Annotated in this window: 56 protein-coding genes (1 of these 56 cut by a window edge); 18 read left to right on the top strand and 38 right to left on the bottom strand. The window is 67.4% G+C overall.

The window, feature by feature from the left end; all coding sequences use genetic code 11:
• The 7 genes in view from AWC24_RS17835 to AWC24_RS17805 are tightly spaced (at most 41 nt apart) and all read right to left on the bottom strand, a layout consistent with a single transcriptional unit that may run on beyond the window.
• Positions 1–865: the start of an acyl-CoA dehydrogenase family protein gene (locus AWC24_RS17835; RefSeq protein ID WP_085087334.1), read on the bottom strand. The gene continues 1,361 nt to the left of window position 1, outside the view; only the first 865 of its 2,226 coding nucleotides appear in the window; its start codon is at positions 863–865; its stop codon lies beyond the left edge, outside the window.
• The gene (locus tag AWC24_RS17830; protein ID WP_085087331.1) at positions 862–1,872 is read right to left on the bottom strand and encodes an NAD-dependent epimerase/dehydratase family protein; all 1,011 of its coding nucleotides are present in this window, start codon (positions 1,870–1,872) and stop codon (positions 862–864) included. The genes AWC24_RS17835 and AWC24_RS17830 overlap by 4 nt, the downstream gene beginning before the upstream one ends.
• A 34-nt stretch (positions 1,873–1,906) precedes the next feature.
• Entirely contained in the window at positions 1,907–2,344 is a 438-nt protein-coding gene (locus AWC24_RS17825; protein ID WP_085087328.1) for a nuclear transport factor 2 family protein, read from the bottom strand.
• Positions 2,341–3,261, bottom strand: coding sequence for an IclR family transcriptional regulator (locus AWC24_RS17820; protein WP_085087325.1), 921 nt, complete (start codon positions 3,259–3,261; stop codon positions 2,341–2,343). Before AWC24_RS17820 ends, AWC24_RS17825 begins: the two co-directional genes overlap by 4 nt.
• A gap of 1 nt (position 3,262) precedes the next feature.
• Positions 3,263–4,099 (bottom strand): SDR family oxidoreductase, encoded by an 837-nt coding sequence (locus tag AWC24_RS17815; RefSeq protein WP_085087322.1) that lies wholly within the window; start codon positions 4,097–4,099, stop codon positions 3,263–3,265.
• 7 nt (positions 4,100–4,106) lie between these two features.
• Positions 4,107–4,922, bottom strand: coding sequence for an SDR family NAD(P)-dependent oxidoreductase (locus tag AWC24_RS17810; RefSeq protein ID WP_085087320.1), 816 nt, complete (start codon positions 4,920–4,922; stop codon positions 4,107–4,109).
• A 41-nt stretch (positions 4,923–4,963) separates the two neighbouring features.
• Positions 4,964–6,226, bottom strand: a complete 1,263-nt coding sequence (locus AWC24_RS17805) for an amidohydrolase family protein (protein WP_085087317.1) — start codon at positions 6,224–6,226, stop codon at positions 4,964–4,966.
• Between the two features lie 25 nt (positions 6,227–6,251).
• Between AWC24_RS17805 and AWC24_RS17800 the strand changes: the two genes are divergently transcribed.
• The gene (locus AWC24_RS17800) at positions 6,252–7,085 is read left to right on the top strand and encodes an AraC family transcriptional regulator (RefSeq protein WP_085087315.1); all 834 of its coding nucleotides are present in this window, start codon (positions 6,252–6,254) and stop codon (positions 7,083–7,085) included.
• Between the two features lie 11 nt (positions 7,086–7,096).
• Positions 7,097–7,492 carry a carboxymuconolactone decarboxylase family protein gene (locus AWC24_RS17795; protein WP_165757758.1) on the top strand — a complete coding sequence of 132 codons (396 nt, stop codon included), beginning with the start codon at positions 7,097–7,099 and terminating at the stop codon, positions 7,490–7,492.
• Here AWC24_RS17795 and AWC24_RS17790 read toward each other — a convergent pair.
• The 8 genes from AWC24_RS17790 to AWC24_RS17755 form a co-directional block, all read right to left on the bottom strand.
• The gene (locus tag AWC24_RS17790; protein WP_085087313.1) at positions 7,485–8,657 is read right to left on the bottom strand and encodes an acyl-CoA dehydrogenase family protein; all 1,173 of its coding nucleotides are present in this window, start codon (positions 8,655–8,657) and stop codon (positions 7,485–7,487) included. The two genes, AWC24_RS17795 and AWC24_RS17790, sit on opposite strands and share 8 nt — an antisense overlap.
• 13 nt (positions 8,658–8,670) lie before the next feature.
• Positions 8,671–9,738, bottom strand: coding sequence for an acyl-CoA dehydrogenase family protein (locus AWC24_RS17785; RefSeq protein ID WP_085087310.1), 1,068 nt, complete (start codon positions 9,736–9,738; stop codon positions 8,671–8,673).
• A gap of 2 nt (positions 9,739–9,740) precedes the next feature.
• Entirely contained in the window at positions 9,741–10,583 is an 843-nt protein-coding gene (locus tag AWC24_RS17780) for an amidohydrolase family protein (RefSeq protein WP_085087307.1), read from the bottom strand.
• Positions 10,580–12,199 carry an acyl-CoA synthetase gene (locus AWC24_RS17775; RefSeq protein ID WP_085087304.1) on the bottom strand — a complete coding sequence of 540 codons (1,620 nt, stop codon included), beginning with the start codon at positions 12,197–12,199 and terminating at the stop codon, positions 10,580–10,582. Before AWC24_RS17775 ends, AWC24_RS17780 begins: the two co-directional genes overlap by 4 nt.
• 2 nt (positions 12,200–12,201) lie before the next feature.
• The gene (locus tag AWC24_RS17770) at positions 12,202–13,452 is read right to left on the bottom strand and encodes an amidohydrolase family protein (RefSeq protein WP_085087301.1); all 1,251 of its coding nucleotides are present in this window, start codon (positions 13,450–13,452) and stop codon (positions 12,202–12,204) included.
• A gap of 14 nt (positions 13,453–13,466) precedes the next feature.
• The gene (locus tag AWC24_RS17765) at positions 13,467–14,312 is read right to left on the bottom strand and encodes an enoyl-CoA hydratase (RefSeq protein WP_085087434.1); all 846 of its coding nucleotides are present in this window, start codon (positions 14,310–14,312) and stop codon (positions 13,467–13,469) included.
• Between the two features lie 140 nt (positions 14,313–14,452).
• Entirely contained in the window at positions 14,453–15,259 is an 807-nt protein-coding gene (locus tag AWC24_RS17760; protein ID WP_085087298.1) for an SDR family NAD(P)-dependent oxidoreductase, read from the bottom strand.
• Between the two features lie 12 nt (positions 15,260–15,271).
• Positions 15,272–16,033: a crotonase/enoyl-CoA hydratase family protein gene (locus AWC24_RS17755; protein WP_085087294.1), complete on the bottom strand. Its 762-nt coding sequence runs from the start codon at positions 16,031–16,033 to the stop codon at positions 15,272–15,274.
• 153 nt (positions 16,034–16,186) lie between these two features.
• Between AWC24_RS17755 and AWC24_RS17750 the strand changes: the two genes are divergently transcribed.
• Positions 16,187–16,954, top strand: a complete 768-nt coding sequence (locus AWC24_RS17750; protein ID WP_085087291.1) for a TetR/AcrR family transcriptional regulator — start codon at positions 16,187–16,189, stop codon at positions 16,952–16,954.
• Here the strand turns inward: AWC24_RS17750 and AWC24_RS17745 are convergent.
• The 3 genes from AWC24_RS17745 to AWC24_RS17735 form a co-directional block, all read right to left on the bottom strand.
• Positions 16,951–18,126, bottom strand: a complete 1,176-nt coding sequence (locus AWC24_RS17745) for a thiolase family protein (protein WP_085087288.1) — start codon at positions 18,124–18,126, stop codon at positions 16,951–16,953. The two genes, AWC24_RS17750 and AWC24_RS17745, sit on opposite strands and share 4 nt — an antisense overlap.
• Positions 18,127–18,200: 74 nt before the next feature.
• Positions 18,201–19,076, bottom strand: coding sequence for an enoyl-CoA hydratase/isomerase family protein (locus AWC24_RS17740; protein ID WP_085087285.1), 876 nt, complete (start codon positions 19,074–19,076; stop codon positions 18,201–18,203).
• Positions 19,073–19,759 (bottom strand): hotdog family protein, encoded by a 687-nt coding sequence (locus AWC24_RS17735; RefSeq protein WP_085087282.1) that lies wholly within the window; start codon positions 19,757–19,759, stop codon positions 19,073–19,075. The genes AWC24_RS17740 and AWC24_RS17735 overlap by 4 nt, the downstream gene beginning before the upstream one ends.
• Before the next feature lie 80 nt (positions 19,760–19,839).
• Here AWC24_RS17735 and AWC24_RS17730 point away from each other — a divergent pair, with 80 nt between their 5' ends.
• From AWC24_RS17730 to AWC24_RS17700, 7 genes are all read left to right on the top strand, one after another.
• Complete coding sequence (locus tag AWC24_RS17730) at positions 19,840–20,688, top strand: enoyl-CoA hydratase/isomerase family protein (RefSeq protein ID WP_234807414.1); 849 nt, start codon at positions 19,840–19,842, stop codon at positions 20,686–20,688.
• A 16-nt stretch (positions 20,689–20,704) separates the two neighbouring features.
• Positions 20,705–21,511, top strand: a complete 807-nt coding sequence (locus AWC24_RS17725; RefSeq protein ID WP_085087431.1) for an enoyl-CoA hydratase/isomerase family protein — start codon at positions 20,705–20,707, stop codon at positions 21,509–21,511.
• Positions 21,496–22,299 (top strand): enoyl-CoA hydratase/isomerase family protein, encoded by an 804-nt coding sequence (locus AWC24_RS17720; RefSeq protein WP_109560545.1) that lies wholly within the window; start codon positions 21,496–21,498, stop codon positions 22,297–22,299. The genes AWC24_RS17725 and AWC24_RS17720 overlap by 16 nt, the downstream gene beginning before the upstream one ends.
• Positions 22,299–23,765, top strand: coding sequence for an AMP-binding protein (locus AWC24_RS17715; protein ID WP_085087273.1), 1,467 nt, complete (start codon positions 22,299–22,301; stop codon positions 23,763–23,765). Before AWC24_RS17720 ends, AWC24_RS17715 begins: the two co-directional genes overlap by 1 nt.
• Positions 23,755–25,263 (top strand): class I adenylate-forming enzyme family protein, encoded by a 1,509-nt coding sequence (locus AWC24_RS17710; RefSeq protein ID WP_085087270.1) that lies wholly within the window; start codon positions 23,755–23,757, stop codon positions 25,261–25,263. The genes AWC24_RS17715 and AWC24_RS17710 overlap by 11 nt, the downstream gene beginning before the upstream one ends.
• Positions 25,256–26,800, top strand: coding sequence for a class I adenylate-forming enzyme family protein (locus AWC24_RS17705; RefSeq protein WP_085087267.1), 1,545 nt, complete (start codon positions 25,256–25,258; stop codon positions 26,798–26,800). Before AWC24_RS17710 ends, AWC24_RS17705 begins: the two co-directional genes overlap by 8 nt.
• A gap of 62 nt (positions 26,801–26,862) precedes the next feature.
• A complete protein-coding gene (locus AWC24_RS17700; RefSeq protein ID WP_133055735.1) occupies positions 26,863–28,158 on the top strand; it encodes a PE-PPE domain-containing protein in 1,296 nt (431 codons plus the stop codon).
• A 9-nt stretch (positions 28,159–28,167) separates the two neighbouring features.
• Here AWC24_RS17700 and AWC24_RS17695 read toward each other — a convergent pair whose 3' ends face one another.
• The 4 genes from AWC24_RS17695 to fabG form a co-directional block, all read right to left on the bottom strand.
• Entirely contained in the window at positions 28,168–28,875 is a 708-nt protein-coding gene (locus AWC24_RS17695; protein ID WP_085087262.1) for a GntR family transcriptional regulator, read from the bottom strand.
• A gap of 3 nt (positions 28,876–28,878) precedes the next feature.
• Positions 28,879–30,072: an acyl-CoA dehydrogenase family protein gene (locus AWC24_RS17690; protein WP_085087259.1), complete on the bottom strand. Its 1,194-nt coding sequence runs from the start codon at positions 30,070–30,072 to the stop codon at positions 28,879–28,881.
• Entirely contained in the window at positions 30,069–31,283 is a 1,215-nt protein-coding gene (locus AWC24_RS17685; protein ID WP_085087256.1) for an acetyl-CoA C-acetyltransferase, read from the bottom strand. Before AWC24_RS17685 ends, AWC24_RS17690 begins: the two co-directional genes overlap by 4 nt.
• A 79-nt stretch (positions 31,284–31,362) precedes the next feature.
• On the bottom strand, positions 31,363–32,103 hold the full coding sequence (fabG, locus tag AWC24_RS17680; RefSeq protein WP_234807413.1) for a 3-oxoacyl-ACP reductase FabG: 741 nt from the start codon (positions 32,101–32,103) through the stop codon (positions 31,363–31,365).
• 104 nt (positions 32,104–32,207) lie between these two features.
• Here fabG and AWC24_RS17675 point away from each other — a divergent pair, with 104 nt between their 5' ends.
• The 3 genes from AWC24_RS17675 to AWC24_RS17665 are packed head-to-tail and all read left to right on the top strand — an operon-like array spanning position 32,208 to position 35,702.
• Positions 32,208–33,371, top strand: coding sequence for an acyl-CoA dehydrogenase family protein (locus AWC24_RS17675; protein WP_085087250.1), 1,164 nt, complete (start codon positions 32,208–32,210; stop codon positions 33,369–33,371).
• Positions 33,372–33,394: 23 nt separating this feature from the next.
• Positions 33,395–34,216 carry a mycofactocin-coupled SDR family oxidoreductase gene (locus AWC24_RS17670; protein ID WP_085087248.1) on the top strand — a complete coding sequence of 274 codons (822 nt, stop codon included), beginning with the start codon at positions 33,395–33,397 and terminating at the stop codon, positions 34,214–34,216.
• A gap of 7 nt (positions 34,217–34,223) precedes the next feature.
• The gene (locus tag AWC24_RS17665; RefSeq protein ID WP_085087246.1) at positions 34,224–35,702 is read left to right on the top strand and encodes a class I adenylate-forming enzyme family protein; all 1,479 of its coding nucleotides are present in this window, start codon (positions 34,224–34,226) and stop codon (positions 35,700–35,702) included.
• On the opposite strand, the gene AWC24_RS17660 is transcribed toward AWC24_RS17665, so the two are convergent.
• From AWC24_RS17660 to AWC24_RS17610, 12 genes are all read right to left on the bottom strand, one after another.
• Positions 35,697–36,818 (bottom strand): cytochrome P450, encoded by a 1,122-nt coding sequence (locus AWC24_RS17660; protein WP_085087428.1) that lies wholly within the window; start codon positions 36,816–36,818, stop codon positions 35,697–35,699. The genes AWC24_RS17665 and AWC24_RS17660 overlap by 6 nt on opposite strands.
• Positions 36,819–36,865: 47 nt before the next feature.
• Positions 36,866–37,270, bottom strand: a complete 405-nt coding sequence (locus tag AWC24_RS17655) for a hypothetical protein (RefSeq protein WP_085087244.1) — start codon at positions 37,268–37,270, stop codon at positions 36,866–36,868.
• Between the two features lie 15 nt (positions 37,271–37,285).
• Entirely contained in the window at positions 37,286–37,972 is a 687-nt protein-coding gene (locus AWC24_RS17650; RefSeq protein WP_085087242.1) for a hypothetical protein, read from the bottom strand.
• Positions 37,969–38,100 carry a hypothetical protein gene (locus AWC24_RS23385; RefSeq protein WP_019736260.1) on the bottom strand — a complete coding sequence of 44 codons (132 nt, stop codon included), beginning with the start codon at positions 38,098–38,100 and terminating at the stop codon, positions 37,969–37,971. The genes AWC24_RS17650 and AWC24_RS23385 overlap by 4 nt, the downstream gene beginning before the upstream one ends.
• Positions 38,101–38,114: 14 nt before the next feature.
• Positions 38,115–38,906: a CbbQ/NirQ/NorQ/GpvN family protein gene (locus AWC24_RS17645; RefSeq protein ID WP_085087240.1), complete on the bottom strand. Its 792-nt coding sequence runs from the start codon at positions 38,904–38,906 to the stop codon at positions 38,115–38,117.
• Between the two features lie 12 nt (positions 38,907–38,918).
• A complete protein-coding gene (locus AWC24_RS17640) occupies positions 38,919–40,451 on the bottom strand; it encodes a nitric oxide reductase activation protein NorD (RefSeq protein WP_085087238.1) in 1,533 nt (510 codons plus the stop codon).
• A gap of 393 nt (positions 40,452–40,844) precedes the next feature.
• A complete protein-coding gene (locus tag AWC24_RS17635; RefSeq protein WP_085087236.1) occupies positions 40,845–41,522 on the bottom strand; it encodes a hypothetical protein in 678 nt (225 codons plus the stop codon).
• A gap of 45 nt (positions 41,523–41,567) precedes the next feature.
• Complete coding sequence (locus AWC24_RS17630; RefSeq protein WP_085087234.1) at positions 41,568–42,179, bottom strand: TetR/AcrR family transcriptional regulator; 612 nt, start codon at positions 42,177–42,179, stop codon at positions 41,568–41,570.
• Between the two features lie 85 nt (positions 42,180–42,264).
• A complete protein-coding gene (locus tag AWC24_RS17625; RefSeq protein ID WP_085087232.1) occupies positions 42,265–42,447 on the bottom strand; it encodes a (2Fe-2S)-binding protein in 183 nt (60 codons plus the stop codon).
• Positions 42,448–42,453: 6 nt separating this feature from the next.
• Positions 42,454–43,911: a FadD3 family acyl-CoA ligase gene (locus tag AWC24_RS17620; RefSeq protein ID WP_085087230.1), complete on the bottom strand. Its 1,458-nt coding sequence runs from the start codon at positions 43,909–43,911 to the stop codon at positions 42,454–42,456.
• 2 nt (positions 43,912–43,913) lie between these two features.
• A complete protein-coding gene (locus tag AWC24_RS17615; protein WP_085087228.1) occupies positions 43,914–45,104 on the bottom strand; it encodes an amidohydrolase family protein in 1,191 nt (396 codons plus the stop codon).
• Positions 45,105–45,139: 35 nt separating this feature from the next.
• Entirely contained in the window at positions 45,140–46,714 is a 1,575-nt protein-coding gene (locus AWC24_RS17610) for an AMP-binding protein (RefSeq protein WP_085087226.1), read from the bottom strand.
• Between the two features lie 57 nt (positions 46,715–46,771).
• Between AWC24_RS17610 and AWC24_RS17605 the strand changes: the two genes are divergently transcribed.
• Positions 46,772–47,494 carry an enoyl-CoA hydratase/isomerase family protein gene (locus AWC24_RS17605; RefSeq protein ID WP_085087224.1) on the top strand — a complete coding sequence of 241 codons (723 nt, stop codon included), beginning with the start codon at positions 46,772–46,774 and terminating at the stop codon, positions 47,492–47,494.
• Here AWC24_RS17605 and AWC24_RS17600 read toward each other — a convergent pair.
• A complete protein-coding gene (locus AWC24_RS17600; RefSeq protein WP_085087222.1) occupies positions 47,491–48,144 on the bottom strand; it encodes a TetR family transcriptional regulator in 654 nt (217 codons plus the stop codon). The two genes, AWC24_RS17605 and AWC24_RS17600, sit on opposite strands and share 4 nt — an antisense overlap.
• Before the next feature lie 110 nt (positions 48,145–48,254).
• Between AWC24_RS17600 and AWC24_RS17595 the strand changes: the two genes are divergently transcribed.
• Genes AWC24_RS17595 through AWC24_RS17580 form a run of 4 tightly spaced genes read left to right on the top strand, consistent with a single transcriptional unit; the run spans position 48,255 to position 52,792 of the window.
• Positions 48,255–49,583 (top strand): cytochrome P450, encoded by a 1,329-nt coding sequence (locus AWC24_RS17595; RefSeq protein ID WP_407663480.1) that lies wholly within the window; start codon positions 48,255–48,257, stop codon positions 49,581–49,583.
• Between the two features lie 34 nt (positions 49,584–49,617).
• Positions 49,618–50,823, top strand: a complete 1,206-nt coding sequence (locus AWC24_RS17590) for a cytochrome P450 (RefSeq protein ID WP_085087218.1) — start codon at positions 49,618–49,620, stop codon at positions 50,821–50,823.
• A 56-nt stretch (positions 50,824–50,879) separates the two neighbouring features.
• Positions 50,880–51,719, top strand: coding sequence for a mycofactocin-coupled SDR family oxidoreductase (locus AWC24_RS17585; protein ID WP_085087216.1), 840 nt, complete (start codon positions 50,880–50,882; stop codon positions 51,717–51,719).
• A gap of 47 nt (positions 51,720–51,766) precedes the next feature.
• Entirely contained in the window at positions 51,767–52,792 is a 1,026-nt protein-coding gene (locus tag AWC24_RS17580; protein WP_085087425.1) for a phosphotransferase, read from the top strand.
• 28 nt (positions 52,793–52,820) lie between these two features.
• Here AWC24_RS17580 and AWC24_RS17575 read toward each other — a convergent pair whose 3' ends face one another.
• From AWC24_RS17575 to AWC24_RS17565, 3 genes are all read right to left on the bottom strand, one after another.
• Positions 52,821–55,202, bottom strand: coding sequence for a CaiB/BaiF CoA transferase family protein (locus AWC24_RS17575; RefSeq protein WP_085087214.1), 2,382 nt, complete (start codon positions 55,200–55,202; stop codon positions 52,821–52,823).
• A gap of 4 nt (positions 55,203–55,206) precedes the next feature.
• Positions 55,207–56,172 carry an enoyl-CoA hydratase/isomerase family protein gene (locus tag AWC24_RS17570; protein ID WP_085087213.1) on the bottom strand — a complete coding sequence of 322 codons (966 nt, stop codon included), beginning with the start codon at positions 56,170–56,172 and terminating at the stop codon, positions 55,207–55,209.
• A 16-nt stretch (positions 56,173–56,188) separates the two neighbouring features.
• On the bottom strand, positions 56,189–56,653 hold a 465-nt coding region (locus AWC24_RS17565), incomplete at its 5' end, for a M24 family metallopeptidase (protein WP_133055734.1).

Genomic DNA, 56,653 nt, shown 5'->3' with positions numbered 1-56,653 from the left:
CGTCGGAGGCCGCGCGAACGGCGTCCCAGGCGGCGGCGCTGGCCAGTTCGCTGTTCACCAGCAGCATGGCCGCTTGGTGTTGCAGCGCCTGGAATGTCCCGATCGGCTTGCCGAACTGTTCGCGGGTGCGCAGATGTTGGGTGGCCGCCTGGACGCACCATCCGGCGATACCTGCGGATACCGCCGCGGCGAGCCCGACGGTGAGCCATTCGGCGCGGCTGGGGTCGATACCGGGCACGACGTCGGCCGCCGCCACGGGGTAGCCGGTAAACGTAATTGTTCCCACGTCGGTGAGCAGATCGGTGCCCGCGGCCGGCCGGACCGCCACTTCCGGCCGGGACATGTCTACGGCCAGCCAGATCGGCGTACCGTCGGCAAGCTCGGCGCAGACCAGCGCGAGCCGCGCCGAACAGGCGCCCGAGAGCAGTTCGGCGGCACCGTCGATCAGCCATCCATCGCCGGTCGGATGCGCGGTGAGCGTCGCGTACTGCGGCAGCAGCACAGTCGCCGGCGCACCCGATGACAAGGCGCCCAGAAACGCCTCGCGGGCGGGTGTCTCGTCGGCCAGCAGCCCGACCGCGCCCGCAGTGACCGTCGCCAGCAGCGGCCCCGGCAGGGACGCTTTTCCGGCGGCCTCCAGCACACAGGCGGCGTCCAGCAGACCTCCGCCCTGCCCGCCGGACGACTCGGGCAGGTGGATGGCGTGAAAGCCGTTGGCCACCAGCTCCGGCCACCACCCCGGCAGCTCCCCTGCCGCCAGCGAATCGAAAGCGTTGCGGGTGTCGGCGATCGGCGCATGCCGGGCGACGAATCGCCGCAGTGATTCGCCGAGTTCCCGCTGCTCAACGGTGAGTGCCACGCTCACGAGCTCTCCTGATTCCTCGCGCGCCGCCAGCTGCGAAAAAAGTCGGCGGCTTGGGCCAGTGCCTCGGTGGCCGGCCGGGGCTCCCAGCCGAGTTCCCGGACGGCCTTGTCGTGACTCATCGGCGACATGATGTGCATCAGCCGTATCGACAGCGGGGTGAGTGCGGTGTCGCGCCGCCGCAGCCGCGCCGCGAACTGCGCGAGACGTCCCAGGACCGACATCACCGCGACCGGCACACCCAACCTCGGTGGCTCGACATCGACCGCGGCGCATGCCGTCCGGTAGATATCGCGAGCGCTCATGAACCGTTCGGCCACGATGTAGCGTTCACCGGGCCTGCCGCGTTGCCCGGCCAAAATCAGGGCGCGAGCCGCATCATCGACGCCGACGACCTCGGCTTGCGCACCGGAGATGTAGAAGGGCAGCTTCCCGCGGACGGCAGCGGCGACCAGCCCGCCGTGCGGGGTGGGCTGCCAATCGCCGGAGCCATAGGTGTTGGCGACACACATCGCCACCGCCGGCAGGCCGTTGTCCCGGTGGTAGCCCAGCACCAGGTTCTCCGCCGCAACCCGGCTTCGGATGTAGTCCCCACCGGAGTCGAGCCAGTTGTGCGCGGTGCGCTCATCGGCCAGACCGTGACCGACCCGGCCGATGGTTCCGATCGAACTGGTGAACACGAACCGGTCCAGTGCCGCGCCGGCCGCAACGTCGAGGACATGGCGCAGGCCGTCGACGTTGGTGCGGTACAACGGTTCCGGATCGCTCAGCCACGCCCGCGCATCGACGACGCAGTAGTAGACGACATCGCAACCGCTCATCGCCGAGCGCACGGCGTCCTGGTCGAAGATGTCACCGCGCCGGACCTCGACATCGAGGCCGTCGATCGCACGTGTCGAGCTGGTGGCGCGGATCAGGACCCGAACGTCGTCGCCGGCGTCGACGAGTTGCCGGGTGACGTGGGAGCCGAGAAACCCGCTGGCTCCGATCACCAATTTCTTTTTCACCATGATTCGCGCCGCTGCCAGTTCCGGCCCTGGGGGATCACTTACCTTGAACCCCACGAAGTTCGAAGCTGCTCAATAGGCGCGTCTGAGTGAAGTGCCGCCGCGAGATGCGCCAGCCGTCCGGCGTCAGTAGTAGTTCGTCACGGTATTGGCCGACCGCATCAACCCACTGTTTGGGATCGGCGGCCAGAGCCTGCACCGTATGCACGTAGGTCACCGCGGTGGCGTGTCCGCCGTCGACCTCGATGACCATGTTGTGCAGCATGTGTTTGGTGTCGCTCATCGCCTCGTGGACCGCGGTCATGAATTCGGTGATCGAGTCGGCGTCGGACCACTTCCCGATCTCGCCGTAGTCGGCGTCGACGTCGTGGGTGAAGCAGGAGCGGAACAGCCCCCAATCCTTGGTATCGATCGCGGTCGCGTACCGCAACAGAACCTCGCTGATATCGGCTTTCGCAGCGGCATCGTCAGTCATGGCGTTACCCCTTCGATGGGTGGATCGGCCCTTGCTACCCACAGTGATTCGATGCGTGTCGCCGTCTCCCGAACAGCAGCACCGAGGTCGCTGACTTCGGCCGGTGTCATGGTGGCGAACGGTGAGGCGCCCACCGACATGGTGACCGTGCCATCCACGTCGTGGATCGGTGCGGCCACGTTGGCGACCCGGTGCTCGGTGCTGTCGAGCTCACCGGGCAGGTAGTCGACCACCGTCAGGTCGGCGAAGGCGCTGGCGAGTCGGGCGGTGATCTCGTCGGGCTGTCCCTCAGCGGCCAGCGCCTGCAGCGCGGAGTACACCCGGACGTACTCGCGGCTCATCCGTTCGATTGCGTAGCCGCGGTTGCGCACCTCGTCGAGCACCGCACCCAGCCGACGGCGCAGTCGCGGCGAAGGAGAGCCGAGGCCACCCACCCACTCTTTTCTGACCTGGGGCCCCGCCTCGGCGACGAACTCCCGGCAGAACGGGGCCACTATCGGCATCCGGAAGCCGACGCTGACCTGCAGCGCGGCGAGCGACTCGCCGACCGCGTCGGTGACCACCACCGTCGGCCCCTGCCGGGTGCCCAGCACGACCTGCATGCCGACATCGTCGGAGAGCCGCTGCAGTTCCGGACGGAACGCCTGTTTGTTGACGGGCCGGGCCAGCGCGGCGAGCGCGGGCCCCCACGAGTAACTGCCCGAGCGTCGATCCCGCACGATCCACTGCCGAGCGGCCAACGTGGTGACGATCGCATGGCAGGTGCCGTGGCTGATGCGGAGCATGCGCGCGATCTCCGACAGCGAGAAGCCGCGTTCGGGATCTGACGCCAGCAGCTCCAGGATTCTGATGACGCGTTCGGTAGGCGGCGACGAAACCGGACGGGCGGGATCGTCTTCGTCGCTATGCGCGGTCATGTCAGGTGTTTTCGGCGGCGATCCGGGCGCGCTCGCGCACCGAGGCGACGACTCCGCCGTCGTTGAGGATGTCGGTGCCGGTGAGGTAGCCCGCCGCATCGCTGACACAGAAGGCGAGCAGTGCCGCCATCTCTTCGGGTTTGCCCCAGCGCGGGACGGCGGCGTCGACGACCAGCGCCCCGGCGCCGGCCTGTTCCTCCAGCCGCCCCATCTCGGTGTCGGTCGAACCCGGTGAGATCGAGACGATGCGCAGCCCGCGGCCGTTGAAACGTTCGGCCTGTGAACTGCTGTACCAGCGCACGAACGCCTTGCTCACCGCATAGGCGATACCCGAACGGACCTCTTGCGGCATCGGTTCGCAGACCGCGGCCATGGCCGCCAGGAACGCGTCGGCGTCGCCCAGGGCCAGTGGGAACTGTCCGGTCGGGATCAGTTCCTCGGGCAGCAGATGCGCGGCCATCGATGCCACGTTGACGATCGCCGATCCCTCGCCGGCGGCGCCATAGAAGGCCTCGTTGACGTTGAGCGTGCCGATCGCGTTGGTCCGCATGACATAGTCGGCGTCGCCCATACTCGGGCTGACCCCCGCGGTGTGGATCACCGAGGTGATCGGCCCGATGGCGGCCGCGGTGGCGAACAGCTCGGCGACGGCCAGGCGATCGGTGACGTCGCAGCTGACCACTGCTGCGGTGATGCCGAGAGCGTCAAGGGTTCTCGCCGCGGTATCCAGCCGGTCTTGCCGGACATCGCAGAGCACCAGCGCGTGCTCTCGACCGACGACCTTCGTCGTGGCCACCCCGATGCCGCCCGCTCCGGTGATCACCGACACCTTCGGCATGACTCCCTCACTTCCCCATTGCGGCGTTGATCGCCTGTGCCATGAATGCGACCGACTCGTTGCGGCCCAGCGAGGCCAACAGTTGCGCCGCACCGGTGACCTGGTCACCCACATATACCGTGGGCCCGTTGGTGAGGTTGTCCAATGCCGCGGTCACCACCTGCTCGACGGGCTCCGCCCCGGCCGGGACGTCCGCCATCGATGCGATCTGCCCGCGTTCGTACTCCAGCCGGCGCAGTGCCGGGGTGTCGGTCTTGCCGAGGATCAGTCCGATCACGTCGACGCCGGTGTGCTGCAGTTCGCTCCAGAGCGCCTCGGCGAACACCATGCCGAAGGCTTTGGACGCGCCGTAGGCCACCATGTTGGGTCCGCCGACGAATCCCGCGCCCGATCCCAGGATCACGATGGCTCCCGCGCCGCGCTGCACCATCTGCGGCGCCAGGGCATGGCAGAGCTGCATCGGCACGACGCAGTTGCGCTGCACCATCGACTCGGCCGCCGAGATGGTGTTGGCCAGAAAGGGTTTGAAGTCGGGGTCGGCGCCGGCGCAGTACACCAGGAAGCCGATAGCCAGGCCATCCACCGCCTGCAGCAGCATGTCTGCCGCGCCCGGCTCTACGAGATCGACTGCCGCCGTACGGGTTCGGACGCCATACCGCTCCGCGATACCGGCGGCCACCTCGTCGAGCAGCTGCTGCCGGCGCGCGACGAGCACGACGTTGAGACCACGTGCGGCCAACGCCTCAGCGAACGCGGCACCCACCCCGTCCGAGGCGCCGACGATCAACGCCCACGGCCCGTACTTGCCAACGTCAACCGTCACATTTTCGAACGATACGTCGAATAATCGACGCAGGCAAGATTCTAGGCTTGCGCCAGCTGCTTCTCCGCGAACCGGCGCGCCCACTCGGCGCGCGGCCGGATCGAGGTGTCCACATCGGTCGCGGTGGCGCGCAGCGCCCCCACCGTGGCTTCCGCGCGCGGGGTCCTTGCGAACGGGTCCCAGCCGAAGAACCGGCAGGAGTTCTCCCAGGTGATCTTGTTGATGTCGGAGTCGCTGGCGCCGACGGCGTTCAGTTCGGCGAGCACCTGCTCGGGGGCGTCCGGCCAAAAACAGTCCGAGTGCGGGTAGTCGCACTCCCAGGCGATGATGTCGATGCCGATCTCGTGGCGCAGCTTCAGCGACGTCTTGTCGGTGACGTAGCAGGCCAGCGAGTGCTCCCGGAACACGTCAGAGGGCAGCTTGTCGCCGAAGTCGCGACGCAGCCACTTCTGGTTGGTGTAGTGCCGGTCGCTGCGGTCCAGGTAGAACGGGATCCAGCCGATGCCGCCCTCGGAGAACGCGAACTTCAGATCTGGGTAGTTGCGCATCGCCGGACCCCACAACAGATCCTGGGCGCACATCGCCGAGATCTGGGTGGCCAGGATGATCAGGTTGTCGATGGGGGCGTTGGGGGCCATGCTGATCGCCCCGAAGCCGGTGCCGATGTGCAGGCACATCACCACACCGGTCTCGGACAGCGTGGTGAACACCGGACCCCAGTACTCCTCGTCGTGGTAGCTGGGCAGCCCCTCCAGGTGCGGCAGTTCGGGCATCGTGACCGCCCGGCAGCCCTTGGCGGCCACGCGGCGGATCTCGGCGCACATCGCCTCGGGGTTCCAGGTCGGCAGGATCGCGATCGGGATGAACCGGCCCGGATAGGAGCCCGCCCACTCGTCGATGTGCCAGTCGTTGTAGGCCGACACCATCACCAGGGTGACGTCCTCGCGGGTCATGTTGAGGTGCCGCGCGGAGAATCCGGTGAAGGTCGGGAAACACATCGAGGCCAGGATGCCGTTGCGGCTCATGTCACGGACCCGTTCGTGCACGTCGTAGACGCCGGGACGCATCTCGGCGAAGCCGGCGGGGTCGCGGCCCCACTCCTCGGCGGGCCAGGAGACCACCGCGTTGAGCCCACTGACGCCTTGCGGGCGGCCCTGATACATCCACTGGTCGACGCCGTGAGCGTCGGTGACGACGATCGGCGCCTCGTCCTTGTATTTGGCCGGTACGTGGCGCAGGAACATGTCGGGCGGCTCCACCACGTGATCGTCGATGCTGACCAGGATCAAGTCGTCGATGTTCATGCCTCTACTAGTACCCTGGAAAACCGTGACCGTCTCCGCGCGTTCGGCCATAAATTTTGCAGAACCGGCCAACATCGATCTGCGTCAGGGCGGTCGTGCCCGGGCCGGCAGCTATCTCTACGAGGGGCAGCACCTCGTCACCGGGTGGCACTCCCATGAGATGCACCAGATCGAGTACGCCGTCGGCGGAGTGGTGGAGGTCGAGACCGCCGCGGCGCACTACCTGTTACCGCCGCAGCAGGCGGCCTGGATTCCGGCCGGGCTGGAGCATCAGGCCGTCATGCGCCCGGAGGTGCGCACGGTGGCGGTGATGTTCGACCCGGATCTGGTCGCGCATGCCGGTGACCGGGCCCGCATCCTGACCGTCTCGCCGCTGATCCGAGAGATGATGCTGCACTCGCTGCGCTGGCCGATCGAGCGATCCGACGGCGACTCCGTCTCCGACAACTTCTTCCGCACCCTGGGGCATCTGGTCTCCGCCGCGCTGGAACACGAGGCGCCGCTGAGCCTGCCCGTCTCCGATCACCCGATCGTGGGCGCGGCGATGGTCTACACCAAGGCGCACCTGTCGTCGGTGAGCGCGGCCGATGTCAGCCGCGCCGTCGCGGTCTCCGAACGCACGCTGCGCCGCCAGTTCGAAGCGGTGATCGGGATGTCGTGGCGGACGTATCTGCTGCACGCCCGGATGCTGCAGGCGATGGCGCTGTTGGCGGCCCCGGATCAGGGGGTGCAGCAGACGGCGACGGCCGTCGGGTTCGACAGCCTGTCCGCGTTCACCCGGGCGTTCACCAAGTTCGCCGGTGAGGCACCATCGAGTTACCACCGCCGGATCAACACAACGCCGCCGGTTACAACGTGAAAGATGAGGGCATGACGGAATTGCGCGCCAAGGGTTTACAGGTTTTCCGGGAGATGCTGCCGGGGGTGCTGCCCGACGGCGACGTCGACTTCCACCACGGATTCGCTCCGGAACTCATGGATATCGGCGTCGAAGGCGTCTTCGGCCGGCTGTGGTCACGCGAAGGCCTGGCACGCCGGGACCGCAGTCTGCTCACGCTCGGCATGCTGATAGCGCTGGGCGCCGAAGAGGAGCTCGAGTCGCACTTCCGCATCGCCGAGCAGAACGGCCTGACCCGCGACGAACTGGCCGAAGTGGTCTATCACACCACCGGTTACGTCGGCTTTCCCGCTGCCAACTCGGCCAGGCAGGCCGCAACACGTGCCTTCGCCAAGCGGGCCGATGACGGCGACGCCGCCGTCACTTGACCACCGGCGGAGAGTAATTCGGCTTGCCCAGTCCCAGCATGTACTGGGCGATCATGTTGCGGAACACCTCCAGGGTGCCACCGTAGATCCCGACCAGCGGAGCGAACCGGAAGATGTAGTCCGACGCCCCGTTGTCGATGGCGCCGTCGGTGCCGATCGGCAGCGCCGATGCACTGCCGAGCAGGTCCATCAGGTCCGGTGAGACGTCACGCATGGTCTGCGCGAGCGCGACCCGGCCGAAGATGGACGGGGCCGACAGGGACGCCTCGACCCGGGCGGCGGCCTTACCCAGCCGGTAGGCCACCGAACGATCCGCGATGCTTCCCGAGTTCCCCACGACCGCGCCCGCCTTGTCGACGGCCTCGGCCATGAAATTCGCCTGGTGCATCATGATCGAGACGTCTTGCAGCCCATCGGGGTCGGCGTCCACCGCACCGTGTTCGACGTTGAGCGGCTCGCGCAGCACGGTCCAGCCGCCGTTGGCCTCGCCCAGCCGGTAGCGGTCGTCGACCCGGACGTCGCTGTAGTAGACGATGTTGGTGCGGTCGCCGTCGACGGTGCGCAGTCCCTGGATCTCGATGCCCGGGGAGTCCAGCGGCACGAGGAACATCGTCAGGCTCTTGTGCTTTCGCGCCTCCGGGTCGGTGTTGGTGATCAGGAAGACGTACTGGCAGTTATGCGCGCCGGTGGTGAACATCTTCGAGCCGTTAATCACCCAGCTCTCACCGTCGCGCACCGCCCGGGTTTTGCAGGTCGCGACGTCGGAGCCGCCCTCGGGTTCGGTGTAACCCAGGCAGAGCCGGATGTGGCCGCTGAAGACACCGGGCAGGATCTCGTCGCACAGCTCCGGCGAACCGAACGACGCCACCGAGCGGGCCACCATCGCGGTGGTCCCCCAGGTCACCCACGGCACGTGCGCGCGGCGTTTCTCCAACTCCCAGATACGCCGGCGCACCCGGGAGAATCCGCCGTCGGTCTCGGTCTTCCATTCCTTTTCCAGGTAGCCGGCGGCGCCCAGCGCCAGGTGCACGCCTTCGTCGAAGTTGTCGCCGGTCTCGCGATCACGGCGCTTGACGTCCTCGGTGACATGGGTGGCCAGGAAACCGCGAGCCTCCTCGAGGAAGGCCAGGTCGTCGTCGGTGAGTTGCGGTCGTGAGAAATCCATGATGGTCGGTGTCCTATTCGGCTGCGCTGTCGGCGGTTTCGCGGGCGGCTGTTTCACGGGCGGCGATGAGCTCGGCGATGCGGCAGGCGCTGGCGCCCGGGTCGCCGCCGGCCAACGGCCAGCCGCGGGCGCGCACCAGATACGCCGTGGCCGCGGCCTCATCGGAGACCCCGAGACCACCTTGGATGTGCACCGCCATGGTCGCGGCCCTGGCGGCCTCCTCCGCCATGAACACGAACGCCGAAGCGGCCAGTTCCGGGCGCTCATCGGGTTCGTTGTCCAGGAACCAGCCGGCCCGGTAGGCCAGGTTACGCCCGCTGGCGACGGTGATGGCCATGTTCGCCAGCGGGTGCGAGATGGCCTGCAGGGTGCCGATCGGCACGCCGAGGGTGTAGCGGGTCTTGGCGAATTCCGCAGCGATGGTCATGGTCTGCTCCACCATGCCGACCAGCGCGGCGGCGGTCAGTAACCGCCATTCGTCCAGTGCCCGCTGGTATTCCGCCAACGCGCCGGCGCCGCTGGCCAGCACGGTCCGATTGTCGGCGGCGGCCGGGTCGATCCAGGCCATCGGCAGCCGGCCGATGTTGTCGACGGTCGCCGGCCGGGTGTCGAACGTCAGGCTGACAATCTCGTCGCCGTTGCGGACGATGATCGCATCGGCGATCGAGCCGGTGGGCAGCAGCCGTGGACCACCAGCGGCATCCTGATGCGGGTCGAAGGCGACCAGCCGGTTACCGCTCACGACGTCGGCGTGCACCGCGCCGAGACGCGCCAACAGCCGGGCGGCGCAGACGTGGTCGATCCACGGCACCGGGGCCAGCGCCCGGCCGATCTCCTCGGCGACCAGGGTGAGGTCCACCAGGGTGGCGCCGTCGCCGCCGTCCGACTCCGGCAGCGCCATCGTGGTCGCCCCCATCGCGCACAGCCTCTCCCACAGATTCTTGTCGAATCCGGATTCCTCGGCGGCGCGGACGGTTTCGATATCGCAATGGGTGGCAAAGAACTGCTTGTAGGCGGCCTGCAGCGCCTGGTGGTCCTCCGTCAGGCTGTAGTCCAGCCTGCGCAGTTCGAAACGGTCCATTTTCAGTTCTCCTGTTCGGGGACGGCGCCGCGGTCGGCGAAGAAGAAGTCAGCAGCGTTGCGGTACAGGTACTTGTCGAGTACATCCGGTGGCAGATCCAGGGCGCGGGCTTCGGGCACTACCCGGTTCATCCGCAGCACCGGCCAGTCGGAGGCGAAGATAATCTTGTCGGCGCCCCGGGTGCGCATGAAGTGCAACAGGGCCTCCGGCAACCGTTTCGGCGACCAGGCCGAGGTCATCAGCCGCAGGTTGCGGTATTTGATCAGCATCCGGATCGCCACGTCCCACCACGGGTCGGCGCCGTGGATCATGCACAGCCGCAGCTCCGGGAAGCGCACGCAGACCCGATCCAGGTGGATGGGATGCTGCACCTCGCCGGGGATCGGCGGCCCGGGAATGCCGGTGTTGACACACAGCGGCAGATCCAGCTCGGCGCACTTGGCATACAGCGGGTAGTAGACGGCGTCACTGGGCGGGTACTGGCCGTCGCCCCAGAAGCTGGGCCCGACCACCGTGTAGACCACCGGCAGGTCGCGCACGATCGCACTCAGTTCCCGCAGCGCCGGTACCGGCCGAAGCAGGTTCAGCCCGCCGATGGCCAGCGCGAAACGATCCGGCCTGTCCGCCACGAACTTTCGCGCGGACACCGACGGCTTGGTCAGGTTGTCCATCAGCACGGCCTTGGTCACGCCGTTGGCGTCCATCTCGTCGAGCAGCGCCGACATGTCGGCCGGCTCGAACATCGACTTGGGCCCCTTGAAGTAGTCGTCGCGCGTTCTGACCATCCAGGACGGCTGTTCGTTCTCGCCGAAGTGCACATTGACCAGACAATCGATTGCTTTCATGCCGTAGGCACCTCTTCGTTGACCTGACGTTTGGCCCAGCGGTAGTCGGCCTTGCCGTTACCCAGCCGGCGCACCTGCGCCACGTGGATGAACTCCTTGGGCACCTTGAAACCCGCCAGCACGGATCGGCAGTGCGCATTGAGTTGTTCGTCGACGATGCGCGAATCCGGCTGCGGCGCCACCAGTGCGACCAGCTCTTCACCCCAACGATCGCTGGGCCGCCCCACCACCAGCGCGTCGGCCACGTCCGGGTGGGCACGCAGCACGTCCTCGACCTCCTCGACGAAGACCTTCTCCCCACCGGTGTTGACGACCAAGGCGTCTCGCCCGAAAAGCCGCAGAGTTCCGTCCTTCTCGATGCCGGCACGATCACCGGAGATCACCATCCGCTGACCATCGATCGCTCCGAAGGTGCGTCGCGTCGCGTCGGCATCGTCGAAATAGCCGAGCGGGATCCGGCCGGTCCGTACCACCCAACCGATCTCGGGATCACCGGGTCCGAGGAATCGGGTCCGGTCCGGTGAGACCACCGATCCCCCGGCCCGCAGATCGAAGGTGTCGCGGCGGGTTTCGCCCTGACTGCGGCCGAAGCCCATGTTGCCGGTCTCCGAGGACCCGTATCCGTTGATCAGGGTGATCTGGGGCAGATACTCCAGCAGCGCCGCCTGATACTTCGGGTTCGTCGCCGCACCGCCGGTGGCGACGGAGTGCAGCGACGACAGGTCGTAGCCGCCCCTGCCGAGCTCGGCGACCAATGGTGCGGCATAGGCATCGCCCACCATCGTCATCAATCCGACCTTCTCGCGCTCAACGGTTCTCAGCGCCTCGCGGGGATCGAACCTGGTGCGGCTGTCGTTGAGGATCACGGTCTGGCCGCTGAGGATCGCCGAGAACGCGGTCCACATTCCGGCCGCGTGCATCAGCGGCGACAGCGCGAACCACGGCGGGCCGGCATTCTGCACCTTCTGGTGAATCTCCGCCGCGGTCGCGTGATCGTCACCGACCATCGACGACACGTAGATGTCACTCTGGCGCCACATGACCCCCTTGGGACGCCCGGTCGTTCCCCCGGTGCAGATCATCAGCAGATCGTCCGGCGACGGCGTCACCGGCTGGTCGGAGTCTCCTTGTGCCAGTGCTTTATCCAGTGATATCGCATCGATTCGGGGGGCTTTCTCATCGCCGTCGTCGATGCGGATCAGCAGTTCGGCGCCGGCGCCCCGGAGGGTGTCGGCGAACTTCGCCTCCAGCGAGGCGTGGTAGATGATCGCGGCCGGGCGCAGATAGTCGAGCAGCTCGCCGGCCTCGGCCGGGGTGTAGTAGTGGTTGACGTTGACCGGGACCGTGCGCGCCTTGAGGCAGCCGATCACCATGTCGGGGTACAAATCGTTGTGCATGAGCAGCGCCACGCGGTCCTGGCCGCACTCCCAGTTCTGCAGCTCCGCACGCTCTCGTCGGGCGCCGAGCCCGCGGCCGGCCAGGAAGTTGGCCAGCCGGCGGGTGCGCTCCGCGGATTGCGCGAACGTGCTGCGACTGTCCCCGCACACCGTCATGACCCGGTCGGGAACAGCCTGCGCGATCTCGTCGAGGACCGCGCCGATAGTCCACTCGCCCACCGTCAGACCGAAGCTGCCAGGTGGGCGGCGCCCGGTGCGGTACGGTTCGGATCACCCAGCAGGGTCAACGCGTTGTCCCGCATCACCATTCGGGTATCTTCCGCGCTGAAGTCAGGGAACTGCGGGATGTCGGCGGTGAAGGTGGTCGGGTCGGCCAGGCCCTCACCGTGCGGCCAGTCCGAGCCGAACAGGATCTTGTCGACGCCGATGGTGTCGGCTAGCAGCTTCACGTCGTCCTCGTAGTAGGGGGCAATCCAGACGTTGTTGCGCAGCTGCTCGATCGGATCTTCCTTGTAGTGGTACGGCGCATTGTTGGCCGACTTCTTCAACCGCTTGATCAGCCGGTAAACAAAGTACGAGCCGTTCTCGATGCTGGCCACCTTGAGCTTGGGGTGACGGGTGAACACCTGGTGCACGATCATCGAGGCGATGGTGTCGTGGATCGCGCGGTCGTCCATGATCACCATGTCCAGCGGGTCGCGCTTACCGAATCCCTTGAACACACCGCTGCCGCCCCACAACCCGGGGATCGCCATGTAACCGGAGTCGGACAGGTGGAAGACGACTGCGACGCCCGCCTCGGCAAGGCGCGCCCACACCGGATCGTGCACCGGGTCACCGAGGGACCGGGGCCGAGCCTCGCCGGGCACCGGCCCCGGGCGAACACACACCAGCTTGGCGCCGCGGCTGATCACGAATTCGACCTCGTCGACGGCCTTCTCGGGGTCGGCCAGCGAGATGATCGGTGCGGATATCATGCGGCCGTCGGGACGGTCGAAGCCCCAGTCCTCGTCGAGCCAAAGGTTGAACGCGTGCACCGACGCCATGGTGGCGGGGATGTCGTGCTTGAGTCCCTCCTCCACGCCACAGGCGAACGTCGGCAGCATGAACACCGTCTCCAGCCGCTGCCGGTCGAGCACCTGCACGCGGGCGTCGCGGTTCTGGTATTCGGGATGCTCGGAGAGCGGGTCGACCTTCATCAACGACGCCGGATCCACGCCTTCGGGGATCTCGCCGCGGAACAGCAGATCCAGGCAGCCGGGTTCGATGATCGGGTCGAAGCTCGGGTTCGGGATGAAGTGGTTGACGACCCCGCCGAACACCGCCAGGGTGCGCTTGCCGTCCTGCACCATCTGGACGCCGCGGCTGCGGAATTCTTTGGGCAGGTGCCGAGTGAAGGCGTCCAGCGGCTCGTAGTAGTGGTTGTCGACATCGACGGCCAGGTACGGGAGCCGTTCAAGTGCGGGAGTCATGTGCACGACCTTTCTCAAGTGAGGGGCGGGAAGTTCGGCGGCCGCTTCTGGAAGAAACTGGTGATGCCTTCGATGAGGTCGGGCCGCTGCAGCGACTCGTACATCAGAGTCTCGGCGCGCGCGCTCACCGCGGCAAGGTCATCGAGCGCGTCCCGGTAGGTCTGCGCCTTGATCACGGCCAGGGATGCCGGAGAGCAGTTCGCGGCGATGTCGGCCGCGTAGGCCATCGCGCGCTCGAGCAGGTGCTCGGCCGGGACGACCTGGTTGATCAGGCCGAGTTCGCGGGCCTCCTCGGCAAGAAAGGTCCGGCCGCTCAACAGCAGGTCCATCGCCGCACCCCAGCCGGCCAGCCGCGGCAGAATCCAGGTGATGCCGTGTTCGGCGATCAGCCCGCGGCGGGTGAACGCGGTGGCGAACTTGGCTCCGGCGGCGGCGAACCGGACATCACACATCAGGGCGTGGGTGAGCCCGATACCGACACAGGCGCCGTTGATCGCGGCGATGACGGGTTTGCGCAGTTCGGTGAGGAAGTGCGGGGGGCGCTCCCCGACCACCTCGGACACATCGGTTTCGGAGTTCTCGGTTCCGACACCGGACTCCTGCATGCTCGCGGTGGAGCCCAGGTCCGCGCCGGCGCAGAACCCGCGGCCGGTGCCGGTCAGCACGATCGCCCGCACCTCGGGGTCCGCCTCGGCGCGGTCGATCGCGGCGTACAGCCCCGCCGCGGTGTCCGCGCCCCAGGAGTTGAGCCGCTGCGGACGGTTGAAGGTGAGCAGTGCTACGCCGTCCCGCACCTCGTAGAGCACCGCGGCGTCGGCGGCCGGCGTCTGGGTGAGCGTGCCGTCGTCGGCAGCGGCCATCGACCCCTCCTCGGGCACCTCGTGGAAACCAACAGAATGCTTCTTACTGTATACCTTTCGGTAGCGCATTCCGCAACCCACGCCGCTCCTGCCGAAGGAAGCTATGTCAGCAGGTCAGGAGGTAAATTCGGGACGGCTGCTCAGAGGAAATCCGAGCCGCCATCGACGTTGACGTTGGCCCCGGTCATATACGAGTTCCGGCGCGAGGCCAGAAACGCCGCGACCGCCCCGACTTCCTCCGGCAGCCCGGCCCGGGGCAGGTGCGCGGGATGACCGAAATGCTCGGTGATGGCGTCCATCAACCGGTAGGGGTCCACTCCGTCGGGACCGTCCAGCCCGACCGAACGTGCCCAGCCCACCAGCGCCTCGGTGGCGACGCTGCCCGGGGACACCACGTTGACCAGGATCTCATCGGGAGCCAGCAGCAGCGACAGGTTCTTCGAGACGCTGTTGACCACCGCCTTGGCCGCGGTGTAGGCGGCCAGCACGGTGCTTTGGCGCTGCGTCGAATGCGCCGAGAAGTTCACGATCCGGGCCCATTCGGCCTTGCGCAGCAACGGCAACGCGGCTCGCACGGTGTGCACCATCCCCATCGCGCCCTGGTCGATGGCCCGGCGCCACTGCTCGTCGGTGAGCTCCTCGAACGTGCCCTGTACGTCGGGTCCCGCGGCGTTGACGAGGATGTTGAGTTCGCCGCCCCAGCGTCTCCCCAGCTCGGCGAAGACCTCCTCCACCCGCTGCTCATCGCAAATATCGGCGACCAATCCGATCGCATCGGGGCTGCCGCGCCGGGCCAGATCCTCGGTCGCGCGGTCCAGGTCGGCCGCCGAGCGCGCCACGACGGCGACCCGCGCGCCGTCGTCGGCCAGGCAGCGGGCGGTGGCCAACCCCATGCCGCGGCCGCCACCGACCACGACGGCACCGGCGTTGCGCAGGCCCAAGTCCATGCGTCAGCGCGGCTAGGCGCCGGACCAGTTGGGGGCGCGCTTCTCGGCGAACGCGATGGCGCCTTCTTTGGCGTCCTTGGAGGCGAACACCGGCGCGATCAGCTCGCCCTGCTTGGCCCAGATCTCGTCCTGGGACCAGCCGGCGGCCTTCACCATGATCTCCTTGGTCACCGCCACCGCGAGCGGACCGTTCGCGGTGATCCGCTCGGCCAACTCGATCGCCCCGTTCAGCGCCTCGCCCGGCTCGGTCAGCACGTTGACGAAGCCCCATTGGGCGCCCTCGTCGGCGGTGAAACTCTCCCCGGTCAAAGCCAACTCCAGCGCCTTCTGATACGGGATGCGGTGCGGCAACCGCAACAGACCGCCACCGGCGGCCACCAGACCCCTTTTGACTTCCGGGATACCGAATTTCGCCCCCTTGGCGGCCACCACCAGGTCGGTGGCCAGCACCAGCTCGGTGCCGCCGGCCACCGCATGACCCTCGACCGCCGAGATGATCGGCTTGCGCGGCGGGCGTTCGGTGAAGCCCAGACCCCGGCCCGGGACATACGCCAGTTCGCCGGCCGCAAACGCCTTGAGGTCCATACCCGCGCAGAAGTTGCCGCCGGCGCCGGTCAGCACCGCCACCGACAGTTCCGGAGTGTCGTCGAGTTCGTCGCAGGCGGCGGCCAGGCCTTCGGCGACCGCCTTGTTGGCCGCATTGCGGGCCTCCGGACGATTGATCGTGATGATGAGGGTTCGTCCACGACGTTCGCTGAGCACTGCTTCTGACACCGGCCACCCCTACACGCGTTGGGACAATTTATATCAAAATGCTTACCATATGCTTTACGGTAAGAGAAGCTCGATGCCCGGTGACGACGAGGGCACAGGTAGGTTTGACGGCGAAGAATCCGGCCGTGTCGACCAGAACTGGAGGTACCCGCAGTGGCCAAGCAGCCAGTCGCCGAGAAGCGGCAGCGGCGCGAACGCGGATCCATCAATCCCGACGACATCATCGACGGCGCGTTCGAGCTCGCCGAACAGATCGGGGTCGACAACCTGAGCATGCCGTTGCTCGGCAAGCATCTCGGCGTCGGGGTGACCAGCATCTACTGGTACTTCCGCAAAAAGGACGATCTGCTCAACGCCATGACCAGCCGGGCGTTGCGCCAGTACGTGTTCGCCACCCCGTACGTGCAGGCCAAAGACTGGCGTCAGACGTTGCACAACCACGCCCACACCATGCGGACGACGTTCTTGGGCAACCCGATTCTGTGCGACCTCATCCTGATTCGGGCCGCGTTGAGCCCCAGAGCCGCGCAGCTCGGCGTTCAGGAGGTGGAGCGGGCGATCGCCGGCTTGGTGGAAGCCGGGCTGTCACCGCAGGACGCCTTCGACATCTACTCGGCGATCTCGCTGCACATCCGCGGATCGGTTGTGCTGCGGCGCCTCTACGAGAAGAACCGGGCATCGGACGCCGACGGGCCCTCGGACTTCGAGGAGGCGCTCGTCATCGACCCCGAGCTGACCCCACTGCTGGCACAGACCAACCGGCAGGGTCATCGAATCGGTGCGGCCGATGACGCCAACTTCGACTACGGGCTCGACTGCATCCTCGACCAGGCCGAGCGGTTGATCGAGCAGAACAGCAAGCCGGCGCGGCGTCGCGCGGGCTCGCCGTCCACTTCCGCCAGGGACGCTAAGGCCCGTTAGACCTCGATCACCACGGCGCCGCCCTGGCCGCCCCCGGCGCACATCGCGGCGACACCGATGCCGCCACCGCGCCGGCGCAGCTCGTAGGCCAGGGTGGTCACCATCCGCGCACCGGAGGCGGCGATGGGGTGACCGAGGCTGCAGCCGCTGCCGGAGAAGTTCACCAGCTCCTCGTCGAGGCCGTACTCGCGGCACGCCGCGATGGGCACCGAGGCGAACGCCTCGTTGATCTCCCACAGCGCGACATCGCCGGGCTTCAGGCCCGCCCGCTGCAGCACCTTGCCGATCACCTTGACCGCTCCGAGCCCGGTGTCGCGCGGGGCCACGCCGGCCGACGCCCACGCCTTCACGGTGCCCATGACGTTGAGCCCCTGGGCTTGCGCGTAGCCGTCGTCGACGAGCGCGACCGCGGCCGCGGCATCGTTGGTGCCGCTGCTGTTGCCGGCGGTGATCGAGAATCCCTCGATCTCGGGGTGCAGCACCTTCAGGCCGGCCAGCTTCTCCGCGGTGGTGTCGCGACGCGGGAACTCGTCGACGCTGAACTCGGTGACAGAGCCGTCGGGCAGCTGGACCTTCAGCGGCACGATCTCGTCGGTGAACTTGCTGGCGTCGATCGCGGCGATCGCCCGCTGGTGTGAGCGGGCCGCCCACGCGTCCATCTCCTCGCGGGTGATGCCGACGGCTTGGGCGGTGTTCCAGCCCACCGTGATGGACATGTCGCGGGTGGGGGCATCCACGGTCTCCGGGTGGGTCGGCGGCATCCACGGCTCGGCGAAGCTGAGCTCCGGGCCGGGGATGCGCATCTTCATCACCGGCAGCATCGACAGGGTCTGCACACCCCCGGCGATCAGCACCCGCTCCATCCCGGATCCGATCTGTGCGGCGGCGTTGCCGATGGCGGTCAGGCTGCCCGCGCAGTGCCGGTTGACGGCCTGGCCGGGCACCGACTCCATCCCGCAGGCGGCGGCCGCGAAACGCGCCATATCGCCACCGCCGTAGTGGGACTCGGCGAAGATCATGTCGTCGATATCCGCGACCGGGATACCGGCCCGGCGGATCACCTCGGGCACGACCGTGGTGATCAGCGTCTCCGCTGAGGTGTTGGCCAGTGTTCCCTTGAATGAGCGTCCGATGGCTGTGCGAACGGCGCCGACGATGACAGGTGTGGACATTCTTCGAACCTTACATTGTTGATTGTTTCTGTAAAGCTACCGGTTTGCGGCGGCCTGCGCCGCCCGGGGCCGGATCATGGTTCCGGCACGTGGAAATGCTCATCCCGCAGTCGGAACGCCTCCTTGGTGCCGTGCTGCGCGCGGGTCTTGACGAAGTTGAACTCGCCCGGTCCGAACTGCAGGTTGGTGCCGTAGGCGTGGAACAGGTAGCTGGCCACCTCTTCGCCTTGGTAGGCCTGGCTCTGCTCGACCAGCCGGAAGGCTTCCTTCGCGATCACCACGCCGTCGGCGGGCATCTTGGCCGCCTTCTGCGCCCAATAGCGTGCTCGCGCCGAAACCGCCGAGGGGTCGCAGGTCTCGGTGAAGACGCCGAGGTGTTCGACCGCGCCGGCCTCGACGATGTCCCCGGTCAACAACAGTCGCCGGGCCAGCACCGGACCCAGGCGATGGAAGAACATGTGCAGGCTGCCCAGCGCGGGGCCCAGGAAGCGGGTGGCGGGCATGCCAATCTTGGTGTCGCGCGCTATCACCGAGATGTCGGTCATCAGCGCCATCTCGAAACCGCCCCCCAGCGCGTAGCCGCTGATCTCGCCGACGGTGACCTTCGGAAAGCCCATCAGGTTGTGGTAGAAGCCGAACGAGCGGCGGTCGACGGCGAGGCGGCGACGTTGGCTGGGCCGGCTCTTGGTCGGCGGCTTCTCGCCCTGCTCGCCGTACCAGCCGTAGGCGTTGTTCATGTCGGCTCCGGTACTGAACACGCCGTCGGCACCTCGGAGCAGCACCACGACGACGTCATCATCGTCGGCCGCCCGGTCCAGGAAGCGGGCGATCGCATCCCGCATGGCGGCATCATAGGAGTTGCGCCGGCCCGGGTTGTTCAACGTGATGGTGGCGATCCGCCCGTCGGGGTCGACGTCGAAGAGCACCCGGTCGTCGGTGCCATCGCTCATCGCTGCGTCTCCTTGCCCGGCCGTCGGCGACCGAATCGATTGGCGCTCACCTGCTCCGGCGGCATCGCCGCGGTGGAGACCTCACCGGTGCACAGCAGCTCGCCGCCATAGCTCAGTCGCGCGGTGGACGTGATCCCACGCTCGGTCTCGGTTCGCGCGATGTCGAACTCCAGCTCGGTGAGGATGGGCGTCGGGCGGCGGTAGGTGACCAGCAATGAGCGGGTGCGGCCTGCCAACCCGGCCGCGCAGCTCTGGTGCTGGGTGACGCAATCGAAGAACACGCCCAGAAACCCGCCGTGCACCAGCCCTGGAGGCCCTTCGTAGGTCAGCGGGAAAGTGACTCGTCCCGACGCCGTGTCGGTGTCGAGCAGGTCGAACCGGTACTCCGGAAAGCAGGGGTTGAACGCCCCGACGTCGAAGGCGTGGTTGAGGTAGACCCGGCCGCCGTCGTCGGATTCGAGGCGGGGCGTCGCATCCGCCCGGACGACCCCGCCCAGTTGCCGCTCCCAGTCGGCGAATCGCGCCAGCATGTCGTCGACCACCGGGTGCGGGTGCTCCAGCGCCAGCAGCAGCCCGGTCATCCGCCGCAGGGCGCCGGCCGCCGCCACGGTCTGCTGCAGCGGCTGCTCACCGAAGCGGCTGCCACCGGCCGAAACCACTGAGCTGCTCGAGCCGTCCGTCATGAGGCCCTTCCCGGTTGAATCCGCGGCGAAACGCGCTAATCGTATAGCATACTGTAGCTCTCACGATATAGCGTTGAAAGGTGGGCAGCACAGTGGCCGACTCCCCCGATTCCGGGTCCGGTTCCGCGGACCCTCCGGTTGATGGCTCGGTGACGGTGCTGCGCGACGGCGCACTGCTGCGACTGACGCTGGTCCGCCCTGATCGCCGGAACTCGCTGAGTCCACCGATGACCGAAGCGCTGATCAGCGCCCTGACCGAGGCGGCCAGCGACGACACGCTACGGGCCGTGCACATCCGGGGTTCCGGCGACGATTTCTGCGCGGGCGCGGACTGGGTCGCCACCAATGCGGCCGACCGGCGACCCCGCACCGGCGATCTGGTCCGGCGTATCCCGCACGCCGCGCACCGGATCATCGAACTGGTGCACACCATCCAGCTGCCGGTGGTGTGCAGCGTGCAGGGCTGGGCGGTCGGTCTGGGCTGCAACCTGGCGCTGGCCGCCGACTTCACCATCGCCGCCTCCGACGCCGTCTTCTGGGAGCCGTTCGTCGCCCGCGGCTTCAGCCCCGACTCCGGAGCCACCTGGTTGCTGCCACGACTGGTCGGGCTGGCCCGGGCTCGGCGCATGCTGCTGCTCGGCGAGCAGGTCAGCGGAACCTCCGCCGAACAATGGGGCCTGATCCATCAGGCCGTGGCACCGACTGACGTCGACACGGTCGCCGATGAGCTGTTGGGGAGGTTGACCGACGGACCCACCGTCGCCATCGGCCTGACCAAGCAGGCACTGCACTACGGACAGGATGCGACGTTGCCCCAATCCATGACCCAGGAGCTGTTCAACCTCGAACTGAGCTGCCGCACCATGGATTTCAAAGAAGGACTGGCCGCGTTTTCGCAGCGGCGCCCGCCGGGATTCACCGGACGCTGAGATGAAGGGACCGGCCATGCCGACATTTGACACCATCACCTACGAACTCGACGGCCATACCGCGACGATCACCCTGAATCGTCCCGAGGCACTCAACGCACTGAGCCCGCACATGGTCACCGAACTGCGGGCCGCCTACGCCGAGGCCGAGAACGACGACCGGGTGTGGCTGCTGATCGTGACCGGAACCGGGCGGGCGTTCTGCACCGGCGCCGACGTGAAGGCCATCCCCGGAGACGGCAAGGTCATCAACGAACGGCCCTACCTGTCGACCTACGAGCAGTGGGAGGCCCCACAGGAGGGGACGCCGCCGTTCCGGACGATGGCCAAACCGGTCTTGGCCGCGATCAACGGAATATGTTGCGGCGCGGGCCTTGACTGGGTGACGACTGGAGACATCGTCATCGCCTCGGAGCGCGCCACCTTCTTCGACCCGCACGTCTCGATCGGCCTGGTCGCCGGCCGCGAGGTGGTGCGGTTGGCCCGGGTGCTGCCACGCTCGGTCGCCCTGCGCATGGCGATGATGGGCCGCCACGAACGGATGGACGCCCAGCGGGCCTACGAGCTCGGCATGATCAGCGAGGTGGTGGCGCACGACCGGTTGCTGGAACGCGCCCACGAGATCGCCGGCATCCTCAACTCCAATGCGCCACTGGCGGTGCGCGGGACCCGGCTGGCGATCCTCAAAGGCCTCGACCTGCCGCTGCACGAAGCCGAAATGCTCGCCGAGGCCTTCCGGGAGCGCAACCTGCACACCGAGGATTCACTCGAGGGCCCCAAGGCATTCGTCGAGAAGCGGGCACCGGAATGGCAGTGCCGATGAAGCCGCTGAGTTTCGAGACCATCCTGCTCGATGTCGACCGCGCCGACCGGGTCGCCACCATCACGTTGAACCGGCCGGATCGGCTCAACGCCTTCAACCGCACCATGTGCGAAGAGATGGCCGCGGCGTGGCGCATCGTCAAACTCGACGACGACGTCAACGCCGTCGTGCTGCGAGCCGCCGGCGACCGGGCTTTCAGTGCCGGATTGGACATCAAGTCCCCCTACGGGCAGCCGGACAACGTCTGGAATCACGAGGATCCCGGCGAGGCGCTCAGCCCCAAGTGGCAGAAGATGTTCAAACCGGTGGTCTGCGCGGTGCAGGGTATGTGCACCGCGGGCGCGTTCTACTTCATCAACGAAGCCGACGTGGTGATCTGTTCGCAGGACGCGACGTTCTTCGACTCGCACGTGTCCGCCGGGCTGGTCTGCGCGCTGGAGCCGATCGGGCTGATGCGCCGGATCGGATTGGGCGAGACGTTACGGATCGCGTTGATGGGCAACGACGAACGAGTCGGCGCCGAGAGCGCGCTGCGCATCGGTCTGGTATCGGAGATCGCGGCGCCCGAACAACTCTGGGCGCGTGCGCACGAGATCGCAGCCGCCATCGCGGCCAAGCCGCCGTCGGCGACCCAGGGCACGGTGAAGGCGATCTGGGAATCGCTGGACAAGCCCTACCGAGCCGCCCTGGATCAGGGCCTGATCTACACCCGGCTGGGAAATCCGCTCGGCAAAGCCGAGCTCGACGCCCAGCCACCGCGTCCTGCCGCCCCGCCGCGGATCCGCTGATGGCGCATCCGCTCACCGAACGTATCGCCGCGGTGCTCGACCTACAGCCTGACGCGCCGGCGTTCGAGCACGCCGGCCAGTGGTTCTCCTGGGCGCAGCTGGGCGTTTCGGCACGGCGCATCGCGGAACTGACCGGTGGTGGCAAAGTGGGGATCCTGCTGCGCAACCGTCCTCCGCAGCTGGCCGCGCTGCTCGGGGTGCTGTTGGCCGGGGGCTGCGTGGTGGTGATCAATCCCTCGCGCGGCGACGACCGAACCCGCGCGGACATCGCCGCGCTCGAACTGCCGCTGGTCATCGGCGAGCCCGAGGATCTGGCCGCCCTGGTCGCGGCGACACCGAGCACCACACTGGTGTCGATCGCCGACCTCGCCGCCGAACCACTGTTGACCCGCGCCACCGAACCCGCCTCGGACACCGCACGCCCCGGCGTGGCGGTGTGGATGCTGACCAGCGGGACGACCGGCCCCCCGAAACGCATCGACCTGACCTACGACATGTTGGCGCACAGCGTGATCGGCCCCGATCCCACCCGAGCGCCGGCACCGACCCAGGTGCGCAGCGGTGTCGCGATCGTCAACTCACCGCTGGTCCACATCGGCGGGGTGTTCCGGGTACTGCAGTGTGTCGCCGACGCGCGATCCTTCGTGCTGCTGGACCGCTTCGAGCTGAACGGCTGGGCCGACGCGGTGCGGAAGTATCGGCCGCGCGCGGTGTCGCTGGTGCCGGCCGCGTTGCGGATGGTGCTGCACTCGGACCTGACTCGTGAGGACTTGGCCAGTGTCCGCGCTGTCACCTCGGGCACCGCGCCGCTGTCGGCCGACGACTCCGACGCCTTCACCGCCAAGTTCGGCATCCCGGTGCTCACCTCCTATGCGGCAACCGAATTCGGTGGCGGAGTGGCCGGCTGGACACTGGGCGACTACCAGCAGTTCTGGCAGAACAAGCGCGGCAGCGTCGGACGGGCCAGCCAGGGAGCACAATTGCGGGTAGTCGGTGATGACGGCGTCCCACTCGGCCCCGACCAGCCCGGTCTGCTGGAGGTCAAGCCCGGCCAACTCGGACCCGACACGGACTGGATGCGCACCACCGACCTGGCCCGCATCGACGCCGACGGATTCCTGTGGATCCTCGGCCGGGCGGATCAGGCCATCATCCGCGGTGGTTTCAAGGTGATGCCCGACGATGTGCGGGTCGCGCTGGAGGCCCATCCGGCGGTGAAGGGCGCCGCCGTCGTGGGACGCAGCGACGATCGCCTCGGTCAGACGCCGGTGGCCGCGGTCGAGCTGCACTCCGGCGCGGTCACCGATGCCGAGACACTGGCCGATTTCCTGAGCACCCGGCTCGCCCGCTACGAGGTTCCCACCGGCATCACGATCGTCGACGCACTGCCGCGGACCCCGTCGGGCAAGGCCGACCTCAACGCGGTGCGGGAGCTGATCGACGCACAGGGACGGCATGCCCACTGATGTCCTACCGGAAATCCTGCGCGCACAAGCTCGTTCGCGCGGGTCTCATCCGCTGCTGATCTGCGACGCGGACCGGATCAGCTACGGCGAAGCCGAGCGGCGATCCGCCCAGCTGGCCGCCCGGCTGCTCGTGCTCGGGGCCGGCAGCGGCAGTCACGTCGGACTGCTGTACCCCAACGGCGTGCCTTTCCTGGTGGGCATGCTGGCCGCCGCTCGTATCGGAGCGGTAGGGGTCCCCTTCCCCACCTTCGCCACCGCCCCGGAGCTGCGCCGCCAACTGGCCCACAGCGATGTGCAGATTCTGCTGGCCGGCGAGTCCTACCGGTCCTATGACTACCGGCAGCGGCTCACCGAGGCGCTGGAGGTCGACCTCGACTGTGGTGAGCCCGTATTCAGCATCCATGCCCCGCAGCTGCGCCGGGTGGTCTTCGATGCCGATGCTGATGGCGAGACGCCGAACATCCTCGAAGCCCTGGAGGCCGATGTCGACGGCAGCGATCCGCTGTGCATCATCTACACCTCGGGATCCTCCGGGGCTCCCAAAGGCGTGATCCACACCCACGCCGGCCTGTTGGGCCACCAGCGCAATCTGAACGACATCCGGCAACTGACCGCCGCCGACATCCTGTTCTGCAACTCGCCGTTCTTCTGGATCGGGGGATTCGCCTTCGCGCTGCTGGCCAGCCTGCTGGCCGGATCGACACTGCTGTGCTCCAACGCCACCGACCCGGGGGCCACGCTGGACCTCATCGAGGCCGAGAAACCCACGATGACCAATGGTTTCATCAGCGGAATAACGGCGCTGGCGCGCCACCCGAGCCTGCCCCGCCGTGACCTGTCCACCCTGCGCCGCGGCAACCTGTATCCGCTCATGGCCCCCGACGCGCGTCCCGCCGATCCCCAACTGCGACACCAGATGTTGGGTATGACCGAGACCGGTGGCCCGGTGCTGCTCAGCGAGGACGACACCGACCAGCCGGAGCATCGGCGCGGCAGTTTCGGCCGGCCCGCACCCGGATTCGAGTGCCGAATTCGCGACGGCGAACTGCTGGTGCGCGGACGCCACCTGATGCAGCGCTATCACAAGCGCAGCCGCGAAGAATGTTTCGACGCCGACGGCTGGTTTGCCACCGGGGACCTGGTCGGCACCGACGCCGACGGCTTCTACTACTACCGGGGCCGGCGTGACGCGTTGATCAAGACCGCCGGCGTCAACGTGTCACCGTCCGAGGTGGAAGGCGCCATCGCGAAGGTGACCGGCGGAGCCGTCGCCCACGTGATCGGCCTTCCCGACCCCGATCGCGGACAGCTGGTGGCGGCCGTCGTGGTGGCGCAGGAGGCAGATCTGGACCTGGCCTCGCTGCCGGCGCTGCTCAAGCCGGAACTGTCGGCCTACAAGATCCCGCGCCGCTTTGCCACGGTCCCGGCCGTCGAACTCCCCCTGCTGACCAGCGGCAAGGTCGATCGGCGCCGGCTGGCGGAGGTCTTCGATGCCTGACTCCACCACCGTCGACGTTCTGGTCCGCTCCCGTGCCGGCTCGCAGCCCGACAAGCCCGCCGTGATCGATCCGAGCACCCGGGTCAGTTACGCCGAACTCGACACATCATCTCGCGAGCTGGCGGCGGTCTTCGTGCAGGCCGGTGTCGGCAAGGGAACCCGGGTGGGCCTGATCATGCCCAACGGCGTCGAGTGGGTGCGTACGGCGATCGCCCTGACCCGCATCGGCGCGGTGCTGGTGCCGCTGAGCACGCTGTTGACCCCGCCGGAGCTGGTCGCGCAGCTTCGCGTCGCGGCGGTGCAATTTCTGGTGAGCGTCGACGAATTCCGTGGCCGTCGCTACCTCGACGGACTTCGATCTGAGCTCAACGCTCCGGCGGCACTGCCCGCGCTGCAACAGATTTGGTCGGCCCCCCGATTGTCGTTATCGCGTCCCGCCGGCTCCGGCCCCACCGGGATCGTCGACGCGCTGGCCGCCGCCGTCACGCCGAGCGATCCACTGGTCATCATGTTCACCTCCGGCAGCAGCGGCCCGCCGAAAGGGGTGCTGCACTCGCACGGCAGCGCACTGGGCGCCGTCCGGGCCGGTCTGGCCGCCCGCTGCATCCACGCCGACACCCGGCTGTACCTGCCGATGCCGTTCTTCTGGGTCGGCGGCTTCGGCGGCGGCGTGTTGTCGGCGCTGCTGGCGGGCGCGACGTTGGTCACCGAGCAGATCCCGACACCGGAGACGACCCTGAAACTGCTGGAATCCGAACGAGTCACGCTATTTCGCGGCTGGCCCGACCAAGCCGAGACACTGGCGCGCCATCGCGGCGACGCCGACCTGTCGACGCTGCAGCCCGGCAGCCTGGACGCACTGCTGCCGCCGCAGCTGCGCTCCCAGCCGGGCGCCCGCGCCAATCTGTTCGGAATGACCGAATCGTTCGGACCGTATTGCGGCTATCCCGCCGACACCGACATGCCCCGGTCCGCCTGGGGCAGCTGCGGTAAACCGTTCGAGGGCATGGAGGTTCGGATCGTCGAGCCCGACACCGGTGTCCCGGTACCGGCGGGGACGGCCGGCATGATCCAGCTGCGCGGGCGGCACGTGTTGCGCGGCATCTGCCGCCGCAGCCGCGAGCAGACCTTCACCGAAGACGGCTTCTACCCCACCGGTGATCTGGGGCGCCTCGATGATGACGGGTTCCTGTTCTACCACGGCCGGTCCGACGACATGTTCAAGGTCAGCGGCGCCACGGTGTATCCCAGCGAAGTCGAGAAGGCGCTGCGGACCATCGACGGCGTCGAGGCTGCTTTCGTCACGAATGTGTTCTATGACGGCCGGGATCGGGTCGGTGCGGCGGTGGCCGGCGATGCGCTGACGGTCGAACGGCTGCGCGAGTATGCCCGCGAGCGGTTGAGCCCGTTCAAGGTGCCGACGGTGTGGCTGCTGGTTTCCAGTCCCGATGCCGTTCCGCGCGGAGCGACCGGCAAGGTCGACAAGCGACGACTGCGCGAGCTGCTGACCGCGACGATCGATAGAAATCAGCCTTAAGCAGAACGCTTATATCGACCTGAGCTTATCGTTGGGCGTTGTACACGTTCAGGGGGTGGGCCGTGGCGCGCAATGGGCACGCTGTCCGGTCAGCGCAGTTGGCCGCGGTAGCGATGACGCTGGCCTGGCTGGCAGCTCCGGTGGCACAGGCCGACGGCTCCGACGGCACGCTCAACGCGCTGATGATGGGCGGCACCGGCATGCCGACGCCCGGCCAGGCCTGGCGCGACGCGATCGTCACCGACTACATCAACCCCGCCACCGGTGGCGACTACACCTCGGTGCTGGTTCCCACGCCGGAATCCTTCGCCAGCACTTCGGTTCCCACCGGCCTGGCGAACCTGCAGGACGCGATCGCCGCCCAGCTGGCAGCCCACCCCGGCCAGCCGTTCGTCGTTCAGGGTTACTCGCAGAGCGCGATGATCGCGGTCATGCCGAAGGCCCAGCTCGCCGAGCTGCCGGCATCAGATCAGCCTGATGTCACCTTTCTGCTGCTCGGCTCTGCCAGCCGCCCCAACGGCGGCGAGGTGGCGCGGTTCGAGGGTTTGGTCATCCCCGGGCTGGGCGGCGCATTTCCCGGCGCCGGCCCGACCGATCTGGGCATCCCCACCATCGACATCTCCAACCAGTACGACTTCTTCTCCGACTTCCCGCAGTACCCGGTCAACCTGCTGGCCGTCGCCAACTCGTTCTTCGGCATCATCTACTCCCACGCCGCCTACGGTGACGGGCCGCTTCCGGGCAATCCGTGGCTCTGGCCGCCGTCGGACCCGCTGGCCGGCCCGTACGCCGATGAGTACGTGCTCGGTTCGACCGAGATCGTCAAGCAGGTCTACGGCGACACCACGTTCTATCTCATCCCGTCGACCACCCTGCCGCTGCTGGGCCCGCTGATGAGCCTGGGGGTGCCCCAACCGGTGCTCGACGTCATACAGCCGGCGCTGCAGGTCATCATCGAGGCCGGCTACGACCGGTCGGTCCCATTCGACGAGCCGACGCCGATTCAGCTGATCCCGACGCTGGATCCGCTGACCTTCAGCATCGAGTTCGCCAAGGCCGTCGTGCAGGGCGCGGACAATGCCGCGACGCTGTTCGGCGCAGAACTGCCCGGATACAGCGAGCTGGAAGCCTGGCTGGCCCAGGCGCAGTCGTGGTCAGAAGCGAACATCGGCGAGGCGTATCACGACGCCGTCGCGCAACTCAACACCGACTTCAACCCCTTCACCGCGTTCTTCGCCCTCGAGGCACCGATCGGTCTGGCCATCCAGGACCTGCTGGACGACACCGGCATTCAACAGGCCGTGATCGACCCGATCCTCGGCTTCATCGGACCGTTCGGCGGCATGTTCACCAGCTGACGGCGACCCTCAGTGCGATGGCCGGCGACGCCGACCCGAACCGTTCGCCGGCTCCACCACACCGTGCTCGACGAGGTGATCGATCAGTGGGGTCGCACCGGCGGCCAGATGCTCGGCCATCGCCGTGCGGGCCAGTCCTTCGTCGCGCTTGGCCAGCGCCGCCAGCACGGCGCGGTGGTGCCTGATCGATTTGGCCGGCCAGCCCGAAACGGTGGGAAACACCGATTCCGGTGCGTACCGGGTGATCTGGTACATCAGCTGGGCGAGCTTGGGCGAGTCGGCGGCGACGTTGATGGCGCGGTGGAACTCATGGTTGAGCCGCACCGCCCGTTCTTCGTCATCGGCGCTGTAGGCGTCTTCGAGTTGGTGCTGGATCTCATCGAGTTCGCGTAGCTGCTCATCGGTGATGTTGGCCGCCGCCCGCGCGGCGAGCTCGCCGCCGATGTGCGCCTGAACGTCGGAGACGTCGGTGATGTCGCGCCGCGTCACGGGCAGCACGACGAATCCGCGGTGGGGCTGCTGGTCGAGCAGCCCCTCGGCACGCAGCCCGAACAGCGCCTCGCGCACCGGTGTCACGCTGACGCCCAGCTCGGCCGCCAGCTGGTCCAGCCGCACATACTGCCCGGCGATGTAGTCCCCGCTGAAGATTCGCTTGCGAACGAAGCGGGCCACGTCCTCGGAGAGCTGGGACCGCACCGGGAAGTCGGGGGCGCCCACTTCTCAGACTCGGTAGTCGGCGAGCAGTCGCTTGCTGATGATCTGTTTCTGGATCTCGCTGGTGCCCTCGCCGATCAGCAGGAACGGCGCGTCGCGCATCAGCCGTTCGATCTCGTACTCCTTGGAGTAGCCGTAGCCGCCGTGGATCCGGAAGCTCTGCTGGGTGACCTCCGAGCAGAACTCGCTGGCAAGGTATTTGGCCATCCCAGCGGACACGTCGTTGCGTTCGCCGGAGTCCTTGAGCCGGGCGGCGTTGACCATCATCAGGTGCGCCGCTTCGACTTTGGTCGCCATCTCGGCGAGCTCGAAGGCGATCGCCTGGTGCTCGGCGATGGGTTTCCCGAAGGTCTCGCGCTGCTGGGCGTAGCGCACCGCGAGCTCGAACGCCCGGATACCGACCCCGCAGGCCCGCGCCGACACGTTGACCCGGCCCACCTCGATACCGTCCATCATCTGGAAGAAACCCTGGCCGGGCGCACCGCCCAGCACGTCGTCGTCGGCGGCGGCGTACCCGTCGAAGATCAGCTCGGTGGTGTCGATGCCCTTGTAGCCGAGCTTGTCGATCTTGCCCGGAATGGTCAGTCCGGGAAGGACTTCGCCGAAGCCGACCGGCTTCTCCACCAAAAAGGCGGTCAAGTTGCGGTGGGGTTTGTCGGCGCCCTCGTCGGTGCGTACCAGTACGGCGATCAACGTGGAACTACCGCCGTTGGTCAGCCACATCTTCTGTCCGTCGATGAGGTATCCGCCATCCGGCTGCCGGGTGGCACGGGTGCGGATCGCGGCGACGTCGGACCCCAGTTCGGGCTCGGACATGGAGAACGCGCCGCGGGTCTCGCCGGTGGCCATCCGCGGCAGGAAACGCTGCTTCTGCTCGTCGGTGCCGTGTTGGCGCAACATGTAGGCGACGATGAAATGGGTGTTCAGCACACCGGAGACGCTCATCCAGCCGCGGGCCAACTCCTCGACGCACAGCGCGTAGGTGAGCAGGGATTCCCCCAGCCCGCCGTATTCCTCGGGGATCATCAGGCCGAACAGGCCCATCTCCCGCATCGAGTCCACGATGGCCTGCGGATAGGTGTCGGTGCGCTCCAGCTCGCCGGCCGCCGGAATGACTTCTTTGTCCACGAATCGGCGGACGGTGTCGAGGATCTCGGTCTGGAACTCGGTGAGCCCCAGGGTTTGTGCAAGTTTGGTCACGACCCGACCCTTTCGAAGACGGCGGCGAGCCCCTGGCCGCCGCCGATACACATGGTCTCCAGTCCATAGCGGGCGCCGCGCCGGTTGAGCTCGCGGGCCAGTGTGGCCAGCATCCGCCCACCGGTCGCGCCGACCGGATGCCCCAGCGAGATCCCCGAACCGTGCACGTTGGTCCGATCCCGGTCGGCGGCGCCGAATTCCCATGCGGCCATCACCGCGAGTGCCTGCGCGGCGAACGCCTCGTTGAGCTCGATGAGGTCGATGTCGGCCAGCCGGAGTCCGGCCTTGCCCAGGGCGACGTCGGTGGCGGGCACCGGCCCGATCCCCATGACGTTGGGCGGGACTCCCGCGACACCCCACGACACCAGTCGCACCAACGGGGTCAGGCCCAGCTGCTCGGCTTTCTCGCGGGTGGTGACCACGCACATCGACGCCGCGTCGTTCTGGCCGCTGGAGTTGCCGGCGGTGACGGTGGCGTCCGGATCGCTTTTGCCCAGCACCGGCTTCAGCTTGGCCAGCGACTCCACCGAGGTGTCGGCCCGGGGGTGCTCGTCGGTGTCGATGAGCTCCTCGCCGCCGCGGGAGCGCACGGTGACGCCGATGATCTCCTCGGCCAGCACGCCGGACTGCTGGGCCGCCACCGCGCGCCGGTGCGAGGTCACCGCCAGCTCGTCCTGCTCGGCGCGGGAGATGCCGTACTCCCGGCGCAGGTTCTCGGCGGTCTCCAGCATGCCGCCGGGGACCGGGTAGTCCCGGCCGCCGGCGGTGGTGCGGCCACGCGCCAGGCCGTCGTGTATCCGGACCCCGCCGCGGGCCCCGCCCCAGCGCATGTCGGTGGAGTAGAACGCCACATTGCTCATGCTCTCCGCGCCGCCGGCGATCACCACGTCGCAGTCGCCGCTGCCGACCTGCAGGCAGGCCTGCAGCACCGCCTGCAGCCCAGAGCCGCAGCGGCGGTCGACCTGCATGCCCGGAACCGTCACCGGCAGACCGGAATCCAGCGCGACCACCCGTCCGATGGCCGGTGCCTCACTGTTGGGATAGCAGTGGCCGAGCACCACGTCGTCGATCGTGTCGGCGGGCAGCCCGGTGCGGTCCAGCAGGCCGCTGAGCGCGGCGACGCCGAGGTCGACGGCGGTCAGCGACTTGAGCATCCCGCCGTAGCGGCCGATCGGGGTCCGGACCGGTTCGCAGATCACCGCGTCGCGCATGTTCGCCCCATGTCGCGAGATTGCATATACGCAGCAAAAGTTCGAGTGAACACCTGCGTGAGCGCAATCTCGACGCCGCTCATAGGTGCCTGCCGCCGGTCACATCGAGCACCGTGCCGGTCATGTAGGAGGACATGCCGGAGGCCAGGAACAACGCGACGTTGGCCACCTCATCGGGCTCCCCGGCCCGCCCCAGTGGCACCTCGGCCACCTTGGAATCCCAGATGCGCTGCGGCATCGCCTCGGTCATCGCCGATCGGATCAGCCCTGGCTGGATCGCGTTCACCCGCACCCCCAGGTATGCCAGCTCCTTGCTCGCCGCCTTGGTCATGCCGACGATGCCGGCCTTGGCCGCCGAGTAATTCGTCTGGCCCACCATGCCGACCTTGCCCGAGATCGATGACATGTTGACGATGGCACCGCGCTGCTGTTCGCGCATGATCGCAGCGGCCGCCCGCAGTCCATTCCAGGTGCCCTTGAGGTGCACCGAGATCACCTGATCGAACTGCTCCTCGGTCATCTTGCGCATGGTGGCGTCGCGCGTGATACCGGCGTTGTTCACCATGATGTCCAGCCCACCGAACATCTCCACCGCGGCGGCGACCAACGCGTCGACCTCGGCGGAGTTGGTGACATCGCAGCGCACCGCTCGCGCCACCTCGGATCCGCCCAACTGCGCAGCGGCCTCCTCGGTGGCCGTCAGGTTCACGTCGCCGAGCACCACCCGGGCGCCCTCGGCGATGAATCGCTCCGCGATCGCGTAGCCCAGACCCTGGGCCCCGCCGGTGACGACCGCTGTTTGACCGGTCAGCAAGGACACTCGATCACCCGCCTTCTGTGAGATGTTTACGTCATCATATTTCATATATGATCGTCGGCGGTAATGGGTCGTTCAAGTGTCGGACGTGAGGAGAAGCGGCGTCGATGAGTGAAGTCAGCGACGAGGATTTCGCCGAGATCCTTGCCCAGACCCGCCATTTCGTTCGCGCCGCGGTCGTACCGCGAGAGGCCGAGATCCTCGCCGAGGACCGCGTTCCCGACGACCTGCGCGCACAGGCGAAGAACATGGGCCTGTTCGGCTACGCCATCCCGCAGCAGTGGGGCGGGCTGGGGCTTGACCTCACCCAGGACGTCGAGCTGGCCATGGAGCTGGGCTACACGTCGCTGGCGGTGCGCTCGATGTTCGGCACCAACAACGGCATCGCCGGACAGGTGCTGGTCGGTTTCGGCACCGAGGAACAGAAAAGCCGCTGGCTGGCCCCTATTGCCACCGGTGACGTCGTGGCCTCCTTCGCGCTCACCGAACCGGGGGCCGGCTCCAACCCGGCCGGACTGCTGACCAAGGCGGTCCGCGATGGTTCGGACTGGCTGATCATCGGACAGAAGCGGTTCATCACCAACGCCCCGACGGCCGATCTGTTCATCGTCTTCGCGCGCACCCGCCCGGCCGATGAGCAGGGCGCCGGTATCGCGGTCTTCCTGGTGCCCGCCGACGCCGCCGGCGTCGAGGTGGGCGCCAAGGACGCCAAGATGGGCCAGGAGGGCGCCTGGACCGCCGATGTGAGCTTCACCGACGTTCGCGTCTCGGACGCCACCCTGGTCGGCGGTAGCGAGGACCTCGGCTACCGGGCCGCACTGACCTCGCTGGCGCGTGGGCGGGTGCACATCGCCGCGCTGGCGGTGGGCGCCGCCCAGCGCGCCCTCGACGAGTCGGTCGGCTATGCCGCCAGCGCCACCCAGGGCGGCACACCGATCGGCAGTTTTCAACTGGTGCAGGCGATGCTGGCCGACCAGCAGACCGGCGTATTGGCCGGCCGGGCCATGGTCCGTGATGCGGCGCGAATGTGGGTCACCGAACAGGACCGGCGGATCGCACCGTCGGCGGCGAAGCTGTTCTGCACCGAGATGGCCGGCAAGGTCGCCGATCTCGCGGTGCAGATCCACGGCGGCACCGGTTACATGCGCGGGGTTCCGGTCGAACGCATTTACCGCGATGTCCGGCTGCTGCGCCTGTATGAAGGCACCAGCGAGATCCAGCGCCTGATCATCGGCTCGGGTCTGGTCAAAGCGGCGCAACGCCAGGCGTGAACCATCAACGGAGGGAACGGCTAATGACGGGACGACTGACCGACCGGGTCGCGTTCATCACCGGCGCGGCGCGCGGGCAGGGACGCGCACACGCGGTGCGGATGGCCGCCGAGGGCGCCGACATCATCGCCGTCGACGTGGCGGGCAAACTTCCGGACTGCGTGCCGTATAACCCGGCGAGCCCGGAAGATCTGGCCGAGACGGTGCGCCTGGTGGAAGACACCGGCCGGCGCATCGTGTCCGCGGTGGTCGACACCCGCGACTACGACGGTCTGCGGGAGGCCGTCGCCGCCGGGGTGGCCACCCTGGGACGGCTGGACATCATCGTCGCCAACGCCGGTGTCGCGGCCCCGCAGGCCTGGGATGCCATCACCCCGGAGAACTTTCGCGATGTGCTGGACATCAATGTGACCGGCACCTGGAACAGCGTGATGGCCGGTGCGCAACACATCATCGACGGGGGGCGCGGCGGCTCGATCATCCTGATCAGTTCGGCGGCCGGCATCAAGATGCAGCCGTTCATGGTGCACTACACCGCCAGCAAGCACGCCGTCACCGGAATGGCCCGCGCATTCGCCGCCGAACTGGGCAAGCACGGCATCCGGGTCAACAGCGTGCACCCAGGCCCGGTCAACACCGACATGGGCACCGGCGACATGGTCAGCGCGTTGGGCAAAGCCATGGAGACCAATCCGCAGCTCTCGCAGATGCTCACCCCGTTCCTGCCCACCTGGGTAGCCGAACCGGAGGACATCGCCGGCACGGTGTGCTGGCTGGCCGGCGACGACTCGCACCTTGTCACTGCCGCCGCGGTTCCGGTGGACCAGGGCTGCACCCAGTACTGAGGCGGGAATGGACCGGTTCTGCGCGGCGCTGTCCGCGGGCCTGAACAGCTACGGTGCGGCACCGTGCATCGAGTTCGAACGAAAGTGGTACTCCGGCAACGACATCACCGGCTATATCGCATCGGTCGATGACCACCTGGCCAGGGCGGGGATCGGCCCGGGTGAGCCGGTCGGCATGGTGGTGCGCAACCGGGTCCCGCACGCCGCGGCCATCCTCGGCTTCATCGCCGCCGGCCGTCCGGTCGCGATGATCTACTCCTACCAATCACCGGAATCCATTGCCCGCGACATCACCGCGCTGCGGCTGCCGGCGATCCTGGCCGACCAGCAGGACTGGACCGCGCCGGTACGCGACGCCGTCACGCACATCGGATCGGCCGGAATCGGGCTGATTCCCGAGCCGCTCGCTGTCGAAACCATCGCCGTGCGACGGCAAGTCGGCGACGCAGCATCCGGCGGTAGGCTCGCCCCTGGGCTGCACCTCCTGACCAGCGGCACCACCGGGGCGCCCAAACGGGTGCGGGTATCGACGTCGGCACTGCAGCACACCGTGCTGACCATGACCGTGGGGCAGCACCCGTCCCCCGACGATCCTCCCGAACTGGTGTATTGGCCGTTCGGCAGCATCGGAATCTGCCAGCTGCTGGCCGGGCCCTACGTCGGCAGGCGGGTGGTGCTGCTGGAGAAGTTCACCGTCGACGAGTGGGTGCGGGCGGTCAAGACCTATGCGATCAGGCGGACCGGCGTCCAGCCCGCGATACTGCGAATGCTGCTCGACGCCGGCGTCGCCAAAACAGATCTGGCCTCGCTGGAGTACCTGCCCGGCGGGTCCGGCCCGCTGGCGCCGCGGTTACGCGAGGAATTCGAGAGCCGCTACGGCATACCGTTGCTCTGGGCGTACGGTGCCACGGAATTCGCCGGCTCGGTCTGCGCCTGGACGCCGGAGCTATACCGGCGATACCGCGACACCAGACCGGCGAGCTCGGGCAGGCCACTGCCGGGCGTGCAGGTTCGCATCGTGGATGCGGACACCGGCGCGGTACTGCCGATCGGTAAGCGCGGTCTTCTCGAGGCCCGGGTGCAGGTGATCGGACCGGAGTGGATCCGCACCACTGATCTCGCCTCGGTGGATGCCGACGGTTTCGTCACGATTCACGGGCGCGCGGATGGCGCGATCAACCGCGGCGGTTTCAAGATCCTGCCGGAAACGGTGCGCGCGGTGCTGATGTCACATCCGGCGGTACGCGACGCCTGCGTGGTCGGCATCTCCGATGCCAGACTGGGCCAGGTTCCGGCGGCCGCAGTCGAACTGCGGCACAGTGGCGCCACCCCCTCGGCCGAGGAGCTGATGACGCTGGTCCGCGAAACGTTGCCCAGCCATCATATGCCGGTGGCGATCGTCGTCGTCGAACAACTGCCGCGCAATGCCGCGCTCAAAGTGCGGCCCGCCGAGGTCGCCGCGCTGTTCGAGCCGCGTCGGTCATGAGTGCGGCCCGAGCCTGAGCGGCAGCGTGGGCAGCCCGCACGTCGCCGACGGCCAGGTGATCTCTGGTACGAAACCCGGCGCGAGCCCGAAATCGGGAATGCGGGCCAGCCATTCTGAGACCACGAGCTTGAGCTCCATACGGGCGAGGTGTGATCCCAGACAGCGGTGTGGCCCGCCGCCGAACCCCCAGTGTTTGTGCACCTTTCCGTCGAGGACGAGTTCGTTCCCGGAAAGCTCGTCGCTGCCGTCTCGATTGATCGCACCGAGGCAGAGGCGGACCTGGGCGCCCGCGGGAATCTCGACGCCGGCGATGGTGACCGGGCGGGTGGTCGCTCTCCCGACGACGGGTGCCGCAGGTTCGAGGCGGATCATCTCCTCGACGAAGACCGCGACACCGTCGGGATCGTCGCGCAATGCCGCACGCAACCCGGGTCGGCGGGCCAGTTCCAGCATCGTCGTACCGATCATTGCGGTGACGGTGTCCAGCCCGGCCAGCACGAACACCAGGGACAGTCCGGTGGCCTCGTTGTCGTCGAGCGGGTCTGCGCCGCGCAATAATTCCGAGAGAATGCCGGGATGCGGTTCCTTGCGTTGCCGCGCAACCGCTTCGGTGAGGTAGCCGAACAGTTCCACCGTCGGGGTGAGATCCACGCTGGCGGGGTCGTCGGTCAGACTCAACGCGATGATCGCGTCTTTCCAAGCGACCAGGCGGTCCCGATCCTCGAGGGGCAGACCGAACAGTGTGAGGAACACCTGCGAGGGGTAGGGGGTGGCCAATTCGGCCATCACCTCACACCGATCTTGCTCGGCGATCTCGGAGATGATCTCGGCGGCCTGCGACTGCAGCGAGGGCAGCATGGCCATCAGGGCCTGGGGGCTGAAGTAGCGATGCAGCAGCTGCCGGTACCGGGTGTGGTCGGGCGGGTCGAAGCCCAATGGCACCAACGGAACCGGGCTGATCATGTCGCCGTAGGGGATTCTCGAGGAGAAGACCTCCCAGTTACGCAGCGCGGCAAGCGCATCATCGCGTCGGGTGAGGTAGTAGGCACCCTCGCCGTACACCACGGGCCCGAGATCGCGCAGCGCCGCCCAGCCTTTACCCCGATCGTCGGCCATCGGCAGGTCGGCGTAGGCGAAGTGCGGCAGTGCCGTGCCCGGCACCCTCAACCGCCCTGCTGTTGTGCTGCTTGTTGTCTGGCCAGCCGGGCCTCGTACCGGTCGACCAGTTCCCGGAAGCCGAGCCGGTCATACTGCGGGACGGGCTGAATCCCCCAGATGTCCTTGGCGGTGCCCTTGGCCTCGGCCCCCTCCGGAGGTCCGAGCGGCGGGTAGGGGTACTTGCACTCAAGGGTGTCGTCGGAGTAGCGCACTTTGAGCAGCTCACTGCAGATCTGGGTGAGGCTCAGCGTCGGGTAACCGTAGTAGACCGCCATGAACGGCAAAGTGAAGGCGCCTTCGATGACCAGTGCGACCAGGCACACCAAAGTGGCACGCTTGATCCAGGTGTGCATGCGCGCGTAGTAGGGCGTGGTGCCCGGTGGCAAGTCCTCGGCGGCAGCGGTTTCCATGGTTGTGCTCCTTGATCAGTCGGTGAAGATTTCGCGGTTCACCGTGTGCAGATACGGGATGGCGAGGAAGGGGGTGATGTAGAAGATGTCGTAGAGCCACCAGCCGATGACCGGGAAGATCACCCCGGAAAAGCGCACGTCGGCGAACATGGTCATGTTGAAGACATACAGAACCCAGATCAGCACACCCATCCAGCAGGTGACGATCATCCATTGGTGGCCCCAGCGTTTCATCTGCAAGAAGCCGATCGCGGCCGCGCAGCGCATCGCGAACACCGTCAGGATCATGCCGAAGACCATGGACTTCTCCCCCGGTCCGGCGGCACCGCCGACCCACAGTTCGTTGTAGTGCCAGAAATAGCCGGCGTCGAACATGTGGCCCCAGCCGATCAGCAGCACCCGGTTGATCAGGGTGTGGTTGGCGACCAGATCCAGGGACCAGCCCAGGCTGTTGAGCATGCCGTCGATCAGCACCAGATAACCGATCAGGGTAACGATCATGGGCCGCACCGACAGTCCCGCCCGCTGGGCTTCGCGCTGCAACCACACCCCGCGCATGAAGATCGGGAAGCCGATCAACCCGGGCGCCCACATGCCCATGAGTGCAGCCCCGACGATCATCCATTTGTCGGCCTGCCACTGGGCGAGCCTGGACTGCTCCTGATGCTCGTCCAGACCGACCGGTGGATCGGTGGTGGTCACAGGTACCACCAGCCCCGTTCGAACGACATGTACAGCTGGATCAGGAACATCGTGAGCAAATAGCCGTAGATGACGATCTGGAAGACGATCAGGGCCCTTTTGCGTTTCTGCTCTCGCTGGTCGGCCATTTCGGATGTCCTTTCTAGAGTTTGTCGACGTCGAGCAGACTTGCGGCCGCGATCTCGCGCAGCCCTTCACTGATGGCACCATCGGTGCTCAGCGGCGCGAGGATGCACGCTTCGGCCGCTTCCAATTCGCCGGCACCGGCCGCGATGAGCTGTGCTGCGGTGACCAGGACCCGGGTCGACGGCGGCTCGAAGTGGAACGCCTCATCGGCGGTGCGGATGGCGATGGCGCACTGCACGAGTCGCTGCGCGGCGGCGAGTTCGATACCGGTCTCCGCGACGACGGCCTGCGCCTCCCGTTCGGGAGGAAGGTAGGTCATCGGCAAGGTGGCGAAGCGCTGCCGGAACGACGGTTTGAGCTCCTTCAACGAACTCCGGTACGCCGGGTTGTAGGAGCACACGAGCATGAAATCGTCTGGCGCCCGGACCACTTCGTCGGCCCGATCCAGATACAGGGTGCGCCGATGATCGGTGAGCGAGTGCAGAATCGCCAGTGAGTCGTGACGCGCCTCCACCACCTCGTCGAGGTAGCAGATGGCACCGGTCTTGACCGCCCTGGTCAGTGGCCCGTCGGTCCAAATGACGTCACCGCCGGTCACCATGAACCGTCCGACGAGATCTGAGCTGGTCAGGTCGTCATGGCAGCTGATGGTGATGACGGGCCGCCCCAGCAGTGATCCCATATGCTCGACGAACCGGGTCTTGCCGCAGCCGGTCGGGCCGGTCAGCATCACCGGGATCTTCCGAGTGAAGGCCTGCTCGAAGAGTCGGACCTCGTTTGCGTTCGAATAATATATGTCGCTGCTCATGTGGCTCCTCTCTTACGTACTGATCAGTTCGCGGTGGACGCGTGCCAGTACGCGTGGCAGTTCTTCCACCCGGCTGATCCGTTGTGAGCGTTTGGGTCCGAAAACCTCGGGCAACGGGTCGACGCGTGTCGGCCCGACGCCCACGTAGTAGACCGACACACCGGCCTCGTTGGCCTCCTCCACCGCATGCGCAGCATCCGACCAGGCGTACCTACCCTCGTAGCCTTCGTCGGAGATCATCCCGTCGCCGATGATGATGAGCAGCCGGCGCTCCGAGGGCTGGTCGAGCAGTCGGCTGGTCAGATGCCGGATCGGGGCGCCGAGGCGGGTGTAACCACCGGCGGACAACCCCATTCCGCTCGGCGGGACGAAGCGGGCCTCCGGAAAGTCCTTCAGGCAACGGACTTCCACCCGATGTCTGGTGTTACCGGTGAACACGAAGATGCCGTGCCGCTCACGCGCGTGAGTCATTGCGCGGGACAACGCATCCGCGCAGGCCAGCTCGAGCCGGAACACCCGTCCCCCGTGTACCCCCAGTGAGGAGCTGCCGTCGAGCAGCAACGCGGTGCTGACATCGCGGTCACACGGCAACAGGTGGCGGAACAGTCGGGGCTCGCCGGCCTCTCCGGTGCGCAGGTCGACGTAATGTCGGACGTACTGGTCGATATCGAGATCCGACCCATCCTCGAGCCGGTTGACCATCGCTCGATGGGTGTCCTCCTGAAACCACTTGCGCAGGTCAGCCGAGGTCGTGGTGGGGGCACCGACTCGTCGGTCACGCGCCAACTCCACAACGGCCACGTGGTCGGTCATCAGGCGCTCAGTCCAGGAGTTCCACTCCGGATACGGGATTCCCGGACGGTGCTCAGGGGTGACATCGGTGTCGTTGTCCTGCGGTCGGCTCGGCGGAGGCAGGTTCGGATTGCGTACTCCACCGTCACCGCCGACGGGCACCGAGTACGGTCGCGGCATCCGCTTTTGCGTCGTGGTCCAGGGCATCCTGCCGAACTGCCGCCGCAGTCTGTCGGTCAGCCCGGTGGGCGCTGTGTAGATCGCCGGCAGCCGGCCCAGCAGCGGGTCGAGCTCCGCCTGATCCGATCCCCGGGCCGCCTCGATGGCCCGACCGATCATGTCTCGCGCCTCGAGCTGCGGGTCTGCCGGCGCGAGTTCTGGTAGCAGACGGCCGAACTCGGGCATCAGGCCCGGCCACCGCGCCGCGATCCAGCCCAGGGCGACGCCGGCTTCCACGACGGTCAGCGCCCGCAGTTCGCGTGCCGACAGTTCGTTGATCCGGTACTGGCCCAGCCGGTCCTTCGACGATGCGCATTGCAGGGCGATCCCGCAGGTCAACGATCGCCGGGTCCAGTCGGCCCGCAATGGCGGGTAGGGCACGTGCACGTGACTGCGCGATGTGCTGAGGCCGAATCCGCGGTGGTCGCCGGTGACCAGCCGCACACCGGCGCGGTTCTCCTCGCTCAGCGCGACCGCGGTGACCGAGCAGCTGCGTTCCAACGCCATGGCGGCCGTCTGGTCGAGGTCAGTCATGAACCGTCGCTCCCGAGCGGACGTGCGCCGGGCTCAGAACGTGCCGATGTTGGAGAACATCCAGTACCAGAACCAGATGACCAGACCGGTACCGCCCCATGCCGCGACGTAACGCAGAATCTCCCAGACGTAGTCCATGGTCGGACCTCCTTGTTGACGGGTTCAGGCCGCGCGCCGCGGCGGGGGACAGCGTGTTGCGCATGCTGTTTCGTTCGCCACCGTGACACCGCCCGGAGACCGCGGCGACCCGCCTCTGGCGTCGGCGGGTGTCGCGCCGGAGCTGGCGCAGCTGTGGAGTCATGGTGCACTGTTTCTAACCAATTGACTGACTTTAGTCAATAGAACGGACACTGGGGAAGGCGACCGGAGCCGGAAAACCGCGGCGCGGGGTCTTCAGTCGGTGAAGATCTCGCGGTTCACCGTGTGCAGATAGGGGATCGCAAGGAAGGGGGTGATGTAGAAGATGTCGTAGAGCCACCAGCCCACGACCGGGAAGATCACCCCGGCGAACCGCACGTCGGCGAACATCGTCATGTTGAAGACGTACAACACCCAGATCACCACGCCCATCCAGCAGGTGACGACCATCCACTGGTGACCCCAGCGCTTCATCTGCAGGAACCCGATCCCGGCCGCGATCCGCATGGTGAACACGGTGAGAATCATGCCCGCTTCCATGGCCTTTTCGCCGGGCCCGGCAGCACCGCCGACCCAGAGTTCGTTGAAATGCCAGAAGTATCCGGCGTCGAACATGTAGCCCCAGCCGCTGAGCAGCACACGCGCCAGCAGGCTGTGACTACCGATCAGGTCGAGGGCCCACCCCACGGTGTTGATCGCCGAATCGACGATGACCAGGTATCCCAGCAGGGTCACCAGCATCGGCCGCACCGACATTCCGTTCCGCTGCGCCCGCCGTAGCAGCCACACTCCCCGGAGGAACAACGGCAGGCCGAAAATACCCAGTGCCGCAGTTCCTATCAGGATGCTTCCGCTGATCAGCCATTTGTCCGCCTGACGCTGGGCAAGGCGCGACGCTTCCATATGCTCTTCAACCGACAGTGCACCAGGCATGTTGACTGACTCTAGTCATTCAATGGCGCTGCCGACAAGGATTGATCAGGCGATCACGGCCACGCTGTGCATGGTGCGTTTCACCAAATCTTCGAGCAACTCGTGACGCATCGGATCCTTGGTGGTGATCGCCAGCGCGTAGAGGCCGAGCAAGAAGAACACCGCACTGTTGATCGGCCGGACCTCCGGATCCACCTCCCCCTCGGCCTGGGCCTGCTCAATGCGCTTGCCCAACAGCAGGACCAGTGAGTGATCACTACCGTCCTCGGCGGCCGGGCGGGTCTGGGAGAAGTGCAGCGCCAGGAAATCCTTGAACAACAGCTCGCCGAGGCGGCGTTCCAGCCCCAATACCAGTCGCACCGCCTCGGTCAGGGCGGATTCCAGGTCATGCCCCTTGTCCAGGTACCGGCCGAACTGCTTTGCCATCCGGTCCTCTTCACGCTTCTCGAGCTCCAGCAGCACATGTTCCTTGGTGGGGAAGTGGAAGAAGAACGTGCCGTGCGCGACGCCGGCGGCGGCCACGATGGCGCCGACGTCGGCCTGCGCCATCCCGGTCCGCTTGAACTCGGCCGTCGCCGCACCCAGCAGGCGCTCGCGCGTCTGCAGGCGCTTGGCTTCGCGCGCCGTCATCTTCTCTGACTTGTCCGCCACGGCCATGCCCGGATCCCTCTGCCTACTGCGTTGTGACCATTCGCCGGTCACGACAGTACCGCGTCGGCGCTGCCGCGCCGGAAAGGATGACTTACGTCAGTGACTGTGACCCGGTTCGAGCCGCCGCTATCAGGGCCCGGATGTTGTTCTTACAGCGCCCGCACACCGTTCCTGCCCCGGTGCGTTCACCGACCTGTCTGGTGCTCGACGCACCGGCGGCCACGGCATCGATCACCTGCTGGCTTGTCACCCCGGCGCACAGGCAGACGTACACGACGCCTCACGCCCCGGCCTGGGTCTCCAGTTGTCCCTTGTCCACCTTGCCGGTGGCGTTCAGCGGCAACCGGTCCACGAAGCGCACCGAACGCGGAACCTTGAAGCCTGCCATCCGGTCTCGGCTCCAGGCGATCAGCTCCGATTCGGAGAGCTGGGGCGCCCGCTTCACCACGAACGCCGTGCCCACCTGGCCGAGCCGCTCGTCGGGCACGCCGATCACCGCGGCCTGCGCGACAGCCGGATGCTCCAGCAGGAAGCCCTCGATCTCGGCGGGGTAGGCGTTGAAGCCGCCGACGATGAACATGTCCTTCATCCGCCCCACGATCCGCAGCCGACCGGCGTCGTCGATCGTCCCGATGTCTCCGGTGTGCAGCCAGCCCTGCTCGTCGATCGCCTCGGCGGTCGCCGCCGGGTCATCGAGGTAGCCGGCCATCACGTTGTAGCCGCGCACCAGAACCTCGCCGGCTTCGGCGTCGCCGGCTATGCGGATCTCGATGTCCTCGCAGGCCTGCCCCGCGGTGGTGGCGATGTCCTCGAATGAGTCGCCGCGGCGCGAAGCGGTCACCGTGCCGGCCTCGGTCAACCCGTACCCGGTCATGATCGACTGGAACGGCAGTTCGCTGCGGATCCGGCGGATCAGGTCCACCGGGATGTCGGCGGCGCCGGTGACCGCGGCGCGCAACGACGACAGATCACGCCCGGACGGTGCGTCCAACAGTGACTGATACAGCGTCGGCGGACCTGGCAGCATCGTGATGCGTTCGGTCTCAATGAGTTCGGCCACCACGTCGACGTCGAAAACCCGGACCGGGATCATGGTGGCGCCCCGGATGCAGGCGGCGATACAGCCCGCCTTGTAACCGAAGGTGTGGAAGAACGGGTTGACCATCAGGTAGCGGTCACCCTCGCGCAAGTCGGCCAAGTCGCACCACTCGGCATAGAGCCGCAGATTCTGCTGATGGCTCATCATCACGCCTTTGGGCCGGCCGGTGGTGCCCGAGGTGAAGATGATGTCGGCGATGTCGCCACCGTCGACCGCACGCTGCAACGGCGCACCCGACGCCAGGAAGTCCGATTTCAGGTCGATCACCGGGACGCCGGGCGGGGCGACGAAATCCAGCCCCAGGAAACCCTTTTCGACCAAGACCAGCTTGGCGCCGCTACGGCGGATGATGTCGTCGGCCTCCGCCGTCTTGAAGCGGGTGCTGACCGGAACGAGCACTCCGCCGGCGGTCAGCAGCCCGAACGCGGCGATGATCCATTCCGCGGAGTTGGGCGCCCAGATGGCCACCCGGTCCCCCTTGGCGACCCCCGCCGCGGCGAACGCCCCCGCCGCACAGCGCACCCGGTCGGCCAACTGGGAAAAGCTCAGCCGCACCGGGCCATCGGCGATCGCTTCGGCATCCCCGAAGCGATCGCCGACACTCAAGACCATCTCGGGAATGGTCTGCCAGCGGGGCACCGCTAAACGGTGACGAGCCGACCGAGGTTACCGCCCATGATCTTGGCCTGGTCCTCGACGGAGAGGTGCGACAGCGCCGTCACGTAGTGGGTCGGCTCGGCCAGGCCCTCCGGGTGCGGCCAGTCGGAACCGTAGAGCACCTGCTCCACACCGATCAGGTTGATCAGATCGTCGATGCCCTCTTCGTAGAACGGGCTGACGTAGATGCGGTTCTTGATCTCCTCCATCGGGTTGCCCAGGAAGGCCTCCGGCGCCTTCTTGTACACCTCGGTCATGGAGTCCAGCAGCGGGAACATCCACTTCGAACCGGCCTCCACGATGCCCACCTTGAGCTTCGGGTGGCGGAACAGCGCACCGTGGATCACCCAGGAGCCCACCGCATCCTGGATCGGGCGCCATTCGTTCAGAATGTTCATCGCATTGGTCTGGAAGGGCAGCATCTCCTGTACCGTGCCGTCCCACTCCGACGTGTAGCGCGCGTAGCCGCTGTCGCTGGAGTGCATGCCGACGAACACGTCATGGTGCACGCAACGCTCCCAGAACGGGTCGAACTCGGGCAGCGCGAACGACCGCGGGCCGCGGAAGCCGGGGACCGGCGCCGGCCGGATCAAGATGGCGCGGGCACCGCGCTTGACACACCACTCGAGCTCCTCGATCGCCTTCTCGACGATCGGCAAGGTGATCACCGGCGTGGTGAAGATGCGGTTCTTGTAGTTGAACCCCCACACCTCGTCCAGCCACTGGTTGAGCGAGTGGATGATGACGTGGATCGCGACCGGGTTATCGCGCAGCCGCTCCTCGATCAGGCTCGCCAGCGTCGGGAACATCAGCGAACGGTCGACGCCCAGTTCGTCCATCAGTGCCAGGCGCGGAGCCGGCTCGAAGAACGCCGGGATCGACTTCATCGGCTCCCCGAACAGTTCACGCTTGCTCTTGCCGTCGGGGTTACCGAACTTGAAGTACTCCTCCCAGGCGCCCGGCTTGGCGACGTGCGAGAAGGTCGGATTCGGGATGTAGTTGCTGATGTGGCCGTCGATCGCAATCTTGGTACGCCCGTTGATCTCCACGTACTGGACGATGTCCTTGTACTCCTTGGGCAAGTACTTGGTCAGCGCCTCAGGCGGCTCATAGAGGTGGTTGTCGGCGTCGAACAACGGGAACGGGATCTCGACGCGATGTGACAGTTGACCCATGAAATGCTCCTTTTCGGCTCGTGAGAATCATATTCTCACAATCGTGTCGGTGCAACCTCGCTCGTAAGGTCCTGGCGAACCCGATACTTCTGCACCTTGCCGCTGGCGGTGCGCGGGAAGTCATCGACCACGCGCAGTTCCTCCGGCCACTTCTGCCGCGCCACGCCCATCCGCTCGAAGTGGGCCCGCAGTTCCGGCATCGTCGGCGACGCGCACCCCGGCTTGAGCCGGACAACCGCGGCCGCCCGCTCCCCGAGTCGCGCGTCGGGCGCCGCGACCACCACCGCCTCGGCGACGGCCGGCATCGCCAACAACACCTCTTCGACCTCCACGGCGCTGATGTTCTCGCCGCCGCGGATGATCACATCGGCCTTGCGGTCGGTGATGGTCAGATACCCCTCGGCGTCCAGCACGCCGACGTCGCCGGTGTGGTACCAGCCGTCGGCGTCGAACGCCGCCTCGGTCAGGGCATCGTCGGTGTAGCCCAGGCACAGGTCGGGGCCCCGGCTCAATATCTCGCCGTCGGGGGCCAGCCGGATCTCCACGCCGGGCCGCGCGTCACCGTCGGTGAACAGCCGCTTGTCCTCCGGGGCGCTGGAGGTCGAGCCGGTGATCGACGGGTGCTCGGTGCTGCCGTAGGAGCGATAGACGTAGATGCCGAGGTCGGCCAGCCGGCGGGTGACCGCCGCGGGCACCGTCGCCCCGCCGAGCCCGACATTGGGGATGTGCTGGAGATGCTCGGCGGCGAAACCCGGATGGTCGAGCAGGCTGGTGACGAAATACGGCGGCCCCCCGCCGATCGACACCCCCTGGGTGGTCATCAGCTCGAGCACCTGGCCGGGATCCCAGGTGTCGGCGAGGTCGATCGGCGCACTCTCCAGCACCGGGATCAGGAAGGCGCCGAGCATCCCGATGAAGTGCCCGACCGGGGTCGCGGTCAGTTGCCGGCCGCGATCCTTGGGGTAGTTGTCGAGCAACTGGCGCGTCTCGAAGCACAGGGTCCGGTGACTGTGTATGACGCCCTTGGGGTCCCGGGTGGTGCCGGAGGTGAACGCGATGAGCGCCGGTGCGCCGGGGTCGGTGGTCAGGATCCCGGCCATCGGCTCGTCAGCGAGCAACTCGTCGAAGTCCTGGCCCACCACGCTCGCCGACTTCCCGCCCACCACCCCGACAATCGGCACGTCTGCGGCGAGTTCGGGCACGAACATCATCCGCCCGAACTTCTCGGCGGTGATGAACACCCGGGGCTTGCTGGCGGTCAGGATGTAGCCCAACTCCTTGGGCCCGTAGAAGTGCACTACCGGCACCACGACCGCCCCCAGGAACGCCGCCGCCCAGAAGGTCGCGGCGGCCTCCATCCAGTTGGGCAGCTGGAACGCCACGACATCGCCGGGCCCGACGCCGCGGGCCCGCAGCCCGGCTGCCAGCCGGCGGGCGGTCAGCTCCACCTCGCCGAAGGTGCCGACCCACGGACGTACCGCCGAGTGCACCTCGAAGTGGTTGCCGGCTCCGCGGGACAGACCTTGACCGAGCAGGTCCCCGAGGGTCTCGTGGGTCCACCACCCGTTGGCTTCGTAGTGACGTACCAGATCGTCGGGAATCTTTCGCATGTCCCCTGCGATGTTATTCTCCTGATCCGAGAATGCCAATATCCTCATTGGAGAGTCATGGTTGATGTCGAGCTGGATGAAGGGCTGGCGGTCATCACGATCGACCGTCCCCAAGCGCGCAATGCGATCGCGCCGGAGACGATGGATCAGCTCAGTCGTGCCCTCGACGCGGTAGCCGCGGCACGGGCGCTGGTCATCACCGGCGGCGGTGACCGGGCCTTCGTCTCCGGCGGCGACCTCAAGCAGCTCGCCGCCATCCGCACCGAGGAGGACGCGCAGGCCATGGCCTGGCGGATGCGGTTGCTGTGCGACCGGATCGCCGCTTTCCCCGCGCCGGTGATCGCCGCACTGAACGGCCACGCGCTCGGCGGCGGCGCCGAGGTCGCCGTGGCCGCCGACATCCGGATCGCCGCCGCCGACGTCAAGATCGCGTTCAACCAGGTGTCGCTGGCGATCATGCCGGCCTGGGGCGGCGCCGAGCGGCTGGCGGCCCTGGTCGGGCACAGCCAGGCACTGCTGCTGGCCGGCACCGGAACCATGCTCGACGCCCCCGCGGCCGAACGGATCGGGCTGGTGAACCGGGTGGTGCCGCGGGAATCGTTCGAGGCCGAATGGCGCGGGCTGGCGCGGTCGCTGGCCAACCGTTCAGCCGGGGAGATCAAACGGGTGCTGGCCGGCGCGTCGGCGGAAGAGGCGGTGGCGGCTTTTGCCCGGCTCTGGGTCTCCGATGAGCACTGGGCGGCCGCGGACGCGCTGCAGCAGCAGCGCAACAACCGCTAGCGCGCAGCGGTCCCGGCCGGCGCCACCTGTCCATCGGCGCCGGCGACCGATTGCGGCTCGCCCTCGAAGCGATGCAACCAGCGCTCCACGAACTCGACGGTCTCGGCATGGCCGAGGGTCATGCCCAGTGCCTCGTGTTCGATGATCAGCATCCGCGACGCGCTGGTCATCAACACCATCAACACGGTCGCCGGAAACTCGTCGGCGTCGATGCCATAGCGCGCCAGCAGTCCGGCCACCGCCTCGATCTGTTCGGCGCGCAGCCGCTCCGCGTAGCTGGCGATCTCCGACCGCAACGCCGCACGTTCGTTGGCCAGCGCCATGAACTGCATGGTCAGCCCGGTCCACGCCGGGTCGGTGTTGAACCGCCACAACGCCCACAACGGCTGCGGCGACGCGAGCGCCGCGGCCTGCTCGGCCACACCCTGATCGCCGCGGCGGCGGAACATCGCCAGGAACAGATCCTCCATGGTGCGGAAGTAATAGTGCACGAGTTGGTGCTTGAGGCCGGCCCGCTCGGCGACGCGGCGCGAGCTGACGGCGGTGTGGCCGGCGGTCAACAAGAGTTCTTCGGCGGCATCGAGCAACAGCGTCCGGTTCTTCGCATCCGGCGCCCCAATTCTGCGCTGTCCCTTACCCGATTCGGGCATACCGTCCGCTCCGTGTCATCACATTCCACCTTTACACGTCCGGCGGCCATCGTAATGCCGCCGCAACCCTTGCTTCCCGGTCCCGCCCATGCTAAGCAGATGCACAGCACATGTCAGCCCATTCAGCAGAGGGGTCCACGTTGACCGACTTCGACACCATCGACTTCTTCACCGATCAGTCCCTGATTCCCGACCCTCACCCGTACTTCGACTACCTGCGGGCGCAGAGCCCGGTCGCCCCGCTGAACGTTTACGGCGTCGTCGCCGTGACCGGTCACGAAGAAGCGAACGAGGTCTACCGCGACTCCGACACTTACTCCAATCTGGTCGCCGTGGGTGGGCCTTTCCCGCCGCTGCCGTTCGAGCCCGAGGGCGACGACATCAGCGAGCAGATCGAGGCGCACCGCCACCAGATGCCGATGGCCGACCACATGGTCACCATGGACCCGCCGATGCACACCAAGGCCCGGTCGCTGCTGAATCGGCTGCTGACACCCAAGCGGCTCAAGGAGAACCAGGACTTCATGTGGCAGCTGGCCGACCGTCAGCTCGACTACTTCGCCGAGAGCGGCAAATGCGAATTCCTCTCCGAGTACGCCAGGCCGTTCGCACTGCTGGTGATCGCCGACCTGCTCGGTGTGCCCGAGGAGGACCGGCCGGCGTTCCAGGAGGTGCTGGGCGCCCCGCAGCCGGGCGCCCGGATCGGCTCACTCGATCACGAGGAGTTGGCCCACGACCCGCTGGCGTGGCTGGACGACAAGTTCAGCGGCTACCTCAGTGACCGCCGGGAGAACCCGCGCGGCGACGTGCTGACCGACCTGGCCACCGCCACCTACGAGGACGGGTCGATCCCCGAGATCTCCGACGTGGTCAAGAGTTCCACGTTCCTGTTCGCCGCAGGACAGGAGACCACCACCAAGCTGCTCAGCGCGGCGCTGCGATTCCTGGCCGAGGACGCGGGCCTGGTCGCGCAGCTGCGCGAGGACCGCAGCAGGATCCCGAACTTCCTCGAGGAGACGCTGCGGATGGAGAGTCCGGTCAAGACCGACCCGCGGCTGGTGCGCAAGACTACGACGTTGGGCGGCGTCGAACTGAAGGCCGGCACGGTCGTGGTGATGTTCCCCGGTGCGATCAACCGCGACCCCCGCAAGTTCGAGAACCCGCACGAGTTCCGGATCGACCGGCCCAATGTGCGCGAGCACCTGGCGTTCGCCCGCGGCAGCCACACCTGCCCGGGCTCGCCGCTGGCTCGCGCCGAGAGCCGGATCTCGCTGGAACGCATCCTGGACCGCATGACCGACATCCGGCTCGACGAGTCGCAGCACGGACCGGCCGGTGACCGCCGATTCAGTTTCGAACCGACCTTCATCCTGCGCGGCCTGACCGAACTCCACCTGGAATTCACCCCGGTGACGGTTCCCGTCCCCGCCGGCCTCTGACCGCAGTTCTCCCACCCACGCAAAAGGGGCAACCATGACGGTGACCACCACCGACGAAGCGCGCTACGACCCGTATGACGTCGACCTCAACAACGATCCGTACCCGATGTTTCGCCGGCTGCGCGAAGAGGCGCCGCTGTACTACAACGAAGAGCACGACTTCTACGCGCTGAGCCGATTCGACGATGTGCACGCCGCGTTCGCCGACTACCAGACGTTCAGCTCCGCCAAGGGTGCCGTCCTGGAGATCATCAAGTCGGGCATGGAGATTCCGCCGGGCATCCTGATCTTCGAGGACCCGCCGATCCACGACATCCATCGCAACCTGATGGCGGGGATGTTCAGCCCGCGGCGGATGAACGCCCTCGAATCGCAGATCCGGGAGTTCTGTGCGCGCTGCCTGGACCCGCTGGTGGGCACCGGCCGGTTCGACTTCGTCACCGACCTCGGCGCGGAGATGCCGATGCGGGTGATCGGCATGCTGCTGGGTATTCCCGAGGATCAGCAGAAGCACGTCACCGAGCACGGCGACGCCACCATCCGCACCGAGCCCGGTCAGAAGATGACCGACAACCCGGACGGTCCGATCGCCACCGGCGACGTGTTCGCCGACATCATCGCCTACCGGACCACGAACCCCTCCGATGACTTGATCACCGAGTTGATGAATGCGGAGTTCGAGGACGAAAACGGCACCCGGCGCCGAATGTCCAGCGAGGAACTGCACCTGTTCCTCACCGTGCTTGCGACCGCCGGCAGTGAGACCACCACCCGGTTGATCGGCTGGGCGGGCAAAGTGCTGGCCGACCACCCCGACCAGCGGGCGGAGCTGGCGGCCAACCCGGCACTGATTCCGCGGGCGGTCGAGGAGCTGGTCCGGTTCGAGCCGCCGGCACCGCACGCGGCCCGGTACGTCACCCGCGACGTCGAGTACTACGGCCAGACGGTACCCGCGGGTTCGGCGATGTTGCTGCTGATGGGCGCCGCCAACCGCGACCACCGCCGGTTCCCGCCGGACGGTGACGTCTTCGACATCCACCGGGAACGGCGCCCGCACCTCGGCTTCGGTCACGGCACCCACTTCTGTGTGGGCAACGCCCTGGCCCGGCTGGAGGCACGGATCGCCCTCGAGGAGATCCTCAAGCGATTTCCGGAGTGGGAGGTCGACCTGTCGGCGACGCAGATCTCCCCGACGTCGACGGTGCGCGGCTGGGTCTCCATGCCGGCGATCGTTCCCTGACCCCTGAACCCCCTAGTCACCCGAAGTTTTCCGCAACAACAGAATTGAGGTTTCCCATGACCGGACGTGTTGAAGGCAAGGTCGCGTTCATCACCGGCGCAGCGCACGGCCAGGGCCGCAGCCACGCGGTGCGGTTGGCGCAGGAGGGCGCCGACATCATCGCGATCGACGTCTGTAAGCCGATCGTGGAGAACTCGCCCATTCCGCCGGCCACGCGTGCGGAGCTGGCCGAGACCGCCGACATGGTCAAGGCGCTGAATCGCCGGATCTACACCGCCGAGGTCGATGTGCGCGACTATGACGCTCTCAAGTCCGCGGTCGATGCCGGTGTCGAGGAGCTCGGTCGCTTGGACATCATCGTCGCCAACGCCGGCATCGGCAACGGTGGCGACACCCTCGACCAGTGCAGCGAACACGACTGGCAGGAGATGATCGACATCAACCTGTCGGGGGTGTGGAAGACCGTCAAAGCCGGTGTGCCGCATCTCATCGCCGGAGGCAACGGCGGTTCGATCGTCCTGACCAGCTCGGTGGGCGGGCTGAAGGCCTACCCGCACTGCGGCAACTACGTGGCCGCCAAGCACGGCGTGGTGGGCATCATGCGGTCCTTCGCCGTCGAGTTGGGACAGCACAACATTCGCGTGAACACCGTGCATCCCACCCACGTCAGCACCGGGATGATCATGAACGAGGGCACCTGGAAGATGTTCCGGCCGGACCTGGAGAACCCGGGCCCCGACGACATGGCGCCGATCTGCCAGCTCTTCCACACCCTGCCGATTCCGTGGGTGGACGCGGTCGACATCAGCAACGCCGTGCTGTTCCTGACATCCGACGAGGCCCGCTACATCACCGGTGTCACCCTGCCCGTCGACGCCGGAAGCTGCCTCAAGTAGTGACGCAGACGATTCCCGACAGCTGGGAAGCAATTTCGCCGGAGTGGATGACCGCTGCCATCAGCGGTCATCACCCGGGCGCGGTGGTGGAGGACGTCTCGATCGCGTTGCGCGACGACGGCACCAACCGGCGGGCCCGCCTGGCGCTGCGCTACGCGGCCGGGAGCGGGCCGGCCACCGTGTTCGTCAAGGCGGTCGACCCCGAGCACGCCGATCTGGTCGAGCTGACCAGCGGCCTGTACCACGAGCCGCGACTGTTCCTCGCGCAAGTCGAACTGCCACTTGATCATCCGACGGTCTACCGGGCGGTGATCGACGAACAGCGCCGCGACTTTCTGCTGGTGATGGAGGATGTGGTGGCACGCGGCGCCGACCCGCGCGACGCCACCAGGCCGCTGAGCCTCGACGAAGCGGCCCGGGGAGTGCGCGGCCTGGCCCGGCTGCACGGGGCATTCTGGGGCGAACGCATCGCCGCCAACCCCGCGCTGGAGTGGGTGGAGCCGTTCGTGCCGTTCGCCGGGCTGGAGCTCGCACCGCTCGACGTCGCCTACCAGCGACTGGGCGACTCGGTTCCCGCCGAGATCACCGCGATGAGCGGGCCGGAACTCTTCGGCGACATCTGGGCCCGCTACATCCGCAGCCTGACCCGGGGGCCGCAGACGCTGCTGCACGGCGACCCGCACATCGGCAACACCTATGTGCTGCCCGACGGCGACGTCGGGTTCCTGGACTGGCAGATGGTGCGGCACGGCAACTTCTCGCTGGACCTGGGCTACTTCCTGCAGGGCGCACTGGACATCTCCGACCGGCGTGCCGGCGAACGGGACCTGCTGGCGGAATACCGTGGCTCCCTGGGGCTTCCGGCTGCAGAGTTGCCCTCGGCCGACGAGATCTGGTGGCACTATCGCGCGTCGGCCGCGCACGGTCTGGCGATCTGGATCGCGACGCTGTCCGGTGGCGACAGCTGGCAGCGCCCGGACATCAGCCTGGCGTTCGCACAGCGCTACGCCGCGGCGTTCACCGACCTGGACACCCGGGCGGCACTGGACGCCCTGGACGGCTCCAGCAAATGAGCGTTGACGCTGCGACGGTGATTACCGACTAGCCCAGCGCGTTGCCGATCACCCCGTCGGCCTCCAGGGCGGCGATCTCGGCATCGGTGAAACCCAGCTCGCACAGCAGCTCGTGGTTGTGCTCACCGAGCAACGGCGCCGGGCGACGGTGGAAACGCTTGGGCCCGTGCGTCGAACGCACCGGCAGCGTGCTGTGCCGCACCGTCGGGTTCACCGGGTGGGCGACCTCTTCGAAGAAGCCGCGGTGCGCCAACTGCGGCAGCTCGGCCTGCCGGTGCGGCTGCACAGCCTTGGCCACCGGGATCCCAGCCGGCCAGAGCAGATCGACGATCTCATCGGCACTGCGCTCGGCACACCAGGCGCCGAGTCGGGAGTCGATGAGGTCGTGGTGTTCGCGGCGCCCTGCCGCGGTCGCCAGGCCCGGGTCGGCCGCCCAGGCCGGTCGGCCCAGTGCTTCGCAGAGCGCAGTCCACTGTTCGTCGGTGCTGATCGCGACGGCGACCCAGCTGTCGAGGCGGCCGAACTCGTCGATATCGGTGGTGCGGTACAGGTTCTGCGGCGCCGCGGTCGGCCCCCGATTGCCGTCGCGCTGTAGCAGGGCGCCGTAGGCGGAGTACTCGATCACCTGCTCGGCGGCGATGTTGAGGGCCGCATCGACCATCGCCGCTTCCACCAGGATCCCTTCGCCGGTACGGCGGCGCTGCTCCAGGGCCAGCAGCAGTGCGTTGAGGGCGTGCACCCCGGCGTTCGGGTCGCCCACCGAATACGGCTCGTACGGATTGCGGTCGGGGAAGCCGGTCAGCCAGCTGACGCCCGCGGCGGCCTCGATCGCATAGGCGAAAGCCGGATTGTCTCGCCACGGTCCGTCGAGCCCGAAACCGGGCATCCGCAACAGGACCACATCGGGGCGCAATCGCCGAACCATGTCGAAATCCAAGCCGATCTGTTCGAGCACCCGCGGGGTGAAGTTCTCCACGATCACATCGGCGGTCGCGACCAGCTTCCGCAGGATCTCGCGGCCGGCCTCGCGGCGCAGGTCCGTCGTGACCCCCCGCTTGTTGGTGTTGAGCGCCGAGAAGATCGGTGAGCGCTCCCACCATTGCGGTTCACTGGCCGGGATTCCGGCGATGAGCCGGGTGCCGTCGGGTTTGCCGGTCGATTCGATATGGATGACGTCAGCGCCGAGCATGGCCAGCAGATGGGTGCAGCTGGGGCCGGCCCAGAACGTCGTCAGGTCCAGCACTCGCAGGCCGCTGAACGGCCCCGCGTCGGGCCGCTCACCGCCGTCGGCGACACGTGCCGGGGGCGGCGCCGAACGGTAGCGCTCGGTGTGCTCGCCGAGACGCGGCGCCGGCTGCGGCGGCCCCCAGCTCAGCTGCGGTATCCGGTAGGGGCGATCGGGCTGGATGAACCCGTCTCGCGGGTTGGTGACGAAGGCCTGCCGCGCCCGGAAGTGATCCAGCTCGGTGACGTTGGCGCCGTTGCCGACCGGCGCGTTGGGTATCCGGAATGCGGTGGCCAGCTCTCGGATCTCCTCGACGGTCTGGTCTTTGAACCAGGCGTAGATCTGCTCGGCCTTCTCGTTGGCCTGCTCGGTGATCGACAGCGGCGACTCCTCGTCGATCCACTCGGGATGACCGGTCATCGCGCACAGGTCGAACCACTGCTGGGCGGTGCCGCACCCGACATCGACCAGGCCGTCCTTGGCGGTGGCGATACCGGGCACGGTGAGCCTGCGGGTGTCGCGCCAGGGCTTGCCGAGCATCTCGAAGTAGGTCACCGGGTAGTAGGTCAGGCCCATGATCTGTGTCTCGAGCATCGACAGGTCCAACAGATCACCGCGGTCGCGGCGGGGAAACCACGCTGCCAGGGTCAGTGCACTGGCGTAGGCGCCGGCAAGGTACTCCCCGACCTGCCCGCCGACGAATGCCGGTGGCAGGTCCTGGGATCCGCGCCCGATCCCGAAGATGCCACCCGACCACGCCTGCAGGGTGAACTCGGTGGCCGGCCGGTCGCGCCACGGACCGTCCAGCCCGAACGGCGTGATGGCGGTGACGATCAGATGGGGATGGTCCCGGGTGATCTGCTCGGGCCCGAACGCCGGATGCTCGGCCAGCGCCGACCCGCGCGACCAGATGACAGCGTCGGCGCCGGACAGCAACCGGTCCACGAGCGCGGAGTCGCGGTCCGGGTCGGCGACAACACTGCGTTTGGCGCCGGACAGAAAACTGAACAGCGCACCGTCGCCGCCGGTGTCGGCACCCGACGCCGACCAGTGCCGCAGCGGGTCCCCTTGCGGCGGCTCGACTTTGATGACTTCCGCACCGCCGTCGGCCAGCATCTTGGTGCAGTAGCCACCGGCGATTCCGGTGGACAGATCGATGACGGTGAAACCGTCGAGGGGTGTCACGGCCTCAGGTGTCCTTGTTGCGACTGGATTTGCTCAACCGGAAGTCGGGCGGGAACCTCGAGTCGTTATCCTTGACCGCTCCGGACAGCCCGGACTCGATGGCGTCATCGAGCATCAGGTCGTCGGTGTCGGGCGCCACCCCGGACCCCATCGACTCGAAGAACGCCGACAGCAGGCTGCCCATGTACTCACCCTGATGCTGCTTGTAGACCTCGAAGAACATCTTCTGCATGAACACCGTGTCGACGGGGCGGTTGCGGGCGCAGGCCAGCGCATACTTATCGACCTCGGCTTCGAGCTGATCGCGTGGCACCACCTTGTTGAGGAAGTTGCACTTCTCCATGTCGGCGGCGGTGAACGGCCTTCCGGTGAACACCATTTCGGAGAACTTGCGCAGCCCCATCATCTGCACCCAGGTCCACATCCGCGGCCCCCACCCGTAATAGCGGAACGACGGGTGGCCGAACAGCGCGTCGTCGCTGGAGATCACCAGGTCGGCGTCGGCGGCCTGGTAGAAGTGCCAGCCGTAGCAGTAGCCCTTGGCCTCGACGATGCTGATCTTCTTCAGCTCCTGCAGCGGCCGGTTGCCGGCTTGGACATTGGCGTACCACGCGCTGATGGTGGCGCCGTTGCGGAAGGTGCCCTTGGGCGGGTAGTTGACGTCCATGCCTTCCAATCGCAGTTCCGCTAGCCGCTTTTCGGGTTCGTCGACGCCCTCCATGAACTCGGGCAGGTCGGCGCCGCTGCCCAGGTTGTCGCCGACCCCGCGGATCACCACCACCTTGACGTCGTTGTCGACGCTCGCCCCGCGCAGCAGGTCCGCATACCGCAGCCGTGCCGACGAGGTCGGCGCATTGAGGTATTCCGGCCGGTCGAACGTGATGGTGGCGATCTTGGTGACCGGGTCCTTGTGGTAGCGGATGATCTCCTCGGCCGGAGGCCGTCCCGAATCCGCGCGCGTGTCTGACATTTGGCGATCTGCTCCTTCAGCTGAAAGGACTGGTGGTCAAAACTTCGTGCCCGTCTTCGGTGATCAGGACGGCCTCCCGCCCGAACACCGCGCCGACACCGGGCTCGAACACATAGCCGGTGACGGCCAGGACCATTCCCGGCTCGAGCCGTTCGGCGGCGGCGGTCTGCGGCAGCCGCGCCGAGACCACCGGCGGGTCGAAACCCATGCCGAGCCCGTGCGCCACCGGAACCGGGGGCAGCGCCTCTCCGGCCGCCGCGTAGGCGCTCAGCAGGTCGCTGCCGGCCGCACCCGGACGGCAGGCGCCGGATAGCCGCTGCCACAGCGCATCCCATCGCCGATACAGTTCTGCGGCGGCACCGCCCGGCGGGCGGCCGGCCGAATGGGTGCGTCCCACCTCGCCGAGGTAGCCGCCGGCCACCACGGCGGCCGAGATACCCACCAGGTCCCCCCGCCCGGCCCGCCCGTCGCCGCCCGCCCG

The sequence above is a fragment of the Mycolicibacter senuensis genome (assembly GCF_002101885.1).
GTDB lineage: Bacteria > Actinomycetota > Actinomycetes > Mycobacteriales > Mycobacteriaceae > Mycobacterium > Mycobacterium senuense.
This window is presented reverse-complemented; position numbering and strand designations above follow the sequence as displayed.

Coding starts and splice junctions, on each gene's coding strand:
- AWC24_RS17745 (WP_085087288.1), bottom strand. CDS start 18,126: ATGTCCACACCTGTCATCGTCGGCGCCGTTCGCACAGCCATCGGACGC.
- AWC24_RS17705 (WP_085087267.1), top strand. CDS start 25,256: ATGCCTGACTCCACCACCGTCGACGTTCTGGTCCGCTCCCGTGCCGGC.
- AWC24_RS17815 (WP_085087322.1), bottom strand. CDS start 4,099: ATGCCGAAGGTGTCGGTGATCACCGGAGCGGGCGGCATCGGGGTGGCC.
- AWC24_RS17770 (WP_085087301.1), bottom strand. CDS start 13,452: ATGACTCCCGCACTTGAACGGCTCCCGTACCTGGCCGTCGATGTCGAC.
- AWC24_RS17665 (WP_085087246.1), top strand. CDS start 34,224: ATGGACCGGTTCTGCGCGGCGCTGTCCGCGGGCCTGAACAGCTACGGT.
- AWC24_RS17720 (WP_109560545.1), top strand. CDS start 21,496: ATGGCAGTGCCGATGAAGCCGCTGAGTTTCGAGACCATCCTGCTCGAT.
- AWC24_RS23385 (WP_019736260.1), bottom strand. CDS start 38,100: ATGGCCGACCAGCGAGAGCAGAAACGCAAAAGGGCCCTGATCGTCTTC.
- AWC24_RS17585 (WP_085087216.1), top strand. CDS start 50,880: ATGACCGGACGTGTTGAAGGCAAGGTCGCGTTCATCACCGGCGCAGCG.
- AWC24_RS17635 (WP_085087236.1), bottom strand. CDS start 41,522: ATGCCTGGTGCACTGTCGGTTGAAGAGCATATGGAAGCGTCGCGCCTT.
- AWC24_RS17640 (WP_085087238.1), bottom strand. CDS start 40,451: ATGACTGACCTCGACCAGACGGCCGCCATGGCGTTGGAACGCAGCTGC.
- AWC24_RS17600 (WP_085087222.1), bottom strand. CDS start 48,144: ATGCCCGAATCGGGTAAGGGACAGCGCAGAATTGGGGCGCCGGATGCG.
- AWC24_RS17830 (WP_085087331.1), bottom strand. CDS start 1,872: ATGGTGAAAAAGAAATTGGTGATCGGAGCCAGCGGGTTTCTCGGCTCC.
- AWC24_RS17740 (WP_085087285.1), bottom strand. CDS start 19,076: ATGAGCGATGGCACCGACGACCGGGTGCTCTTCGACGTCGACCCCGAC.
- AWC24_RS17580 (WP_085087425.1), top strand. CDS start 51,767: ATGACCGCTGCCATCAGCGGTCATCACCCGGGCGCGGTGGTGGAGGAC.
- AWC24_RS17645 (WP_085087240.1), bottom strand. CDS start 38,906: ATGAGCAGCGACATATATTATTCGAACGCAAACGAGGTCCGACTCTTC.
- AWC24_RS17795 (WP_165757758.1), top strand. CDS start 7,097: ATGACGGAATTGCGCGCCAAGGGTTTACAGGTTTTCCGGGAGATGCTG.
- AWC24_RS17655 (WP_085087244.1), bottom strand. CDS start 37,270: ATGGAAACCGCTGCCGCCGAGGACTTGCCACCGGGCACCACGCCCTAC.
- AWC24_RS17715 (WP_085087273.1), top strand. CDS start 22,299: ATGGCGCATCCGCTCACCGAACGTATCGCCGCGGTGCTCGACCTACAG.
- AWC24_RS17710 (WP_085087270.1), top strand. CDS start 23,755: ATGCCCACTGATGTCCTACCGGAAATCCTGCGCGCACAAGCTCGTTCG.
- AWC24_RS17780 (WP_085087307.1), bottom strand. CDS start 10,583: ATGAAAGCAATCGATTGTCTGGTCAATGTGCACTTCGGCGAGAACGAA.
- AWC24_RS17725 (WP_085087431.1), top strand. CDS start 20,705: ATGCCGACATTTGACACCATCACCTACGAACTCGACGGCCATACCGCG.
- AWC24_RS17570 (WP_085087213.1), bottom strand. CDS start 56,172: ATGTCAGACACGCGCGCGGATTCGGGACGGCCTCCGGCCGAGGAGATC.
- AWC24_RS17765 (WP_085087434.1), bottom strand. CDS start 14,312: ATGGCCGCTGCCGACGACGGCACGCTCACCCAGACGCCGGCCGCCGAC.
- AWC24_RS17610 (WP_085087226.1), bottom strand. CDS start 46,714: ATGCGAAAGATTCCCGACGATCTGGTACGTCACTACGAAGCCAACGGG.
- AWC24_RS17590 (WP_085087218.1), top strand. CDS start 49,618: ATGACGGTGACCACCACCGACGAAGCGCGCTACGACCCGTATGACGTC.
- AWC24_RS17595 (WP_407663480.1), top strand. CDS start 48,255: ATGTCAGCCCATTCAGCAGAGGGGTCCACGTTGACCGACTTCGACACC.
- AWC24_RS17785 (WP_085087310.1), bottom strand. CDS start 9,738: ATGGACCGTTTCGAACTGCGCAGGCTGGACTACAGCCTGACGGAGGAC.
- AWC24_RS17675 (WP_085087250.1), top strand. CDS start 32,208: ATGAGTGAAGTCAGCGACGAGGATTTCGCCGAGATCCTTGCCCAGACC.
- AWC24_RS17820 (WP_085087325.1), bottom strand. CDS start 3,261: ATGACCGCGCATAGCGACGAAGACGATCCCGCCCGTCCGGTTTCGTCG.
- AWC24_RS17735 (WP_085087282.1), bottom strand. CDS start 19,759: ATGACGGACGGCTCGAGCAGCTCAGTGGTTTCGGCCGGTGGCAGCCGC.
- AWC24_RS17660 (WP_085087428.1), bottom strand. CDS start 36,818: ATGGCCGACGATCGGGGTAAAGGCTGGGCGGCGCTGCGCGATCTCGGG.
- AWC24_RS17805 (WP_085087317.1), bottom strand. CDS start 6,226: ATGAACATCGACGACTTGATCCTGGTCAGCATCGACGATCACGTGGTG.
- AWC24_RS17760 (WP_085087298.1), bottom strand. CDS start 15,259: ATGGACTTGGGCCTGCGCAACGCCGGTGCCGTCGTGGTCGGTGGCGGC.
- AWC24_RS17790 (WP_085087313.1), bottom strand. CDS start 8,657: ATGGATTTCTCACGACCGCAACTCACCGACGACGACCTGGCCTTCCTC.
- AWC24_RS17685 (WP_085087256.1), bottom strand. CDS start 31,283: ATGCGCGACGCGGTGATCTGCGAACCGGTCCGGACCCCGATCGGCCGC.
- AWC24_RS17630 (WP_085087234.1), bottom strand. CDS start 42,179: ATGGCCGTGGCGGACAAGTCAGAGAAGATGACGGCGCGCGAAGCCAAG.
- AWC24_RS17605 (WP_085087224.1), top strand. CDS start 46,772: ATGGTTGATGTCGAGCTGGATGAAGGGCTGGCGGTCATCACGATCGAC.
- AWC24_RS17670 (WP_085087248.1), top strand. CDS start 33,395: ATGACGGGACGACTGACCGACCGGGTCGCGTTCATCACCGGCGCGGCG.
- AWC24_RS17825 (WP_085087328.1), bottom strand. CDS start 2,344: ATGACTGACGATGCCGCTGCGAAAGCCGATATCAGCGAGGTTCTGTTG.
- AWC24_RS17615 (WP_085087228.1), bottom strand. CDS start 45,104: ATGGGTCAACTGTCACATCGCGTCGAGATCCCGTTCCCGTTGTTCGAC.